The organism is Roseovarius litoreus (genome assembly GCF_900142765.1).
GTDB lineage: Bacteria > Pseudomonadota > Alphaproteobacteria > Rhodobacterales > Rhodobacteraceae > Roseovarius > Roseovarius litoreus.
On sequence record NZ_FRCB01000013.1, the window covers coordinates 1 to 49,829 of the forward strand.

Annotated in this window: 45 protein-coding genes and 2 tRNA genes; 26 read left to right on the forward strand and 21 right to left on the reverse strand. The window is 60.5% G+C overall.

The window, feature by feature from the left end:
- Window positions 1-587: 587 nt before the first annotated feature.
- Window positions 588-1,274 carry a GntR family transcriptional regulator gene (locus F3H35_RS17550; protein WP_149780842.1) on the reverse strand — a complete coding sequence of 229 codons (687 nt, stop codon included), beginning with the start codon at window positions 1,272-1,274 and terminating at the stop codon, window positions 588-590.
- Window positions 1,275-1,413: 139 nt separating this feature from the next.
- Between F3H35_RS17550 and F3H35_RS17555 the strand changes: the two genes are divergently transcribed.
- Both F3H35_RS17555 and F3H35_RS17560 read left to right on the forward strand, forming a co-directional pair.
- A complete protein-coding gene (locus F3H35_RS17555; protein ID WP_149780843.1) occupies window positions 1,414-2,571 on the forward strand; it encodes a M24 family metallopeptidase in 1,158 nt (385 codons plus the stop codon).
- Window positions 2,572-2,573: 2 nt separating this feature from the next.
- On the forward strand, window positions 2,574-3,368 hold the full coding sequence (locus tag F3H35_RS17560) for a carbon-nitrogen hydrolase family protein (protein ID WP_149780844.1): 795 nt from the start codon (window positions 2,574-2,576) through the stop codon (window positions 3,366-3,368).
- A 242-nt stretch (window positions 3,369-3,610) separates the two neighbouring features.
- Here F3H35_RS17560 and F3H35_RS17565 read toward each other — a convergent pair whose 3' ends face one another.
- From F3H35_RS17565 to pdxR, 3 genes are all read right to left on the reverse strand, one after another.
- Window positions 3,611-5,104, reverse strand: coding sequence for an aldehyde dehydrogenase (locus tag F3H35_RS17565; protein WP_149780878.1), 1,494 nt, complete (start codon window positions 5,102-5,104; stop codon window positions 3,611-3,613).
- A gap of 13 nt (window positions 5,105-5,117) precedes the next feature.
- On the reverse strand, window positions 5,118-6,311 hold the full coding sequence (locus F3H35_RS17570; protein ID WP_149780845.1) for an epoxide hydrolase family protein: 1,194 nt from the start codon (window positions 6,309-6,311) through the stop codon (window positions 5,118-5,120).
- 117 nt (window positions 6,312-6,428) lie between these two features.
- The gene (pdxR, locus tag F3H35_RS17575) at window positions 6,429-7,892 is read right to left on the reverse strand and encodes a MocR-like pyridoxine biosynthesis transcription factor PdxR (RefSeq protein ID WP_149780846.1); all 1,464 of its coding nucleotides are present in this window, start codon (window positions 7,890-7,892) and stop codon (window positions 6,429-6,431) included.
- Between the two features lie 144 nt (window positions 7,893-8,036).
- Between pdxR and F3H35_RS17580 the strand changes: the two genes are divergently transcribed.
- Genes F3H35_RS17580 through F3H35_RS17590 form a run of 3 tightly spaced genes read left to right on the forward strand, consistent with a single transcriptional unit; the run spans window position 8,037 to window position 11,075 of the window.
- Complete coding sequence (locus F3H35_RS17580) at window positions 8,037-9,107, forward strand: TRAP transporter substrate-binding protein (protein ID WP_223228467.1); 1,071 nt, start codon at window positions 8,037-8,039, stop codon at window positions 9,105-9,107.
- Window positions 9,108-9,130: 23 nt separating this feature from the next.
- Entirely contained in the window at window positions 9,131-10,501 is a 1,371-nt protein-coding gene (locus F3H35_RS17585; protein WP_223228468.1) for a TRAP transporter large permease, read from the forward strand.
- 4 nt (window positions 10,502-10,505) lie between these two features.
- Window positions 10,506-11,075 (forward strand): TRAP transporter small permease, encoded by a 570-nt coding sequence (locus F3H35_RS17590; protein ID WP_223228469.1) that lies wholly within the window; start codon window positions 10,506-10,508, stop codon window positions 11,073-11,075.
- 294 nt (window positions 11,076-11,369) lie between these two features.
- Here F3H35_RS17590 and F3H35_RS17595 read toward each other — a convergent pair whose 3' ends face one another.
- The 3 genes from F3H35_RS17595 to F3H35_RS17605 all read right to left on the reverse strand — a co-directional run bounded on the left by F3H35_RS17595 (window position 11,370) and on the right by F3H35_RS17605 (window position 13,485).
- On the reverse strand, window positions 11,370-11,675 hold the full coding sequence (locus F3H35_RS17595) for a hypothetical protein (protein WP_149780848.1): 306 nt from the start codon (window positions 11,673-11,675) through the stop codon (window positions 11,370-11,372).
- A gap of 1 nt (window position 11,676) precedes the next feature.
- Complete coding sequence (locus tag F3H35_RS17600) at window positions 11,677-12,726, reverse strand: phage minor head protein (protein ID WP_149780849.1); 1,050 nt, start codon at window positions 12,724-12,726, stop codon at window positions 11,677-11,679.
- A 348-nt stretch (window positions 12,727-13,074) separates the two neighbouring features.
- Entirely contained in the window at window positions 13,075-13,485 is a 411-nt protein-coding gene (locus F3H35_RS17605) for a group III truncated hemoglobin (protein ID WP_149780850.1), read from the reverse strand.
- Between the two features lie 214 nt (window positions 13,486-13,699).
- Here F3H35_RS17605 and ileS point away from each other — a divergent pair, with 214 nt between their 5' ends.
- The 5 genes from ileS to F3H35_RS17630 all read left to right on the forward strand — a co-directional run bounded on the left by ileS (window position 13,700) and on the right by F3H35_RS17630 (window position 20,302).
- Window positions 13,700-16,606: an isoleucine--tRNA ligase gene (ileS, locus tag F3H35_RS17610; protein ID WP_149780851.1), complete on the forward strand. Its 2,907-nt coding sequence runs from the start codon at window positions 13,700-13,702 to the stop codon at window positions 16,604-16,606.
- 389 nt (window positions 16,607-16,995) lie between these two features.
- Entirely contained in the window at window positions 16,996-17,703 is a 708-nt protein-coding gene (locus tag F3H35_RS17615) for an ABC transporter permease (protein WP_007811280.1), read from the forward strand.
- Window positions 17,696-18,472, forward strand: a complete 777-nt coding sequence (locus F3H35_RS17620; RefSeq protein WP_149780881.1) for an ABC transporter ATP-binding protein — start codon at window positions 17,696-17,698, stop codon at window positions 18,470-18,472. The genes F3H35_RS17615 and F3H35_RS17620 overlap by 8 nt, the downstream gene beginning before the upstream one ends.
- 32 nt (window positions 18,473-18,504) lie before the next feature.
- Window positions 18,505-19,326, forward strand: a complete 822-nt coding sequence (locus F3H35_RS17625; protein WP_149780852.1) for a substrate-binding domain-containing protein — start codon at window positions 18,505-18,507, stop codon at window positions 19,324-19,326.
- Between the two features lie 58 nt (window positions 19,327-19,384).
- On the forward strand, window positions 19,385-20,302 hold the full coding sequence (locus F3H35_RS17630) for a helix-turn-helix transcriptional regulator (RefSeq protein ID WP_149780853.1): 918 nt from the start codon (window positions 19,385-19,387) through the stop codon (window positions 20,300-20,302).
- 27 nt (window positions 20,303-20,329) lie between these two features.
- Here the strand turns inward: F3H35_RS17630 and F3H35_RS17635 are convergent, their stop codons facing one another.
- Together F3H35_RS17635 and F3H35_RS17640 are read right to left on the reverse strand one after the other, a co-directional pair.
- The gene (locus F3H35_RS17635) at window positions 20,330-20,989 is read right to left on the reverse strand and encodes a GntR family transcriptional regulator (protein ID WP_149780854.1); all 660 of its coding nucleotides are present in this window, start codon (window positions 20,987-20,989) and stop codon (window positions 20,330-20,332) included.
- Window positions 20,990-21,017: 28 nt separating this feature from the next.
- Window positions 21,018-23,939, reverse strand: a complete 2,922-nt coding sequence (locus F3H35_RS17640; protein WP_149780855.1) for an FAD-binding and (Fe-S)-binding domain-containing protein — start codon at window positions 23,937-23,939, stop codon at window positions 21,018-21,020.
- A 122-nt stretch (window positions 23,940-24,061) separates the two neighbouring features.
- Here F3H35_RS17640 and F3H35_RS17645 point away from each other — a divergent pair, with 122 nt between their 5' ends.
- The 7 genes from F3H35_RS17645 to F3H35_RS17675 all read left to right on the forward strand — a co-directional run bounded on the left by F3H35_RS17645 (window position 24,062) and on the right by F3H35_RS17675 (window position 31,110).
- Window positions 24,062-25,246 (forward strand): pyridoxal-phosphate-dependent aminotransferase family protein, encoded by a 1,185-nt coding sequence (locus F3H35_RS17645; RefSeq protein ID WP_149780856.1) that lies wholly within the window; start codon window positions 24,062-24,064, stop codon window positions 25,244-25,246.
- 163 nt (window positions 25,247-25,409) lie between these two features.
- Complete coding sequence (locus F3H35_RS17650) at window positions 25,410-26,384, forward strand: TRAP transporter substrate-binding protein (RefSeq protein ID WP_149780857.1); 975 nt, start codon at window positions 25,410-25,412, stop codon at window positions 26,382-26,384.
- A 136-nt stretch (window positions 26,385-26,520) separates the two neighbouring features.
- Window positions 26,521-27,072 carry a TRAP transporter small permease gene (locus tag F3H35_RS17655; protein WP_149780858.1) on the forward strand — a complete coding sequence of 184 codons (552 nt, stop codon included), beginning with the start codon at window positions 26,521-26,523 and terminating at the stop codon, window positions 27,070-27,072.
- Window positions 27,072-28,352 (forward strand): TRAP transporter large permease, encoded by a 1,281-nt coding sequence (locus F3H35_RS17660; RefSeq protein ID WP_149780859.1) that lies wholly within the window; start codon window positions 27,072-27,074, stop codon window positions 28,350-28,352. Before F3H35_RS17655 ends, F3H35_RS17660 begins: the two co-directional genes overlap by 1 nt.
- 9 nt (window positions 28,353-28,361) lie before the next feature.
- Window positions 28,362-29,135, forward strand: coding sequence for an enoyl-CoA hydratase (locus tag F3H35_RS17665; protein ID WP_149780860.1), 774 nt, complete (start codon window positions 28,362-28,364; stop codon window positions 29,133-29,135).
- On the forward strand, window positions 29,132-30,343 hold the full coding sequence (locus F3H35_RS17670; RefSeq protein ID WP_149780861.1) for a CaiB/BaiF CoA transferase family protein: 1,212 nt from the start codon (window positions 29,132-29,134) through the stop codon (window positions 30,341-30,343). Before F3H35_RS17665 ends, F3H35_RS17670 begins: the two co-directional genes overlap by 4 nt.
- An 86-nt stretch (window positions 30,344-30,429) precedes the next feature.
- A complete protein-coding gene (locus F3H35_RS17675) occupies window positions 30,430-31,110 on the forward strand; it encodes a 2-keto-4-pentenoate hydratase (protein WP_223228471.1) in 681 nt (226 codons plus the stop codon).
- Between the two features lie 75 nt (window positions 31,111-31,185).
- Here the strand turns inward: F3H35_RS17675 and F3H35_RS17680 are convergent.
- Window positions 31,186-31,261: transfer RNA gene (locus F3H35_RS17680), tRNA-Lys, on the reverse strand.
- Between the two features lie 97 nt (window positions 31,262-31,358).
- Here F3H35_RS17680 and dapF point away from each other — a divergent pair.
- The 3 genes from dapF (at window position 31,359) to F3H35_RS17695 (ending at window position 34,290) form a co-directional block, all read left to right on the forward strand.
- Window positions 31,359-32,201, forward strand: a complete 843-nt coding sequence (gene dapF, locus F3H35_RS17685) for a diaminopimelate epimerase (protein ID WP_149780862.1) — start codon at window positions 31,359-31,361, stop codon at window positions 32,199-32,201.
- On the forward strand, window positions 32,198-33,457 hold the full coding sequence (mtaB, locus tag F3H35_RS17690) for a tRNA (N(6)-L-threonylcarbamoyladenosine(37)-C(2))-methylthiotransferase MtaB (RefSeq protein ID WP_149780863.1): 1,260 nt from the start codon (window positions 32,198-32,200) through the stop codon (window positions 33,455-33,457). Before dapF ends, mtaB begins: the two co-directional genes overlap by 4 nt.
- 221 nt (window positions 33,458-33,678) lie before the next feature.
- Window positions 33,679-34,290 carry a glutathione S-transferase gene (locus F3H35_RS17695; protein WP_149780864.1) on the forward strand — a complete coding sequence of 204 codons (612 nt, stop codon included), beginning with the start codon at window positions 33,679-33,681 and terminating at the stop codon, window positions 34,288-34,290.
- A gap of 87 nt (window positions 34,291-34,377) precedes the next feature.
- Here F3H35_RS17695 and F3H35_RS17700 read toward each other — a convergent pair whose 3' ends face one another.
- Window positions 34,378-35,061 (reverse strand): outer membrane protein, encoded by a 684-nt coding sequence (locus F3H35_RS17700; protein WP_149780865.1) that lies wholly within the window; start codon window positions 35,059-35,061, stop codon window positions 34,378-34,380.
- 226 nt (window positions 35,062-35,287) lie between these two features.
- On the opposite strand from F3H35_RS17700, the gene petA reads away from it, so the two are divergent.
- From petA to F3H35_RS17715, 3 genes are read left to right on the forward strand one after another with little or no spacing between them, the layout of a single operon-like run.
- Window positions 35,288-35,866, forward strand: a complete 579-nt coding sequence (petA, locus tag F3H35_RS17705) for a ubiquinol-cytochrome c reductase iron-sulfur subunit (protein ID WP_149780866.1) — start codon at window positions 35,288-35,290, stop codon at window positions 35,864-35,866.
- A gap of 12 nt (window positions 35,867-35,878) precedes the next feature.
- Window positions 35,879-37,225 carry a cytochrome b gene (gene petB / locus F3H35_RS17710; protein ID WP_149780867.1) on the forward strand — a complete coding sequence of 449 codons (1,347 nt, stop codon included), beginning with the start codon at window positions 35,879-35,881 and terminating at the stop codon, window positions 37,223-37,225.
- Between the two features lie 16 nt (window positions 37,226-37,241).
- A complete protein-coding gene (locus F3H35_RS17715; RefSeq protein WP_149780868.1) occupies window positions 37,242-38,030 on the forward strand; it encodes a cytochrome c1 in 789 nt (262 codons plus the stop codon).
- 215 nt (window positions 38,031-38,245) lie between these two features.
- Here F3H35_RS17715 and F3H35_RS17720 read toward each other — a convergent pair whose 3' ends face one another.
- Window positions 38,246-39,271 (reverse strand): LacI family DNA-binding transcriptional regulator, encoded by a 1,026-nt coding sequence (locus tag F3H35_RS17720; protein WP_149780869.1) that lies wholly within the window; start codon window positions 39,269-39,271, stop codon window positions 38,246-38,248.
- A gap of 123 nt (window positions 39,272-39,394) precedes the next feature.
- Between F3H35_RS17720 and F3H35_RS17725 the strand changes: the two genes are divergently transcribed.
- Both F3H35_RS17725 and F3H35_RS17730 read left to right on the forward strand, forming a co-directional pair.
- Window positions 39,395-39,471 (forward strand) — tRNA-Arg (locus tag F3H35_RS17725).
- Between the two features lie 303 nt (window positions 39,472-39,774).
- Window positions 39,775-40,188: a hypothetical protein gene (locus F3H35_RS17730; protein ID WP_149780870.1), complete on the forward strand. Its 414-nt coding sequence runs from the start codon at window positions 39,775-39,777 to the stop codon at window positions 40,186-40,188.
- Between the two features lie 92 nt (window positions 40,189-40,280).
- Here F3H35_RS17730 and F3H35_RS17735 read toward each other — a convergent pair whose 3' ends face one another.
- From F3H35_RS17735 to F3H35_RS17750, 4 genes are all read right to left on the reverse strand, one after another.
- Window positions 40,281-41,831, reverse strand: coding sequence for a cation:proton antiporter family protein (locus F3H35_RS17735; RefSeq protein WP_149780871.1), 1,551 nt, complete (start codon window positions 41,829-41,831; stop codon window positions 40,281-40,283).
- Between the two features lie 163 nt (window positions 41,832-41,994).
- Complete coding sequence (locus F3H35_RS17740; protein WP_223228472.1) at window positions 41,995-43,344, reverse strand: flavin monoamine oxidase family protein; 1,350 nt, start codon at window positions 43,342-43,344, stop codon at window positions 41,995-41,997.
- Window positions 43,341-43,808, reverse strand: coding sequence for a hypothetical protein (locus F3H35_RS17745; protein WP_149780872.1), 468 nt, complete (start codon window positions 43,806-43,808; stop codon window positions 43,341-43,343). Before F3H35_RS17745 ends, F3H35_RS17740 begins: the two co-directional genes overlap by 4 nt.
- A 143-nt stretch (window positions 43,809-43,951) precedes the next feature.
- Window positions 43,952-46,165, reverse strand: coding sequence for a mechanosensitive ion channel domain-containing protein (locus tag F3H35_RS17750; protein WP_149780873.1), 2,214 nt, complete (start codon window positions 46,163-46,165; stop codon window positions 43,952-43,954).
- A gap of 319 nt (window positions 46,166-46,484) precedes the next feature.
- On the opposite strand from F3H35_RS17750, the gene F3H35_RS18970 reads away from it, so the two are divergent.
- Entirely contained in the window at window positions 46,485-46,649 is a 165-nt protein-coding gene (locus F3H35_RS18970; protein WP_188130029.1) for a hypothetical protein, read from the forward strand.
- Window positions 46,650-46,887: 238 nt separating this feature from the next.
- On the opposite strand, the gene F3H35_RS17755 is transcribed toward F3H35_RS18970, so the two are convergent.
- From F3H35_RS17755 to F3H35_RS17775, 5 genes are all read right to left on the reverse strand, one after another.
- The gene (locus F3H35_RS17755; RefSeq protein WP_149780874.1) at window positions 46,888-47,076 is read right to left on the reverse strand and encodes a PLDc N-terminal domain-containing protein; all 189 of its coding nucleotides are present in this window, start codon (window positions 47,074-47,076) and stop codon (window positions 46,888-46,890) included.
- Between the two features lie 56 nt (window positions 47,077-47,132).
- Entirely contained in the window at window positions 47,133-47,330 is a 198-nt protein-coding gene (locus F3H35_RS17760) for a CsbD family protein (RefSeq protein WP_007811231.1), read from the reverse strand.
- Between the two features lie 51 nt (window positions 47,331-47,381).
- Window positions 47,382-47,846, reverse strand: coding sequence for a hypothetical protein (locus F3H35_RS17765; protein WP_149780875.1), 465 nt, complete (start codon window positions 47,844-47,846; stop codon window positions 47,382-47,384).
- 155 nt (window positions 47,847-48,001) lie between these two features.
- Window positions 48,002-48,487 carry a bacterioferritin gene (locus tag F3H35_RS17770; RefSeq protein WP_149780876.1) on the reverse strand — a complete coding sequence of 162 codons (486 nt, stop codon included), beginning with the start codon at window positions 48,485-48,487 and terminating at the stop codon, window positions 48,002-48,004.
- A gap of 165 nt (window positions 48,488-48,652) precedes the next feature.
- A complete protein-coding gene (locus F3H35_RS17775) occupies window positions 48,653-49,687 on the reverse strand; it encodes a YeiH family protein (RefSeq protein ID WP_149780877.1) in 1,035 nt (344 codons plus the stop codon).
- Window positions 49,688-49,829 lie beyond the last annotated feature (142 nt).

A 49,829-nucleotide genomic window follows, 5' to 3' on the forward strand; every position in this document is an offset into this window, starting at 1 on the left:
CGGCGAAAAATCCCAGACCCAGCAAGAGGCTCGGCACACATACAGGTCCGATGATGCGAAAGAATGCCGCCGGTTTCACAGGCCCTCCCTGACGGGTTCTCTGGTTTGGAAGTGTGGCTTCCACAATTCGCTACGATTTTACAGGCCCCGTCAATCTCTTGCGGCGCCGTCCTGGTGACCCCATGGGTTTCATCCAGCCGCATCGACCCACATTGCGAACAACTTGGGGGAATGGGCTGAAGGGCCCGGAAAACGACAGCGGGAAATGTCAGAGTTCTTGCAACAAGCGGCGGTAACTAAACAATTTTTCTAGATCCAAGTATCTGGCTTCAAATAACTCGTGATGCCACTTTGCTGCCGGCCCCGGCAGCCCAAGAGGAGTGGAGGCGTGCAGCGGGTTTGCGCCGTTCAGCAGGCGGTTGGCGCAGTCGGCTGGAAAACGACGAAATTCCCTGCAACGCCGCAAGGCCGCACCGAGCCCAATGTACCGGATGCGGCACTCCGCGCATGTGGCCGCCTTGCGTTGAAAGCGACTGAGCCATCTTCCGATCGCCGGATCATGACATCAGCCATACGATAAACGCTGGTCATTCCCCTTCCCTCGACAGCAAGTGGGTTTTGATCCGTTGGTAGCCATATCCTATATGGGTTCTCTGGATAAACCCGATGGCCGTGACATCGCCCAGCTCCAACGCGGTGTTTATCTCGCCAAGTTCCGCCACCAGCGCCCGAGCCATTTCCAAGTCCCTTTGGCTGCTCACCAGGTACCAGGTGCTGGCTGCCTGGCAATAGGTCTGCCACCAAAATGACCTCAAAGTCCCATTGCCGATCAGGCTGGTGATCAGCACATGAAGGCGATGATTGATCTCGATGTATTTCCGGGAATCGAATGCGCTGCACAAAACTTTCGCGTCCTGCAGCAATGTCTGTCCGATCTCGCAATCAGTCTCGGTGATGCCGCGGGGGGACATGGTGCCGATCATCGGCGCAAGCTCAAGCCGCATGTCATAGACATGGCGGATTTGCGCGGCTGACAGTGCGACCACGACTGTGCCCACACCATTACGGGTTTCCACCAGGCCGAGATGACTGATGCGGCCGATCGCATCGCGTATCGGAGTTCTGCTGACGCCGAATTCAGCTGCCAGTTCAGCCTCTTTCAATTGAGTGCCTGGAGGGTAATCCAGAAAACAGATCCGCTGCAAAATCTCGGTCTGGATGGTTTCGGCCGTAGTTTTGATGTCTGGTGCGGTGCTTTTCTGCGAGAGGGTCATGCAGGTCTCCTTTGCCAAAGGTGCATACACCAGCGTCAATTTCGTAACAAGAATCGGTATTTTATTGAAATTGACTCCAAACCTGTATGCAGCTTAAGGATTCGACATACCTACCCGGCCCCCAATCCAGGAAACGCACATGCTCGACCAAGCCAAAATCCGCACTTTCGCCCTTCAGGCCCGGATGAAGGACCTCGGCATCCAGCGCGCGGTTTTCACGGATGAAAGCTCCATCGCTTATCTCTCGGGATTTTGGGGGTATTTGGGTATCGAATTTGGCCGCCCAACCATGTTGGTCATACATGCCGATGAGGCGCCCATCGTGATCACGCCTCTGATGGAAAGCGAAATGGTCGCTGCGATGACCTGGGTCGAAGATATACGCACATGGGAAGACATGGGGCAGCGCACCTGGGGACGGGCCCTAGCGGGCGCTTTGGGCGAAAAGCCGGATGAGATCTGGGTAGAGCGCAACAGCATCCCGGCAATTGTGCGCAACTACCTGGACGAAACCTATCCCGGTGTGCCGGTCAAGGATATCTCGCCGGTCCTCGGAGCTATGCGGATGATCAAAACCCCGTTTGAAATTCAGGTGATGAAAGAAGCAGGCCAGGTTGCGGGCGCGATGATGAAGGCCGCGCATCTCAGCCTGCAAGAGGGCGCTCAGGAGTATGAAAGCGCGCTTGCCGTGATCGAGGCTGGGTCGCGCAAGGCCGCGACATTTCTGACGGACAAGGGCTGGGACAGGTTCGTCTCGCCGATGATTCACAACCTGCAAATCCTGCAAAGCGGCAAAGACACATCCATGGTGCACCGCCGTGCCTCGGTCCGGGCGTATCAACGCGCTGATCCGGTATATTTTTGCTTTTGCAACATGGCGCAATTCAAGCAATACAAACTGGGCTTTGACCGGATGTTCCACATCGGCGAAATACGCGACGATGCTGCCCGCGTGCAACAAGCCGCGATTGACGCCCAACAGGCAGCACTCGCCGCCATCCGACCCGGTGTCGAAGCACAGGATGTGGCCGCAGCAGCAAACGAGGTTTACGCCGAACGTGGGTATGAAACCGGCTATCGCACCGGGCGGTCGATTGGTGTGGCCTATCTTGAGGCACCAGAGTTGAAAGCTGGCGACACCACAATCCTGCAGCCCGGAATGACCTTTGCTGTCGATGGCGGCATCTCCGTCGATGGAGTGACCGCCGGGCGTATTGGCGACTCTATTGTGGTGACCGAAAAGGGGTTCGACTACATCACCGAATATCCCCGAACACTCTTGGTTACGGACAGCTGAGGTTGAGCCGCTCGTTTCGACTTGCCGTCGGTCAAGCGCCGGCTGATCTGGACACGGTGCGTTGTCGCCTCGATTGGTTGTCGGGCGTGCTGCCCGAAGTCGCTGCCGAAGAGGCCGACCTTTTGCTCCTGCCCGAGCTTTTTGCCAGCGGCTACAACATCGGTGCGCAAGTCGCCGCGCGCGCGGAACCCGCCGACGGATACATTGCCCAGGCTGTTGCGGCTCTTGCCAAAAGTCACGGTGTCGCAATCCACTATGGGTTCCCCGAACTGGACCGAGGGGTGATCTTCAATGCGGCACAATGCATAGGGCCGGACGGGGCGCGTTTGGGCAGTCACCGCAAACTGGCTATTCCGCCGGGTTTCGAAGGGGATCATTTTTCACCCGGACAAGGGTGCGCGCTTTTTTGGTATCGCGGTGTGCGTATAGCAACACTGATTTGCTATGACGCTGAATTCCCGGAAACCGTGCGGCATGTGGCCTCGATGGGGGCTGAGCTTGTGCTGGTGCCTACTGCCCTTGGCGCTCAGTGGGAATGGGTCGCACAACGCATGATCCCGACGCGCGCTTATGAAAACGGAGTCTTTCTTGCGTATGCGAACAGCGCGGGCAGCGAACATGGCATGACCTTTCTGGGTCAAAGCTTTATCGCAACTCCGGACGGCCATGAACTGGCGCGCGCAAACACGCAAGCTCAGGTAATCTATGGTACGTTGCAGCTGGACAAAGTATCAGCCGCCCAGGCACGGCTGCCCTATCTGACGGATCGCGCAGCTCTGAAAATGGACATCCGTTAGGCCGAACACAAAGCCCGCATCGATTGGATTAACCGATCTCAAGATGTTCCTTTTGCAGCGAAGGCCCGGTCTCAAGGGCTGCATCGCAGCAGGCGTAGCAGATGCTCAAAGTCAGGTCAGGGTGGCTTTCAAGCAGGCCGTTTCCTGTTTCCGGGGTGACTGGTAGTCGATACCTGACGCATATGGGTTTGGCGGCGATGGCACCGCTGTGGCGGTTTCCGGATGCAGGCTTTCGATTTGACTCAGCCGGATGCCGACTGGATCCAGATCGTTTTGGTTTGCAAGTATTGATCTAGGGCCTCGGTGCCGTTGTCGCGGGCCAGGGAGCCGGATTGCTTGTATCCGCCGAAAGGCGTCTTGATGTCGCCTTCGGAAAATCCATTCACGGAAACGGTGCCACAAGGCAAAGAGCGGGCCATGTGCAAGGCGCGGTCGATATCCTGCGTGAACACGGTTGCGTGCAGGCCATAGTCGGTGTCGCTGGCGATTTCCAACGCTTGCTCGGCGCTGTTTATCGGCATGATGCCCAGAACTGGCCCAAAGATTTCCTCGCGGGCGATCTTCATGTCCGGGGTAACATTCCGAAATACGGTTGGCTTGATGAAATAGCCGGGCAGATCGCTGTCTCCGCCCATTGTCATAAGCGCGCCATCGTCTAGACCGCTTTGAATGTAACGCATGACCATGTCCTTGTGGTCCTTGGTGATCATCGAGCCGATATCCGTTGCCGGATCCAGCGGATCGCCCAATTTGAACGCCTTGACCCGGTCAGAGATGCGGGCGGCAAACTCCTCGACCAGCGGCGCGGCGATCAATTGGCGCATATTGGCAGAACAGTTCTGACCGCCGTTCCAGAAGGCTGACATGGCCGCGTGTTCGATCAGATCGTTACCGATCATGGCGTCATCCAAAACGATGAACGGGCTTTTGCCGCCCATCTCGAGGCCAATGCTTTTAAGATTGCTGTCGCCGGAATACCGCATGAACATGCGGCCAACATCCGTTGATCCGGTGAACGATACCGTATCGATGTCATTATGTAGGCCAATCGCCGCCCCCGCCGTTTCGCCAAAACCCGGCACGATGTTGATCACGCCATCCGGGACACCTGCCTCTTGCATCAATTCCGCCAGTCGAATGGCGGACAGAGGCGTCTGCTCGGCCGGCTTGATCACCGCTGAGCAGCCAACCGCGAGAGAGGGCGCGATTTTCCACGCAGCCATAACGAGAGGGAAATTCCAGGGAAGCACGGCACCGGCCACCCCTGCGGGCTCTTTGGTGATGAGCGCCAGTGTCCCCGGTCCTGTAGGAGCGATCTTGCCGAATGTCTTGTCGGCGAGTTCTGCATACCACTGGAAGAATTTCGGCACCTCGGTGCCGATTTCTTCCATGCAGTCCTTTATCGTTTTTCCGGTGTCGAGACTTTCCAGAACGGCCAGTTCATGGACATGGTCGCGCACCAGCCTGGCCACCTTCAAAAGAACCTCCTTGCGCTCTTCCGGCTCGGCCCGTGACCATATGCCGGCGTTGAACACTCGGCGCGCGGCGGCCACGGCACGGTCCACATCGGCGGATTTGCAATGCGCGACGTCACACAGGATCTGCCCGGTCGCGGGGTTGATTGTTTCGAACCTGTCCCCGTCCGCTGAATTACAAAACTTGCCGTCGATAAAGGCCTGGCCATTCGGTTTGACCTTGTCGGCAATGGCCTGAAACTCGGGATAAGAGAGCGTCATGGTTGTCTCCGTGCTATGAACCGCGCAGGGTGCGCGCGAATGTCCGAATGTCGCCCATGAGCATCCCGGGCTCTTCCATCGCGGCGAAATGGCCGCCGCACGGCATCTCGGTCCAATGGGTAATGTTGTAGATGCGCTCGGCATAGGATCTGGGTGGCCACCGCAGCATCTCGGCAGGAAAAACCGCGCAACCCGTCGGCACTTCCACACGCCTGCCTTCGGGCGACAGAATGCGACCACCTTCTTCGCGCCGCCCGTAATAGATCCAGGAGGCTGTGTTGAAGGACCGGGTGAGGATGTAGATCATGATATTGGTCAGCAAGTCGTCCTTGCTATGCGCGCGTTCTATTTCGCCCGGTGGCACATCGGACCAATCATGAAATTTCTCCACCAGCCAAGCGGCGATACCGACAGGGCTGTCCATCATCGCATAGCTCAGTGTTTGTGGCCGTGTGGCCTGTTGGATCCGGTAGCCATTCTGCATGACCTGATCTTCTTCAAACTGCTTCGCCCAGGCGATCTCTTCGAGTGTCTGCGGCCCATCTGGATGGCGCATCGTCAACACGTTGATATGGATGGCTGAACAGGACGGAGCGTGCTCGTATCCCAGCCACGAACAAATCGCGCCGCCCCAGTCTCCGCCCTGCGCGAGATAGCCTTCAAATCCAAGCACATCGGTCATGAGCTTGTTTATGATGCTTGCCATTTTGCGAGGGCCATAGGGGCGCGGCGGCCGCCCGGAGAACGCGAAGCCGGGCAATGACGGCGCGATGACCGTAAAGGCATCTGCGACATCGCCGCCGAAACGCTCGGGATGAGCAAGAGGCTCGATCAGATCAAAAAACTCGGCAACTGATCCGGGCCAACCGTGACTGATCATCAAGGGCATGGGATCAGGCCCACTGCCCGGCTCATGGATGAAATGCATGTCGATTCCATCCACATCCGCCTTGAACTGCGGAAAGGAATTCAACCGGGCTTCCTGTGCGCGCCAGTCGAACTCCTCAACCCAATAGGCGCAAAGCTCTTTCATGTATTCGAGATTGGCACCGTAGCTCCAGCCGCCATCATCCGGCATCTCGTGCCAGGGAAACTCGACAACGCGCGCCCGAATTGCCTCCAAAACCTCGTCGGAAACTTGGCATTCGAACGGGGTGACCGGATTGCCTTGTATCGTTCGATCCTTCACAACTGGCTTTCCCAACATGATTTCTCCCACGCGATGCCGCTTTTCGTTTGCACCGATCAGGCCAGTTAACGGGTTCAGACCGAATTGGACGAGAGACAGGTCAGGAAATTCGAAGGGACAGATGAAGCGGCGGCATCAGAGCAGGGCGCGGACCTCATCCGCTATGATCTCAACCCCGGCTTCCAGTTTTGAAACCGGAACATAGGCGAAACCCAGCCGGAAACTGCGCTTGTCATCGTTCTTGAGGTAATAATCCTGGCCGCGGTCAACGAGAACGCCCTTTTCCCGCAGGCGCCTGGTCAATTCTGATGCGTCGAACCCGTCCGGCCCAGTAAGCCAAAAAGACGTACCACCCTCCGAGTCGGTGCGAAGCAACATGCCCAAGTGCTTGGTTATTGCCCGATTCATCGTGTGCCAGCGCTTGTTGTAACGCCTCTCGATGTTTCGCAAATGTGAATCGTAATGTCCCAGTTGAAAGAACAGGGCGACAATCTCCTGCACGATCGTCGGCGGATGTCGCATCATGACGCCGCGCGCGACCCGGGCTTCGCGGATGATGTCACGATGAGCGACGATGAACCCAAGGCGAATACCGGGAGAAATGGTCTTGGACAGGCTGCCCACATAGATCACGCGGCCCGTCTTATCCATCGAGCGTATGGACGGCGACGATTTGGCGACGTAGTTCATTTCCGCCTCGTAATCGTCTTCAATGATCAAGAAGTCCTTGGCCTCGGCGGTTTGCAGCAGCTCTTCCCGCCTCTGCTGGCTCATGGTGACCATGGTCGGAAACTGGTGACTTGGTGTTGTGAACACAAGTTGACACCCGGCAGGTATCGCACTGGGGATGAGTCCATCGCTGTCGATCGGCACGCCGATCATTTCAATCCCTGCGAGACGAAACGCGTTGCGGGCGCCAAAGAAACCTGGATCTTCCAAGGCGACCGGCTTTGCCGAATGGGCAAAGATCGTACCCAGAATGTACAATGCGTTTTGTGACCCCAGGGTGATCAATATCTCGTCTTCATTCGCATAGATGCCGCGTGTATTGAGCAGTCTTTGGCGCAATTGCTTGATCAGTTGCGGGCTATCGCTTTCGACCGAGTCGCTCGCCCAGACGGTCATTTTTTTGCGGCCCAGAGCCTGCCTGGTGCATTCTCGCCAGCCATCAACCGGAAATAGATCAGGATCAATCTGATTATAGATGAACGGATAAGGATATGCGTTCCAGTCCAGCGGATTGACGATCGGCATAAGGTTCTTGGTTTGAAAAGTGACGGGGCAAGGCACCTCTTGTTGCGGGGTGCTTGCTGTTCGGGAGCTCACTTTTTTCAGGCCCGCCATTTGCGGCGCCACGAAATAGCCTGAGCGATCACGCGACACCAGCAGTTCGAGATCCACCAGCCGGTTATAAGCGGCAAAGACGGTATTGCGCGACACGCCCAACTGCTCTGCCAACTCTCGGCACGACGGCAACGGCCGATCGAGCGCGAGGGCTTCCGATGTAATCGCGGAGCTGACCACCTCGCAAATCTGGTCCCGAAGGCTGAGTTGCGAAGTCTCCGGGAGCTTCAAGAACCTGGGCGAAACCGAAGCCAAGAGATCTCCCCTTCCAAGAAAATGGCAGCATAGGCAAACCATAGCGCCATACGGAACAGACTGTCAGGCTCATTTCGATCTGTCCCCTGTTTTCAAATCATCTGTCACTTTCTTTGCCCCGAGCCGCGGGGAAAGATGTGCGCAATGAACATCCAACGATGGGAGTGGAAAAAGATGAAACTAATGACGATGGGGAAGGCATTCTGCCTTGCAAGTGCACTGGCTTTGTCTGCACAGGCCGCTGCCGCAGAGAAAGTACTGAAACTGGGAACGGTCGGTTTCATCGGGATGCCGATTGGCGATGCGATTGACCAGGCGCTGATCCCGACACTTGAAAGAGAGTCTGGCGGCAAGCTGACGATCGAACCGCACTATCGCAAATCACTTTGCAGCGAACAGACCTGTGGCGAGCAGGCCAACCAGGGCCTTCTGACGCTCTGGACAAGTTCAACCGCAAATTTCGGCAACTTCGGCACCGCACTGGCCATTTTTGACCTGCCGTACATCTTCAAGAGCATCGAGGACGCCGACCGCATTTCGTCCGAGTGGCTGGCCGAAAAGCAATGCCAGATCGCCGCCGAGGAGGCGGGACATGTCTGCTTGACCGTCTATTCAAGCGGAGGTTTTCGGCAGTTGGGCAACGCTCATGGGCCGGTACGTGTTCCGGCTGACATGGAAGGCATCAAGTGGCGCGTGACCAAAAGTCCTATCGAATACACGCTGGTCAAGAACTGGGGCGCCGTCCCGGTACCCTATGACTGGGGACAATTGTATCAGGGGCTGCAAACCGGCGTTGTTTCGGGCCAATACGTCGCCACGCCCTGGCAGTACGTTGCCAAGCTGCATGAAGTTGCGCCCTATTTCACGGAAATCGGCGGGTCGTGGTCGGGCAACCAGCTTTCGATCGATAAGCGACAGTATGATGCACTGAGCGAGGAAGAACGCGAATGGTTGCATGTGGCAGCCAAGGCCTTTGGTGAAAAGGTCCAGGAACTCGATCGGGCCTGGGTCGAGGCAGGCGAAGCGGAGATCAAGAAAACCGCCAAGGATTGGTACGTGCCGACCGAAGAGGAACTTACACTTTGGCGCGCGGGTGCGATCGATGCGTGGCTCAACGCAAAGGGCACCTACGATCCGGAAACCGCCAGGCGGGTTCTGGAGGAGCAGGGCATGGACAGCTTCATCGTCCAGCTGGAAGAAGCCGGCGCACTGTAAAACTGCCCAATCGCGTATGATGCATGGTGGCGTGGACCGATTTCGCGCCACCATTGTCGCGGAAGATGACTACGGTTCCCGTATCACGAATAGGACGGCACTTTATGGAAAGCATCGCGCTACTGACGATCCTGGTCGTGATGATCATGCTGGGCGCTCCGGTTGGCTTCACCATGATCCTGATTCCGGTGGTCTATATCCTGATCACCGATGCGGCCCCGATGATCCTGATCCCAAGCCAGATGTTCCAAGCGATCGACTCGGTCCCGCTTACCGCGATTCCGTTCTTCATGCTGACGGGCGAATTGATGACATCGGCCACCATAACCGACCGTCTGGTGGATCTCAGCCGGCGCATCATCGGGCGGATGCGCGGCAGCATGGCTCAGGCCAATGTGTTGGTCAGCATGTTCTTTGCCGGCATGAACGGATCGGTCGTTGCCGACACCGCTACAGTCGGCTCCCTGTTGGTTCCCGGCATGAAAAAGGCGGGATACCCGCCTGAATTCGCCGCCGCGATCACTGCGGTCAGTTCAACCATCGGAGGGATTATTCCGCCTTCGATCATGATGATCATTCTCGCCAACGCTGCCGGGATCTCGGTAGGGGCACTCTTTGCCGGGGGGATTGTCCCGGGTCTTATGATCGGCGGGCTGCTGATGGTGATCAACTATGTGATCGCAAGGCGAAGAAATTTTGAACGCAGCGAAGAGCCCTTCAGCCTGAAAGGTATCGCCGTCGCCAGTTACCGGTCATCCTTCGCATTGTTGATACCGATCGTGCTGGTCGGCTCGGTCGTCTTTGGCATTGCCGGCGTCGTCGAGGCCGGCGCACTGACCGCGACAATCGCCCTGGTCGTCGGTGTCTTCATTTACCGGACCATTACTTGGACCAATTGCAAGAGCGCCTTGGTCCGTGCCTTCCGTAGCTCGGCCCTCGTCTTTATCATCATCGCGGCGTCTGGCCCTTTCAGTTGGCTTCTGACATCGCTCGGTGCAATCGGACAGCTGGAGGAATGGCTGCTTGGCTATACCTACAATCCTTTCGTATTCGCACTTGTCCTGGTCCTGTTCATATGTCTGCTGGGCATGGTCATGGACTCAGCGGCCAATATTATCGTCGTCGGCCCCGTGCTGGTGGATGTCATGGTCAAGGCCGGCTATCCGGACGTGCAGGCCGCGCTGGTCGTTGTCGTCGGGTTCCTGATCGGATCGGTCACCCCGCCCGTTGGTGTCGCCTTCTTTACAGCAGGCGCCATTGCGGAAGTTCGGCTCGAAAAGGTCGCCATCGCGATGCTGCCCTATCTGGCCGCCCTTTTCGTCCTGTTGTTCGTCCTGATCATCGTGCCGGATTTCACCATGTATTTGCCACGCGTCCTGGGCTTCGGAGGATGACGGCTTGGAGGGGCTCACAATGATTTCGGTCATCCAGTTCATCGACCGGGCTGTCAAAAAGACCCTGACCGCCTTTTGTGCGACGTTACTTGTGATGATGGTGGCATTCACCGTCTATTCGGTCGTGATGCGCTATGTTTTCAAGAATCCGCCGATCTGGGGCGACCTGCTGACCGTGCTCAGCAATATCTGGCTGGTATTCTTTGCCCTGGCCCTGACGGTACGCGACAAGGATCACATCGCACTGGACCTGATTTACAACTGGCTTCCCCGGCAGGTCGCCTTTTGCGTCCAGCAGTTCTGGACTGCCGTAATCTTCTGTCTCGGGCTCGTAATGATCATCTGGGGGCTTGAGGCTGTGGCGACCATGGGCGGCAAATACTGGGAAATGTGGCATTTCACATGGGAGGACGGCGGCATCGTGTTCAAGCCCAATTACATGCCCAAGAAATATGCCATCGCCATCGTTCCGATATCGGGTTTTCTGGTCTGCGTGGCCGCGATTGCCTCGATCATTGAGGACAGCCTGCGGCTCAGGAAAGGAACATACAGACAGTCAAAGGATGTGGATTGAGCCGACGCGCCGTACCGTCCGGAACCGTCCTAATATGCAAACCATGCCCTGCCGGTTCGCCCAACGCACCGGCAGTACGGGTGCCCGTCATTTGAGCGATCGGATCAGTGCAATAACGGGGCGTCGGCAAAACACGCTTTGCGACCTCAGGCGGCAAACGCAGCAGCTGTTACGTTAGGTCGGGGAGCGGTTGATGGCTGCTCCTTGCACGAATGGCCGCTAAGCGGGACGAAGTGTAAATTCGCTGCGTTTGCCCCAATGTCGGCTATGAGAGTTTCTGCATTGAAAAGCGGCCTAAGATAGTGAAGCCGCCCAGCCCAAAAAGTCTCGAAAAAGGAAACGAACGCCTTGATCTTGAATGACCCAATCAGCCTTCGATTCATTGAACCAAAGTGTGCCCAGGTCAATTTTGTCATCGGCTAGGAGTTTCTCGCCGTACTTAGACAGTTCAAGGACTGCTTGATCACCGTATCCCTGCCGAAAATCTTCATAGATCGCATAGCGTGCGCCGGGCTTGTCTGAATCCCACTCCGGATAGATAAGGTCCAGGTCTTGGTGAAGCTGCAGCGTAAAATCATAAAAGGACTGTGGTGGCTTCATATCAGTCCCTCCTTTGATATGAAGTGATAATGATAAAGCCATCGGGCATATCTGGGGCATGCTCGATAACAGTTCCGACACCAAACGTCTGTCGAAGAATTGCGGGGGATGAGCGTCGTTGTGTCACTCGGAACGCCTCCGTTCCTGTCGGCGAAGCGAATTCGCTTTTTAAGAATGCCCTGTTTCTTCTTCCGCTAGCAACGTCTTCGACTAGGGCAGCATTGTTGGCAAGGTTGGAGTTCGTCAACTTAAGCGCGGCCTCAAGCGATGAAAATGACCCATGGCGATAGCGATAAAGGTTAAGAAATGGAGAGCGAACGCGAGGAGTTGTGACAGATCTCAGCAGGAAATCGTCGCTCTTTCCTACGTGTTGAGCAATGGTATGCCCTCCCCGAACTTCATGTTCTAACAAATCCTGTGGAGGAACGCTGACGTCGAAGTCGGCAAGAAATACATTGTCTTGAGGTGCTGGGGCAATCGGTTCCGCATAACACCTACAGTTATGCGCCTCGCCAGGATGCCCGCCCGCCGGGGGATCGTCCCAACGAAACACCTTGTCGTCATATTCTGCATGGCTATCGCGCACCTTGGGATCGTCCTGCGAGCGCCAAACATACCTCTCAATGCCAAGGTCTTCCTGCCGGAGTTGATTGATCAGTCCTGCAAAGGCGCGCAAAAGGCGTTCTTCCATGGCCGTTCGAAGCGGCCTAAGCCGTTGCGGATGATTTTGATACTCGCTGTATATGCTCTCAAGCCGAGCGTCCCATGCGTTGAGCGCTTCCGTCTTTGCATCGGACACATCTCGCAAATCGGATGGCGAAAAAGTTGGCACCGAGTCAGGCGGCGTCAGCGCGTTCAGCAGCATCAGGGTGTTTTCAGCAGTCACCTGATCGAGGCGTTCGCTGAAACCGGCCCGCAAAGCGGAATAGTCTGGGAAAGTGGATTTGAGCGACAATCCCAAGCGGTAGCCAACCAGACGACCATGTCGCTGCGCTATTCTGTACTGGCTGTCGCCACCATGCCGGAGGAAATCGCTGAAACTGTGTTGCATGGAGCCTCCGAGTGCGTGCGAGGCAGGTTCTATTCACAATTGGTAAAGAAAAGATAAGACCACCGTTCGCAACATACTCTACTCGCGTCAGAACCAGACATTTAAACGTTGCGCAGCATCGGCGACTTTGGGCTCGCCGCGGCATCTACAAACTACGGCTTAGGGCCGCTAACCCCATCCAACGGATGCAGGATTTTCCAAAGTCCTGCCCACGCGATGTCGAAATCGCGCCGCCCGGTTGCGGCCGTCTCCCCCAATTCAAAGCGATTTGCGTACGGGATGGACACAAATCCCGGGATCAGACCCGGGTTTCGTCCCAAACGCGCGTAGGTTTCGTACGGATTGTACTCACCTGAGCTTGGGGATCCCACCGGGCAGGGTCTCCCGTTCGACCACGCTCGCGCGCATCGAGCGGCCGATCCGGTGCGCCAGATGCGACCATGCGGCGGCCTTCTCGGGCGGCAATTCGGCCTTCAGGATCGTGTCGAACAGGCCCAGCCAAGTCGAGAACATCCCCGGCTTGACGTTGCCCGCCCGGACATGCACCGCCACCGGATTGCCCGTGTAGCTGCGCTCGTGCAGGATGGAATTTGCCCAGAAATCAACGACTTTCGCCTCATGCGCCGGCCAGTCGTCGACATGCGCGGCGAACACCGGCCCCAGTCCGGGGTGAGTTCGGGCGGCCGCGTAGAACGCTCTCACGACCCGGTCGATCTCGGGCCGCGTGATCTCGAAGCGCGGGGGCAGGGCGGTACTCATGCCCCCTATGTGGCCCGCCTTTGGTCGTCGTGCAAGCACCCACTGGACCAATCCCGCACCCATCCCTATAACCCCCCCCATGATGTGGATACCGGCGATCATCTCCCGAATTACGGGCCCGGCGCTCTGACTGGTCGGAGTTGCCGGGACTTCTGGCGTAAGCCATTGCGCCACCACCGTTTTTTCAGACATCGCTGTGACAGAGGACGCCCCTATGAGCGCCGAAATGCCCGACTACAAAGACACTTTGAACCTGCCGCAGACCGACTTCCCGATGCGCGCGGGTCTGCCCAAACGCGAACCCGAATGGCTGGAGCGTTGGGAAAAGCTTGCCATCTACGACCGCCTCCGCGACCGCGCCGAGGGCCGCGCGCCCTTCACCCTGCATGACGGCCCCCCCTATGCCAACGGCCACCTGCATATCGGCCACGCGCTGAACAAGATCCTCAAGGACATGGTCGTGCGCAGCCAGCAGATGATGGGCCGCGACGCGCGCTACATCCCCGGCTGGGACTGCCACGGTCTGCCGATCGAATGGAAGATCGAGGAACAGTATCGCGCCAAGGGCAAGAACAAGGACGAGGTCGACGTGGTCGATTTCCGTCAGGAATGCCGCAAGTTCGCCGAAGGCTGGATCGGTATCCAGCGCGACGAGTTCAAGCGCCTCGGGATCACGGGAAAGTGGGAAAAACCCTATCTTACCATGGACTTCCGTGCCGAGCGGATCATCGCTGAGGAGTTCCAGAAATTCCTCATGACGGGGACGCTCTACCAGGGGTCCAAGCCGGTGATGTGGTCGCCCGTGGAAAAGACCGCGCTCGCCGAGGCCGAGGTCGAGTATCACGACAAGGAAAGCTTCACCATCTGGGTGAAGTTCAAGGTGCTGACCGAAGGTGATCTGCAAGGTGCCAATGTCGTCATTTGGACGACGACGCCGTGGACGATCCCGTCCAACAAGGCGGTCGTTTACGGCGACAGCTTTGCCTATGGTCTCTACGAGGTCACCGGCACACCGAACGAATGCTGGGCCAATGTCGGAGACCGTTTCCTTCTGGCCGACAAGCTGGCCGCCGACGTAATGGCCCGCGCCCGGCTCGAGGATGGTATGTGGACCCGTGTCCGTGACGTCACCGCCGATGAGCTGTCGACCCTGTCGCTCGCTCATCCCCTCGCGGGTGCCGATGGCGCGAAGGGCGAATGGGACGATCCGCGCGATTTCCGCGCCGCCGATTTTGTGACAGACGAGGAAGGCACCGGCTTTGTCCATTGCGCCCCGTCCCACGGGATGGAGGAGTTCGAGCTTTATCGCGATCTGGGAATGCTGGAACAGGTCATCACCTATAACGTGATGGATGACGGCGGCTTCCGGGCTGACTTGCCGTTTTTCGGCGGCAAGTTCATCCTTGACCGCAAGGGCAAGGAAGGAAACGCCAACAAGGCCATCATCGACAAGCTGATCGAAGTGGGCGGCCTTCTGGCGCGCGGCAAGATCAAGCATTCCTACCCGCATTCATGGCGCTCCAAGGCGCCGGTGATCTATCGCAACACACCGCAATGGTTCGCCGCCATCGACCGCCCTGTGGGCGATGGCCAGGATACCTATGGCAAGACGATCCGCGAACGCGCGCTGACCTCGATCGACCAGCTTGTGACATGGACGCCGCGGACCGGGCGCAACCGGCTCTATTCGATGATCGAGGCGCGCCCTGACTGGGTTCTCAGCCGCCAGCGTGCCTGGGGTGTGCCGCTCACCTGCTTCACCAAAGCCGGCGCCATGCCCAATGACCCCGATTATCTGCTGCGTGACGAAAAGGTGAATGCCCGCATCCTCGAGGCGTTTGAGGCCGAAGGTGCGGACGCATGGTACAAGCCCGGCGCCAAGGAGCGGTTCCTGGGCAATGATTACGACCCTGCCGAATGGACCAAGGTGGATGACATTCTGGATGTCTGGTTCGACAGCGGATCGACCCACGCCTTTGTTCTGCGCGACCGCGAGGACGGGTCCGAGGATGGTCTGGCCGATCTTTATCTTGAAGGCACCGACCAGCATCGCGGTTGGTTCCATTCCTCGATGCTGCAGGCCTGCGGCACCATTGGCCGCGCGCCCTATCGCGGTGTGCTGACCCACGGTTTCACGCTGGACGAGAAGGGCAACAAGATGTCCAAATCGCTCGGCAATACCGTCGCGCCTGAAGAGGTGGTCAAGCAATATGGCGCCGATATCCTGCGGCTTTGGGTGGCGCAGTCGGACTATACTGCAGATCTGCGCATCGGCCCCGAGATCCTCAAGGGGGTGGCCGACGGGTATCGCCGCCTGCGTAATACGATGCGGTTCATGCTGGGCGCCCTGGCGCATTTCGACGAGGCGGACCGCACGGATCTTCAGGACATGCCCGAGCTGGAACGGTGGGTGCTGCACCGCCTGGCCGAATTGGATGAGGTGGTGCGCAAGGGCTATGACGCCTACGATTTCCAGGGCGTGTTCCAGCAGCTTTTCAACTTCGCGACGGTCGAGTTGAGCGCCTTCTATTTCGATATCCGCAAGGACGCGCTCTATTGCGATGGCGACACCGCGCGCCGCCGCGCCGCACGCACCGTGCTGGATATCCTGTTCCACCGGCTGACCACCTGGCTTGCGCCCGTGCTGGTCTTCACAATGGAAGAGGTCTGGCTGGAACGCTATCCGGGCGACGAGTCCTCGGTGCATTTGACCGATATTCCCGAAACCCCTTCCGAGTGGCGCGATGACGCGCTGGCTGCGAAATGGACCCGTGTCCGTCAGGCCCGCCGCGTGGTGACAGCCGCGCTGGAAATCCAGCGGACCGACAAGGTGATCGGTGCCAGCCTGGAAGCGGCACCGGTGGTGCATGTGGACGACCCTGACATGCTCGCCGCGCTGAAGGCGGTCAACTTCGAGGATGTCTGCATCACCTCGGATATCGTGCTGACCGGTGATCCCGCACCCAACGAGGCGTTCCGCATGCCCGAAGTGGCAGGGCTTGGCGTGGTCTTCGAGCGGGCAATGGGCGAAAAATGCCAGCGCTGCTGGAAAATACTGCCAGATGTGGGCACACACGCCCATCCCGGCACCTGCAAGCGCTGCAACGAGGCCTTGGGCTGAGACAAACCGCGCTGCGGGTGTCAGTCAAGACGCCCGCGGCGTGCCTGAGCCGCGAAACGCAGCTTCGTGCCGAGCGTTTTGGCGATGCTTTCGCGGTTTGAGCAGGGTCGACATCGCGCTGCTGTTTGCATCGGCCATTCCGTCGACATCGCGCTGCAGTCGCGCCACTACCCCACAATAAACAGGATTCAACGTATCCAGGCGCTGTCCGGTGTCAGCCGCCATGTGGCGACTTCTGATCAATCGCTGGAATAAAGCGCACTGTCGATGCGATGGCTCTGTCCCCCTCCAAGCGACGGATCACGTTGGATGTTTCCGTGCTTGCGGATGGTCGCAATTTTACGTTAAACTTTGCATAATTTCCGGAAAGATCGGATCGGGGGGTAAATTTGCAGGATTTCAGCGAAGCGTTTCGACTGGCTTTGTCGCTTGTTTTCTCAGGCGATTCTGACCTTGTCGAGATCGTTGCGCTTTCCTTGCAGGTGAGCCTGACCGCCACGGCGCTTGCCTGCATCATCGGCCTGCCCCTTGGAGCGCTTGTCGCGATCACCCGGTTTCCGGGGCGCAATGCCGTATTGATCCTGTTCAATGCGCTGATGGGGCTGCCGCCTGTTGTCGTCGGCCTCTTCGTCTATCTGCACCTGTCGCGCGCCGGGCCTCTGGGCTTTCTTGGGCTGCTCTACACGCCGACGGCCATGATCATCGCGCAGACGATCCTGATCACGCCGATTGTCATGGCGCTGTCGCGGCAGGTGCTCGAAGATCTCAATGCAGAATATTCCGAGCAGTTCCGCTCGCTGGTGCTGTCGCGCTGGCAGCAGGTCAGGGCGCTGATCTGGGATGCGAGGTTTTCGCTCATGACCGTGGGGCTTGCAGGCTTTGGCCGCGCCGTGGCCGAAGTCGGCGCGGTCATGATCGTCGGAGGCAATATCGATCATCTGACCCGGGTCATGACCACGGCGATCGCGCTGGAGACGTCCAAAGGCGATCTGGCCTTGGCACTGGCGCTTGGTCTGGTGCTGATGGTGATCGCCCTTGGCGTGAATGCAATGGTCCAATCCCTGCGCATGACGGCTGTGCGCCATGCCTATGCGTGATGTTGCTTTGCATACCGAGATGAGCCGCGGCGCGCCCGATGCCGCTGCTTCGCAGATGGTGCCGGATAGCCGGGCCTTGACCACGAGCGATCTGAGTTTGACGATCGACCAGAAGCCTTTGATCCGTGACGTGACCCTGTCCTTGTCACCGGACGGGATCACCATGGTCATGGGGCCGAACGGGGCGGGGAAATCCCTGTTGCTCAGGCTGATCCACGGATTGATCCCGCCAAGTTCGGGGCATGTTCACTGGGGCGGGCGGACACTTTCGGATGATCTGAGGCGCGATCAGTCGATGGTGTTCCAGAAACCCGTTGTGCTGCGCAGATCCGTGGCGGCCAACGTGGATTTTGCACTGAAGGCACGTGGTGTCCGGGATCCGGCGCGCCGTGATGCGCTTTTGGATCATGTCGGTCTTCTGGATCATGCGCGTCAGCCCGCGCGCCTGTTGTCGGGGGGCGAACAGCAAAGGCTTGCGCTGGCGCGGGCCCTGGCGACCGAGCCTAAGGTCATGCTGATGGATGAGCCCACGGCAAGCCTTGATCCTGCATCCGTTCTGAAGATCGAACAGATCGTTCAGGAGGCACGCGCCAAAGGTACAAAGATCATCTTCGTGACCCATGACCTTGGTCAGGCCGGGCGTCTGGCTGACGATGTGATCTTCATGAACCGTGGCCGGCTGCACGAATATGGCCCCGCGGACCTGTTTCTGTCCCGACCCGAGACGCAGGAGGCGCGTGACTTCCTGCAGGGCCGGATTGTCGTCTGATCACCACTCAATACCAAAGGGAGACTTATCTCATGACGTTCAAGACACGTATCCTCGCAACCACGGCACTCGTGGCCGGTATCGCCGCTTCAGGCGTGGCGGCGCAGGAGCAGTCGATCATCGTGCAATCCACGACCTCGACGGCAAATTCCGGCCTTTATGATCACTTGCTTCCGGTCTTCACACAAGAGACGGGCATTGCGGTCAATGTGGTTGCTGTCGGCACGGGACAAGCGATCAAGAACGCAGCAAATTGCGACGGGGATGTCTTGCTGGTCCACGCCAAGTCCGCCGAGGAGAAATTCGTCTCTGACGGTTTCGGGGTGGAACGCTTCGACCTGATGTACAACGATTTCGTCATTGTCGGCCCCGATGAGGATCCGGCCGGTGTGGGCGGGATGCAGGATGTTCAGGCAAGTCTCGAGAAGATCGCGTCGAGCGGTGCGGTCTTTGCCTCGCGCGGCGACGATTCAGGTACACACAAGAAGGAAATGAGCCTCTGGGCCTCTACAGGTATCGATCCGACATCGGGATCGGGTGCCTGGTATCGGGAGACCGGATCGGGCATGGGGGCCACGCTCAATGTGGCTGTGGGCATGGATGCCTATGCGATGACGGATCGCGCCACCTGGATCAGTTTCGAGAACAAGTCCGACTTCGAGATCCAGGTCGAAGGCGATGAGGATCTCTTCAATCAATACGGTGTGATCCTGGTCAATCCAGCGAAATGCGAGAACGTGAATGCCGAGGCTGGTCAGGCCTTTGTCGACTGGGTGATCTCGGATGCGGGTCAGGCCGCAATCGCGTCGTATCAATTGAATGGTCAGCAGCTCTTTTTCCCCAACGCGGATTAACCGCGAAGACTGACCATTTGGGCCGCGCCGGCACTTGTCGGCGCGGCCATCCTGAGGGATGATCGCACCGGAGATGCCGATGAACGATCACCCCGAGCTGACACAACATGAATTTCTGACCGTGCGCGAACTCGCCGAGTTGCTGCGCATCAAGGAGCGCAAGGTCTATGATCTTGCGGCATCGGGCGATGTGCCGGTGTCGCGTGCGACGGGCAAGCTGCTGTTTCCCCGCCGAGAGATCGAAGCATGGATCGCAAATGCCAGCAGCGGCGGCGCGACCAGGGGCTCCGGACCCAGGCCGGCGATCTGTCTTGGCAGTCACGACCCGCTGCTGGAATGGGCGATCCGACAATCGCGCTGCGGGCTGGCGTCTTTCTTCGAAGGAAGTATGGACGGGCTGAACCGGTTCTGTGCCGGCGAGGGTGTGATGGCAGGGCTTCATCTTCATGACGAAGCTAGCGGCGAGTGGAACCTGCCACATGTCGCCAAACGCTGTTCTGGCGAGAACGCGGTGCTGGTGTCATGGGCGAGACGATCCAGAGGGCTGGTGCTTCGCCCCGAGCTTGATAGGGACGTGACGGGGCTGCCCGATCTGGCGGGACGTATTTTCATCCCGCGTCAGAAAGATACCGGCACGCAAAGGCTGTTCGAGGCACTTGCGGCAGACGCGGGATTGTCCTTGCAGGATTTGCGCGTCACCGACACGGCGCCAAGTGAAACCGATTCCGTGATCGCCGTGGCCGAAGGGCTTGCAGACGCGACCTTCGGGCTCGAGGCGCTGGCGCGGCAGTACAACCTGCCGTTCGTTCCGGTGATCGAGGAACGCTTTGATCTGCTGGTGGACCGTCGCTCGTGGTTTGAGCCGCAAATGCAACGGCTTCTTGCATTCTGCCGCAGTGACAGCTTCCAGTCCCACGCTGGTCATATGGCGGGATACCGGCTTGAGGATTTGGGTGCGGTGCTCTGGAACGCCTGATCGGTGTGCGCGCACCTGACTGCCGGATCAGCTTTTCACGCGGATCGATGTCAATTTCTGCAGAAGATGATCCCGCATCAACCGGCTGGTGGTCTCGGCGTCGCGCGCGGCGAGGGCCTTTGCGATGGCTTCATGCTCTTCGACCGCGGCGCGCCAGCGCTGTGGGGTGAGGTTCGCCTGATACCGCGCCCGTTGAACCCGGTGGGCCAGAAGCTCGTGTGACTTGACCAGAGTGTCATTGCCTGAAGCGGCAAGAATTTCCTGATGTATGGCCTGATTGATCCGGAAATATCTGGGCCGGTCGGTTTGAGCATAGGATTGGCGCAACTCTTCCGTCATCGCGGTGATCTGCGCCAGTTCGGCATCGCTGGCCACCTGTGCGGTCAGTTCTCCGGCCAAACCCTCAAGTGCCGCGAGAACATGGAAGACTTCGGCAATCTCGGCCTCGCTTTGACGGGTGATGACCGCTCCGCGATGCGGGATCAATTCCAGCAAGCCTTCTGCGGCCAACACCTTGAGCGCCTCGCGCAGTGGCGTACGAGAGACGCCGAACTGCGTGGTGAGAGCCTTTTCGTTGATCTTTTCGCCCGGCTGCATGACCCCTTCGAGGATCATCTGCCGCAGCCTGTTGGTGATTTCAACGGCCAGCGCGGTGCGCCCGATCGGATCTGGTTTCAACTGGCTCATTTCGGGCTCTTGCTGGTTGCTACTCACCTCATCCCCCATCTTTTAACGCATTTTGCGACGCCCTGTCGAAAACTTCCGCGATATGCAGGGGATGACGTCCCGTGCCATCGCAAATCTGGTGACGACACGAGGTGCCATTGGCCACGATCAGGTCATCCGCCGCAGCCTCGCGCACGGCGGGCAGCAATGACAGCTCTCCCATCCGGATCGACACGTCATAGGTGTCCGCACCATAGCCAAAGGCACCGGCCATGCCGCAGCAGCTGCTTTCGATCGTCTGCGAGTCGAGACCGGGAACCAGCGCAAGGGCCGCATCCATGTCCGACATCACGCCTGCAGCCTTCTGGTGGCAGTGGCCATGCACGCGTGCCGATATGCCGGGGGATGCCATCGGCAGATCGAAGCGGCCAGCCTTGGCCTCGCGGGCTATGAATTCCTCGAACAGAAGGGCGTTTTCGGACAGAGCCTTGGCCTCGTCACCCGGCAACAGGGTCAGGAACTCGTCGCGCAGGGTTAGTAGGCAGGACGGCTCCAGCCCGACGATAGGCACACCTGCGCGCACATGCGGCATCAGCGCTTGAAGTGTCCTGCGCGCTTCGGCGCGGGCCTTGTCGATCATGCCAGCGGCAAGATAGGTCCGCCCGCAACACAAGGGACGGCCCGGCGCATCGGCGGCGATCACGTCGTATCCCGCGCGTGTCAGGACATTCAGGGCAGCGCGGGGAATTCCCGGCTCCATCCAGCGATTGAAGGTGTCCGTGAACAGAAGAACCTTCCCCTTGGACGCTTGGCCGGTCGTTTTTCCGATCTCGGCGTCGCGAAAGAAATCGCCGCGAAATTCCGGCAGGCTCCGCTGGCGGGCCAACCCGAAAAGCTTCTCCCCAAGGGCCGCCAATGCAGGCACTTTATTGCGCAGGCGGATGAATCCCCGCAGCGCCACGGCCAACCGCGCATATCGCGGCATCTCGGCGATCAGGCGCTCGCGGCGGCCATAGCCCAGTTTCTGCCCGCGCTGATACAGAACCTCGGTTTTCATCTTGGCCATGTCGACCCCGGTCGGGCATTCGCGTTTGCACGCCTTGCAGCCGACACAAAGCTTCATCGTCTCAGCCATCTCGTCCGAGAAGAGCGCGTCCTTGCCAAGCCGTCCAGACAGCGCCAGCCGCAGGGTATTGGCACGGCCACGTGTCACGTCGCGTTCATCGCGGGTCACCCTGTAGCTGGGGCACATCGCGCCACCCTTGAGCTTGCGGCAGGCGCCATTGTTGTTGCACATCTCGACGGCGCCCTGAAATCCGCCGCCCTTCCCGGGCCATGCCGACCAGTCATGCCCGGTCTTGACGTCGTCAAAGCTGTAATCGGGCGGGTACCGCATCAGGCTGCGATCATCCATCTTGGGCGCATGCACGATCTTGCCGGGGTTCAGGCGGCTTTCCGGATCGAAGGCGGCCTTGACCTCTTCGAAGGCTGCAAGGATGCGCGGTCCGAACATCTTGCCGTGAAACTCCGAGCGCACGATCCCGTCGCCATGTTCCCCCGAATGCGAGCCCTTGTAGGCGCTGACCATGTCGAATGCGGCTTCGGCAATCTCGCGCATGGCGCGAACGTCCTTTTCCAGCTTGAGGTTCAGCACGGGCCGCACATGCAGACAGCCTTCCGAGGCATGTGCATACCATGTGCCCTCGGTGCCGTGACTATGGAATACCTCGGTCAGCCGGTCGGTGTAATCTGCCAGATGCTCTAGCGGGACGGCGCAATCCTCGACGAAGGAGACGGGTTTGCCCTCGTCCTTCATCGACATCATGATGTTGAGCCCCGCCTTGCGCAATTCGCCGATATCAGCAGCAAGGTTCATGTCCCAGACCTCGACCACGCCACCTTCGCGCTCTGCGCCCTTGCCGAAGCCGAATCCGAGATCCGACATGGTATCCTGCAATCGGCGCATGTTTTCTTCGTTCTCGGCCTGGCTGTCGGCGAATTCGACGAACAGCATCGCGGCGGGCGCGCCGCGAACGAACTCTTCCAGCGTCTTTGCGTAGATCGGGATCGACCGTGCCAGGCCGATCATCGTACTGTCCACAAGTTCGACCGAGGTGGGCGCAAGCCCGACCAGAGGCTTTGCGGCCTCCATCGCGGCGCGGAACGTCGGGAAGTGGCATACGCCGAGAACGCGTGTCTTGGAGGGCAGCGGCGAGAGTTTGATCTCGATTGCGGTGGACAGGGCAAGCGTCCCTTCCGACCCGATCAGCAGATGCGCAAGGTTGATCGGCCGTTCGCCGGGCACCAGTGCGTCGATGTTGTAGCCACCGACTCGGCGCTGCACCTTCGGGAAGCGTTCGGCGATTTCAAGCGCTTCCCTTGCGCCCAAATCCAGCATTTGCCGTAGCAGGGTTTCGGGAACGCGGTTGCCGCTTCCGGGGCCGAAATCGAACGCTGTTCCATCTGCCAGAAGCCCTTCGATCCGGTCGACATTGTCCCGCGTCGTGCCATAGCGAAGCGAACGTGAGCCGCAGGAGTTGTTCCCGACCATGCCGCCGATCGTCGCGCGCGACGCGGTCGAGACATCCACCGGAAACCAGAGTCCGTGGGGTTTGAGCTGTCGGTTGAGGTCATCCAGAACGATCCCCGGCTCCACAACGGCGCGCCGTCCCTCGATATCGAGTTCGAGTATGCGGTTGAGGTGTTTCGAACAGTCGACAACCAGCCCGGCGTTGACCGTCTGTCCGCATTGCGACGTGCCGCCGCCGCGCATGGTGATGGGAATCCCCGCGTCGCGTGCCGCATCAAGTGCTGCGGCCACATCATCCGCAGATTTGGGAATCACCACGCCGGCCGGCATGATCTGGTAGATGGACGCGTCCGTGGCATAGCGCCCACGGGAAAAGGAATCGGTCAAAACCTCGCCCCGAACCTCACGCGCCAAATGAGCCAAGGTCTTTTCTTTCAACATTCCATCCATTCCCGCAAAAATATTTCGTGACGTCTTGACATAATATTGAATTCATAATTCACTTCAACACAATTCACGAGCCTGCAATGTCGGGCTCTGACGTTATTCGGGAGAACGACCACATGACTGCCGGCCGCCATTTTCTTCAAATCCCTGGCCCATCCAATGTCCCTGATCGCATTCTGCGCGCCATGGATTATCCGACCATGGATCACCGTGGTCCTGCCTTTGCAGATGTGGGCCGCAAGGCCCTTGAAGGTATGAAGTCGATCTTCAAGACCGAGTCGCGCGTCGTCATTTACCCGTCCTCCGGAACCGGCGCTTGGGAAGCCGCCTTGGTGAACACGCTGTCGCCAGGCGATACCGTGCTGATGTACGAGACCGGCCATTTCGCGACCCTGTGGAAGAAGCTGGCGGAGAAGCTGGGTCTCAACCCGGTGTTCATCGAAGGCGACTGGCGCGGGGGCGCCGATGCCGACGCGATCGAAGCCCGCCTGAAGGACGACAAGACCCATGAGATCAAGGCAGTCTGTGTCGTGCACAACGAAACCTCGACCGGTGCCGTGACGCCGGTTGCAAAGGTGCGCAAGGCAATCGACTCCGCAGGACATCCCGCGCTGTTGATGGCCGACACGATTTCGTCGCTGGCATCGGTTGATTTCCGTCATGACGAATGGGGCGTGGACGTGACGGTGTCGGGCTCGCAAAAGGGCCTGATGTTGCCACCCGGCCTGTCTTTCAACGCCATCAGCGAGAAGGCTCTGAAGGTGGCGGAAACAGCCGGTCTCAAGCATTCCTATTGGAGCTGGGATGAAATGGCCGGTCCGAACGAGACGGGCTACTTCCCTTATACCCCGGCGACCAATCTGCTCTATGGCCTGAATGAAGCCATCGACATGCTGCACGAAGAGGGGCTGGACAACGTCTTTGCCCGCCACAAGCGCCATGCCGAAGCGACACGCGCCGCTGTCGAAGCATGGGGCCTCGAGGTGCTGTGCAAGGTGCCCGAGCATCGCTCGCCGGTTCTGACAGCCGTGATGATGCCCGAAGGTCATTCCGCTGATCGGTTCCGTTCGGTGACCTTGCAGAATTATGACATGTCGCTCGGCAATGGCCTGTCCAAGGTGGCTGACCGGGTGTTTCGTATCGGTCATCTGGGTGATTTCAACGACCTGATGCTGTGCGGCACCCTTTCGGGTGTGGAAATGGGCCTGCGTGATGCCGGTGTCCCGCACAGGGCAGGGGGCGTTCAGGCGGCGCTTGATGTGCTTGGGCGTAAATTTGGCGCCGAACGCGCCGCGGCGTGATATAGACTGACGATCATTGCGGGCGGAGGGAGGGCCGCCCGCGATAACCCCTCGAAACGTCAAGGGGATGAGCACGAAAGTGAACCGCGCAAACCGGGCGACGAAACGGCCCTCGGGCATCGCACCGGTCGCTGCGCAAAATCGAAACCTATGGGAGGATCACATGAAAAAAACATTGCTTGCAACGGCACTTGCTTCGCTGATGGCCGTACCGGCTGCGGCGGCGGACCTGACATTGAAGTTCGGCCATGTCGGCGCACCCGGCTCTTTGTTCGAAGCCACGGTGAACCATTACGCAGCCTGTGTCGGCGATAAATCCGGCGGCTCCGTAGAGGTACAGACCTTCGGGTCGTCCCAGCTGGGCAAGGACAAGGAACTGCTTCAGAAGCTGAAGCTGGGTCAGGTCGATTTCGCGCTGCCGTCCTCGATCATGTCGTCGGTCAGCGACGTCTTCGGCATCTTTGAAATGCCCTATATCATCAAGGACCGCGATCACATGCGCCGTGTCCAGGACGCCATGATGGACAAACTGCAGGGCGAGGCTCAGGCAAACGGCTACTACATCGTCGGCCTGGCGGAAAATGGCTTCCGCCACATCACCAACAATGTGCGCCCGATCAATGTTCCGGCCGACCTCGAGGGGATCAAGCTGCGCACACCGAATGGCGCCTGGCGTGTGAAGATGTTCCAGCAGTATGGTGCAAACCCGACCCCGATGGCCTTCTCGGACGTGTTCACGGCGCTGCAGACGGGTGTGATCGACGGTCAGGAAAACCCCTATGCACAGATCGCTTCGGCCAAGTTCCAGGAAGTGCAGAAATACCTGTCGATCACCGGTCACGTCTATACGCCGGCCTATATCCTGGCGTCCGACAAGACATTCTCGGGCTATTCGGATGAGGTGAAGCAGGTCCTGACGGATTGCGCGGCTGAGACCCAGACCTTCACCTATGAGAAGGCCGCTGCGCTTGAGACCGAACTTCTTCAGGTCATCAAGGATGCGGGCGTCGAGGTGAACGAAGCCGACAAGAATGCCTTCATCGAAGCTTCCCAGCCCATCTACGAGGGCTTCGCAGCAGAAGTCGAAGGCGCTCAGGAAATGATCGACCAGGTTCTTGCCCTCGGTCAGTCAAGCTGATCCCTGAATAGATCACCGGCGGCCTGAAAAGGCCGCCGGTATGGCCCTTACTCTCTCTCTGCCATTGTCCGACACGCATCTGCCCCTCACCGGGTGGGCTAGTCGAGGTCGGGACTTATGCGAAAAGAAAGCAAACATGACAGGTCTGAATCGCATCCACCAGTTTCTCAGCAGGATCCTGGAGGGCGTGACCATACTTCTGATGGTCATGCTTACAGTCATGGTCATCGTCGCGGTGATCGCACGCCTGATGGGGCAAAGCTTTTCTTGGTATGACGAAGTTGCAGCGATCATGCTGGCATGGATCACCTATTACGGCTCGGCCCTTGCGGCATTGCATCGCCGCCATATCGGATTCGACTCGGTTTTGCTGGCTTTGCCGCCGCAGTATCGCATGGGCGCGGTTCTGCTGGGCGAGTTGCTGGTCCTGACATTCTTCGTCCTGATGGCGCGGGCCGGGTTCCAGGTCCTCGAGGTTCTGGCCGGAGACAGGCTTGTGTCACTGACTTGGGTGCCCATCCAGTTCACCCAATCGGTCATCCCGATCGGGGCGATCCTGTTCATCATCTGTCAGATCGTCAGCCTGCCCGATTACTGGATGAAGACCAAACGCGGTATCTCGCTTGAACATGCAGAGATCGAGGAAGAGGTCGAAACCGAACTTCAAAAGAACAAGGATCGCGCCTGATGCTTATGCTTGCCATTTTCCTGGCCCTTGTGGCGATGATCTGCATCAACGTGCCGATCGCCGTGGCACTGGCGCTTGCCGGTGTCCTTGGGTTGCTGGTGTCCGAAGGGCCTTCGAGCCTCGTGACCATCGCTCTCGACATGTATGACGGATCGACCAAGTTCTCGCTGATCGCGATCCCGATGTTCGTGCTGGCCGGTGCCATCATGAACGCGGGCGGTATCACCGACCGTCTCATCAACTTCGTCTCAGCGCTGATCGGGTTCATCCGTGGCGGTCTGGCGATGGTCAATATCGGTGTGTCGCTGTTCTTTGCCGAAATCTCCGGCTCTGCTGTGGCCGACGTTGCCGCGATGGGCTCGATCCTGATCCCGCAGATGAAAAAGCGCGGCTATTCCAAGGAATTGTCGGCTGCGGTCACATCGTCATCGGCATCGCTTGCGATCATCATTCCACCATCCATCCCGATGATCCTCTATGCGGCCTCGGCAAACACCTCGGTCGAGCAGCTGTTCGTGGCGGGCATTGTGCCGGGGCTTCTCGGTGCGGGTGGTCTGATGCTCGTGGCCTATATCTTCGCGCGCCGCTACAACCTGCCCACCGAAGATGCGTTCAACATTCCCCGCCTTCGGGAAACCTTTGTCGATGCGCTGCCGGCCTTCACGCTGCCGGTCATCATCCTCGGTGGTATCTTCGGCGGTTTCGTGACTGCCACGGAAGCGGCGGGTCTTGCCGTTCTCGGAGCGATCGTCGTGTCGGGATGGTATAACCAGATCGATCTCAAGCACCTGCGCCGCGCCATGTTGGATGGTGGCATTCAAACTGCCGTCGTGATGCTTCTGGTGGCGGCGTCGGTTCTGATGGGTGGGTTCCTGACTCGGGCCCAGATTCCTCAGCAGCTTGCCGAAGGCATTCTGGCCATCACCTCCGAGCAGTGGATGATTCTGCTGATCCTGAACTTCTTCTTCCTGATCATCGGGTTCTTCCTGCATTCCGCGGCGGCCATCATCCTGGTGGTTCCCATCGTCATTCCGCTGATTACCGCGGCCGGTATCGACCCCGTGCATTTCGGTCTGGTGGTGACCCTGAACCTGGCGATCGGACAGCAGACACCGCCCGTGGCATCGGTGCTGATCACTGCCTGTGCAGTGGCACGCGCCAACATCTGGGAGGTGTCCAAGGTCAACATCTGGTTCATTCTGGTTCTGCTGGCTGTCCTCATGCTGTGCACCTATGTGCCGTCGGTTCCTCTGTTCCTTGTCGAATATTTCTACAGATAAGGGATTGGCATGACCGAACTGACTCACGAGATCCGCGGGCATACCCTGTGGATCTCATTCAACCGACCCCAGGCGCGCAACGCCCTGACCTTCGAGATGTATGAGGGGCTTGCCGAGCTGTGCCGGACTGTTCCGACAGATGGCAGCTTGCGGGCAGTGGTGCTGTCGGGCGCGGGTGGCAAGGCATTTGCCGCCGGCACCGACATGACCCAGTTCCGCGCCTTCGACAAGGCACAGGATGCGCTGGATTACGAGGCGCGGATCGATGCGGTGCTGGATGCCGTGGAGCGCTGCCCTTTGCCCACGGTCGCTGCCATCAACGGGGCCTGCACAGGTGGCGGAGCGGCCATCGCCGCGGCCTGCGACCTGCGCATCGCGGCTTCGAACCTCAAGTTCGGATTCCCGATCGCACGCACGCTTGGCAATTGCCTCGCTGCGGCGAACCTGGCGCGGCTCTCGTCGCTGATGGGGGTGGGCCGCGTCCGCGAAATGATCTTCACGGCCCGGTTGATCGAGGCCGAGGAAGCCCATGCCTGTGGCCTGATCTCGGAGATCCTGCCCGATGAGGCCGCCTTGATGGACCGCGCCGCCGCCTTGGCAAACCATCTTGCCGGCATGGCACCCCTGACCCTGCGCGCCACCAAGGAGGCGATGCGCCGTACGCAGGCCGCCGCCCGCGCCGAGGATGCCGACCTGATTGAACTATGCTACATGAGTAACGATTTCCGGCACGGGCTTGAGGCCTTTCTTGCCAAGCAGAAACCGGAATGGACAGGGACATGACCAAAGGATCCGAAAACGGCCCTCTGGCTGGAATGAAAGTCGTCGAACTGGCTCATATCATGGCCGGCCCCGTTTGCGGGCTGATGCTTGCCGATATGGGGGCCGATGTCATCAAGGTGGAAAAACCGGATGGCGATGACAGCCGCAGATTTGTGCCGCCCGCGATCAACGGTGAATCCGCCGCCTACATGATGATGAACCGCAACAAGCGCGGCATCGCTCTGAACCTCAAAGAGCCCGATGCGGTCACGGCGCTGCGGCGTCTGCTGGAAGAAGCCGATGTGGTGATCGAAAATTACCGCATGGGCACCATGGAACGTCTGGGCCTGGGATATGAAGAGCTGCGCGCCCTCAATCCACGTTTGATCTACTGTGAAATCTCGGGTTTTGGCCGCACCGGTCCTTATGCGCAACGCGGGGGCTTTGATCTGATCGCCCAGGGCATGTCAGGGCTGATGTCGATCACCGGTGAAGGGCCGGGCCGCCCGCCTGTCAAGCCCGGTGCCCCGATTTCCGACATCACCGCCGGTATCATCGCCGCCATGGGCGTCTCGGCGGCCTACGCCCGAATGCTGCAGACCGGCCAGGGGCAAAAGGTCGATACGTCGCTGTTCGAGGCGGCGATCACCCAGACCTATTGGCAGTCCGCCATCGCCTTTGCCACAGGGGTAGCGCCCGGTCCGCTTGGGTCCGCCCATCCCCTCAACGCGCCTTACCAATCCTTCCGCACGGCGGATGGCTGGATCAACGTGGGCGCTGCCAATCAACGCAACTGGCTGCGCTTTCTCGAGGTGATCGGTGCGCCGGAATTGGGGGAAGATCCCAGATTCGCCAACAATCACGACCGTATGCAGCACCTTGCCGAGCTTGAGAGCATCCTGAATGAAAAGTTGGCCACCCAGACGACAGCCACCTGGCTTGACCGGATGGAGAAGGCAGGGCTGCCTGCTGGTCCAGTGCTCGACATTCTGGAAATGCAGGCCGATCCGCAGGCCTTGGCGCGCGACATGATCGTCGAGCTGGATCATCCGAGCGCGGGTCCGGTGAAAACACTCGGACATCCGGTGAAATTCAGCGAGACACCAGCCTCGATCCGCGGCGCCGCACCTGTTCTGGGTCAGCACAGCCGCGAGGTTTTGTCCGAAGCCGGCTATGACGGCGAGACCATCGATGCGATGATCTCAGCCGGCGCCGTGATCGCGCCCTGAGTACCGTGACCAGCCTTGAGCCCTCGAATGTAGTGCAGCTGGCCGAATTGCTGGCCATGGCACGGCGTGGTGGCCCCAAGGTCCCCTTGGCGGCGGGCAAGGGCCTTACGCGCGAGCAGGCCTTTGCCGTCCAGTCGCGTCTGATCGCCGAGTTTGGGCCAGTGGGTGGGTTCAAAGTGGCCTGCCCGCCGGATGCCCCGATCGTGATTGCCCCGATTTTCGCAAAGGATATCGCGCAAAGCCCGGCCCGGTTTGCGGTCCCGCCCGGTGAAAGCGTGGGCATCGAGCTGGAATATGCCTATCGTCTGACGTCACCACTGCCGGCCGCGACAGCGCCGGATTTCAAGGACCATCTGCGGTCATCGGTCGAATTGCTTCCCGTGATCGAGCTTGTTCAATCCCGGCTGGAAGACCCTGCAAGTGCGGATCCGATCTTGAAAATGGCGGATAATCAACTCAACGGCGCGCTTGTTCTTGGGACGCCTTTTGCAGCGGGGGCACCGTTCGACACATCCCGCGCCAGCGGCCATTTGAAAGCCGGGGACGAGGTGCTGTTGGATGGCGTCGCGAAAGTCCCCGGCGGAGATGCGTTTGAGACGCTTTACAAACTTGCCATTGCCATAGGGGAGCATTGTGGCGGCTTGCAGGTTGGACAGGTGGTTATCACTGGCTCGCTTAACGGCTTGCCGTGGGTCCTGCCCGAAAAGCAGGTCCATGGTCACATTGACGGACTTGGTGACGTCAGCCTGCTGTTGACAGCGGAATAACGTCCCTGACCAGACAAACAGCCCTGCCAACGCCCGATCATCGCGGAGAACCACATGACGTATTTTTTGTTATAGTGGTGAGCCGTGCAGGATTCGAACCTGCGACCCACTGATTAAAAGTCAGTTGCTCTACCAACTGAGCTAACGGCCCACTAGGCGGCCTATCTAGAAAGAGCAGAGCAGGGGGTCAACCCCGAAATTGCGCGATTTGGATGCGGGTGCTGGATTCGTTCCGGCGCCGGGTTTATATGCCACGCATGAGCATGCAAAAAGACACCGGTTTGCCTTTCATGAAGATGCACGGGCTTGGCAACGATTTTGTCGTGCTGGATGCGCGTGCGCGCTCGCTCGAGGTCACGCCTGCCCTCGCGATTGCCCTTGCAGACAGGCATAAAGGCGTCGGGTTCGACCAGCTTGCCGTCATAAGCCTTGGCCAGCGAGACGCGCATCTTACATTTTATAATGCAGATGGGTCGACCTCGGCTGCTTGCGGGAATGCGACGCGCTGCATCGCGCGTTTTCTGATGGACGAATCAGGGCAAGGCGAACTCTGCCTGACCACCGATCGCGGCGATCTGTATGCGCTGGATCGGGGAGAGGGTATGACTGCGGTCAATATGGGCCAGCCGCAGTTGGACTGGCAGGATATTCCCCTTGCCGAAGCCATGGATACTGTCGAACTTCCGATCGAAGGAGGGCCATCGGCTACGGGGATGGGCAACCCGCATTGCACGTTCTTTGTCGAGGATGCCGAGGCGATTCCCCTTGAGCAGTTTGGCCCGCGATATGAGCATCATCCGCTTTATCCTGAACGCACGAATGTGCAGGTCGTGAGCGTGATTGGCCCCGATCATTTGCGGATGCGCGTGTGGGAGCGGGGGGTTGGGCATACGCTCGCGTCGGGGTCGTCATCATGTGCGGCGGCGGTCGCGGCGGCCCGCAGGGGGCTCACAAGCCGCAAGGTGCGGATCGATCTGGACGGTGGAACACTACATATAGACTGGCGCGAGGATGGAGTCTGGATGACGGGGCCGACGGCGCATGTGTTCGACGGGGTTCTGACGCAAGAGTTTCTGGAGGGGCTGGGATGACCGGCGCACCCAAATTCACCACGCTCGGGTGCCGCCTGAATGCCTATGAAACCGAGGCGATGAAGGAGCTGAGCCAGCAGGCGGGGCTGGAAAATGCAGTGATCATAAATACTTGCGCGGTCACGGCCGAGGCTGTGCGCAAGGCCCGGCAAGAGATCCGAAGGCTGCGGCGGGAAAACCCGACCGCCCGGCTGATCGTCACCGGATGCGCGGCACAGACCGAGCCCGAAACCTTCACCGCCATGCCCGAAGTGGACGCCGTCATCGGCAATACCGAGAAGATGCAGCCCGCCACATGGGCCGGGCTTGCCGCAGATTTCATAGGAGAAACAGAGGCTTGCCAGGTCGACGACATCATGTCCGTAACCGAAACGGCCGGCCATCTGATCGACGGGTTCGGGACGCGGAGCCGGGCTTATGTGCAGGTGCAGAACGGGTGCGATCATCGGTGCACGTTTTGCATCATTCCGTTCGGGCGCGGAAATTCGCGGTCGGTGCCGGCGGGGGTTGTGGTGGATCAGATCAAGCGATTGGTCGACCGGGGCTTTAACGAAGTGGTGCTCACGGGCGTCGATCTGACCAGCTGGGGGGCCGATCTGCCCGCCGAACCGAGGCTTGGAGATCTGGTCATGCGCATCCTGAAACTGGTGCCCGATCTTCCGCGCCTGCGGATTTCCTCTATTGATTCCATAGAGGTAGATGACAACCTGATGCAGGCGATCGCCACCGAGAAACGCCTCATGCCGCATCTGCATCTGAGCTTGCAGCATGGGGACGACCTGATTCTCAAAAGAATGAAGAGACGGCACCTCAGGGATGATGCGATCCGGTTCGTGGAGGAGGCGCGGGGGCTGCGGGCGGAGATGACATTCGGGGCGGATATCATCGCGGGCTTTCCGACCGAGACCGAGGCGGCTTTTGTCAACTCATTGAAATTAGTGGAAGAATGTGACCTGACATGGCTGCATGTCTTTCCCTACAGCCCAAGGCCGGGCACGCCGGCTGCACGGATGCCGCAAGTGAACGGGCGCGACATCAAGGAGCGCGCGGCGCGGCTGAGGGCGGCGGGCGAGCGGCAGGTGACACGACATCTGGCAGAGCAGCAGGGGCGCACCCACCACATATTGATGGAAAGCGCGCGCATGGGCCGGACGGAACAGTTCACCGAAGTGACCTTCGACGCCGATCAGAGCGAGGGACATATCGTGACCGCCACCATCGCGGGCACCCGCGGCCATCAGCTTGTCGCCGCCTGAAGATCGTACGATCCGTACGAAACCTACGCGCGTTTGGGACCAAACGATGAAGCAATCCCCGGATTTGTGTCCATCCCGTACACAACGGCCTCAAAACCCGCGCTCCGGCGCCCTGAAGGGCAGCCCGAAACAGGGCGCATCGAGAGGGCTGGCAAAGGCGGCGGAGCGCCCCTAAGGTCGATCATCGGATCGTGCGATCATCCGACCCTCAGGAGGCTCCAATGAAACTCATGTCGTCCCCGACCTCGCCTTTCGTACGCAAGGTGCATGTGCTGCTGCATGAAACCGGCCAGTACGAAGCGATCGACATCTACGCCAAACCGACCAGCCCCTTCGACACCGCCCCCGAAGTGGCGACAGCCAACCCATTGGGAAAGATCCCGGCGCTGATCCGCGAGGACGGGCCGACGCTTTATGACAGTCGGGTGATCTGCCGGTTTCTGGACGATCACGCCAAGGCGGGGCTTTATCCCGACGGGCGCATCTGGGAGACGCTGACGCTGGAGGCGACGGCGGACGGGATCATGGAGGCAGCGGTCCTGATGCTCTACGAGCACAAGCTGCGCCCGGCGGAAGCGGTGCTGGACAGCTGGGTGGATGCGCAATGGTCCAAGATCGAGCGCGCGGTCTCGGCGCTGAATGCGCGCTGGATGAGCCATCTGCGCGGGCCGCTAGACATGGGCCAGATCGCGGTCGGCTGTGCCTTGGGATATCTGGATTTCCGCCATGACGCGCGCGGCTGGCGCAAGGGAAATGACGCGCTGGACGATTGGTACGCGGTCTTTTCGCAGCGCGAGAGCATGAAGCTCACGGCGCCGGCGGATGCGGTCTAACCCCACTTGCACCGGCCTGCCGGGCGGACCGGTCTTGGAAAAGACCGGTCCGGACTGTGAGAAGCTGGCCAGTCAGACTCTGGCCAGTCAGAAATTGTAGCTGATACCGAAATTCACCGCATGGGTGACAAGCTCGACACTGGCCTTGCCGGCGAGCTGTCCGGGGGCCGGGTCGATGGTGATGTCGTTGTCGGACCATGTGACCTGGTATTCGCTGAACAGCGCCCAATTTTCGTTGAGCTCGTATTTCAGACCCGCCAGGCCGCGCAGCGCGAGGCCGGTGGTTTCGTAGCCGAAGGTGCGCACCGGCGAGCCGATGACCTGCGCGTCCACATGAGGGATCGCCACACCGACCCCGCCGCCCACGTAAGGCGTGAAGCGCGGGGTCTTGGCGAAGGCGCCGGGCCAGCGCTTCATCACGTTGGCGGTGATGATGTTGTGACCGTCGGACAATTCGAACCGGCTGAGCCCCAGGGCGGCAAGATCGCCGGAGGAGGCATAGGCCTTGGCATGGGTGCCTTCGAGGCCGAAGCCGATATTGTTGTCCATCCACCAGATGGCGCGGCCGCCGTAGTAGAAGGGGTTTTCCAGAGGCTTGCCGGCCCAGTCGACAGACCGGCTGATCGGGGCGCCACCGGGCAGGGTGCCGCTGAGGGTGCTGTTGTCGACGCTTTGGATGCCCACATAGAGGCTGAGTTCCATTTCGGCGGCAGCGGGCGTGGCCAGAGCCGCTACGGCCACCAAGCCCAATGAGGCGAGACTGTTTTTCATGCTGAAGTCTTTCAAATCCGCAATATCTGCGACAAGGTCCTAAACCTTTAATGACAAGGTCTCAAGCGCGACACTTCCGCGCCCCGTTCAAATCGGCGGCATTGCGCACTGGACGACCCCTGCACACCCGGCTAAATAGCGTTCCAAACATGCCCCGGGACTCCGGCCGTGGATTCCGTGGATCGGGTCGGGGCACGTCATCGGCTTTGAAAATGGAGTAGACCCTGTGTCCCACGTAGAAGACCACGAAGGCACCCGCAGAGACTTCCTCTACTACGCTACCGCAGGCGCGGGGGCAGTGACCGCCGGGGCCGCGATCTGGCCCCTGGTCGACCAGATGAATCCCTCGGCGGATGTGCAGGCCCTGAGCTCGATCCGGGTGGATATCTCGGGCGTTGCGGAAGGATCGCAGATCACCGTCAAATGGCTCGGCAAACCGGTGTTCATCCGCCGCCGCACCCCTGCGGAAATCGAGGATGCACGCTCGGTCGATGTTGCCGATCTTCCCGATGGGATCGCACGCAACAACAACCTGAGCGGAGACGTTCCGGCGACAGATGAAAACCGCGCGATGGACGAAGCGGGCGAGTGGCTGGTGCAGATGGGTGTCTGCACGCATCTTGGCTGCGTGCCGATGGGCAATGCCGGCGACTACGCTGTCGAGGGTGGCATCGGTGGCTGGTTCTGCCCCTGCCATGGCTCGCATTACGATACCTCGGGCCGTATTCGCAAAGGCCCCGCGCCGGAAAACCTTCCGGTGCCCGTCGCAGAATTCGTCGACGAGTCGACGATCAAACTGGGATAAGGAAACGCGCTCATGTCCGGAATTCCGCACGATCATTACGAACCGCAATCAAATGGTGCCAAGTGGCTGCATCGGCGTCTGCCGATCGTCGGCCTCATGTATGACACCCTGATGCTGCCGACCCCCAAGAACCTCAACTGGATGTGGATCTGGGGTATCGTCCTGACCTTCTGTCTCGTGCTGCAGATCGTGACCGGCATCGTGCTGGTGATGCATTACACGCCGCATGTCGACATGGCCTTCGCGTCGGTCGAACATATCATGCGCAACGTGAATGGCGGCCATATGATCCGCTATCTGCATATGAATGGCGCATCGCTGTTCTTCTTCGCGGTCTATCTGCATATCTTCCGCGGCCTCTATTACGGCTCGTACAAGGCGCCGCGCGAGGTGACGTGGATCATCGGCATGCTGATCTACCTGCTGATGATGGGCACGGCGTTCATGGGCTACGTTCTGCCCTGGGGTCAGATGTCGTTCTGGGGCGCCACGGTGATTACCGGCCTCTTCGGCGCGATTCCCTTCATCGGTGAGCCGATCCAGACCTGGCTTCTGGGCGGACCGGCGGTGGACAACGCGACGCTGACGCGCTTCTTCTCGCTGCATTACCTGCTGCCCTTCGTGATCGCGGCGCTGGTCGCGGTGCATATCTGGGCCTTCCACACCACGGGCAACAACAACCCGACCGGTGTAGAGGTGCGTCGCGGATCGAAGGCCGAGGCCGAGAAGGACACGGTGCCGTTCTGGCCCTATTTCGTGATCAAGGACCTGTTCGCGCTGGCCCTGATCATGGTGATCTTCTTTGCCGTCGTCGGCTTCATGCCCAACTATCTCGGCCACCCCGACAACTATGTCGAGGCGAACCCGCTGGTCACCCCGTCGCATATCGTGCCCGAATGGTACTTCCTGCCGTTCTACGCGATCCTGCGCGCCTTCGACGACACGGTGTGGATCGTGCAGCTGGCGGGCTTCCTGACCGGTGGCATCATCGACGCGAAGTTCTTCGGTGTTCTGGCGATGTTCGGCGCGATCGTGGTGATGGCGCTGGCGCCGTGGCTCGATACGTCGAGCGTGCGGTCGGGCCGGTATCGTCCGATGTTCAAGTGGTGGTTCGCGCTGCTGGTCGTCGACTTCATGGTGCTGATGTGGGTCGGTGCGATGCCTGCCGAAGGTATCTATCCGGTGATCGCGCTGATCGGCTCGGCCTATTGGTTCGCCTACTTCCTGATCATCCTGCCGCTTCTGGGCGTGATCGAGAAGCCGCTGGCGCAGCCTGACACGATCGAGGCCGATTTCGACGCCCATTACCCCAAGAAAGCGGGCGATGCGGGCCAAGCTGCCGCTGCGCCGGCTGAATAAGAAAGGATACGGGATCATGTTCAAGAAACTCGCGATTTCCGCAGTTGCCGCCCTGACCCTTTCCGCCGGGGGCGCGATGGCTGCCGGCGCTGCGGGCCATGTCGAGGATGTGGACTTTTCGTTCGAAGGACCGTTCGGCACGTTCGATCAGAACCAGCTGCAGCGTGGACTGAAAGTCTATACCCAGGTCTGCGCGGCCTGCCACGGCATGCAGTACGTGCCGTTCCGCACGCTGTCGGATGAGGGTGGACCGCAACTTCCTGCGGACCAGATGCGCGCCTATGCCGCGCAGTACGAGGTGTATGATGCGGAGATCGACGATTTCCGCGCCGCGCTCCCGACGGATCACTTCCCGATGTCGGCACTGGAAAATGCGCCTGACCTCAGCATGATGGCGAAGGCGCGCGCCGGTTTCCACGGGCCGTACGGCACCGGGATGGCGCAGCTGTTCAAAGGTATGGGCGGCCCGGAATACATCTATTCGCTGCTGACCGGCTATACCGGCGAGACCAAGGAAGAGGCGGGAACGACGCTCTATGAGAACAAGGCGTTCCCCGGTGGCTGGATTGCCATGGCGCCGCCGCTTTACGGTGAGGATGTCGAGTTCGACGACGGGCATATCAACACCATCGAAAGCCAGTCCGAGGATGTGTCGGCCTTCCTGATGTGGGCCGCGGAGCCGAAGATGATGGCGCGCAAGCAGGCGGGCCTGACCGGTGTGATCTTCCTGACGGTGCTGACGGTGTTGCTGTACCTGACGAACAAGCGCATCTGGGCGCCGATCAAGCGCAAGGACGTTGCCTGATCCGGGCAATGCGACAGAGTGACATGACGAAAAACCCCGTCCATTGGACGGGGTTTTTTGCTGCGCGGCGCATGGGAACTGACGGTGGCGCGAGAGCTCGAAAGGCCGTTCGAACGGTCTTGGGCACGCAATTTCGAAATTGCGTGCGGCACCCCTTGTGGCCGGGTGCCTGCGCCAAGGCGTTTCGAAACGCCTTGCGCTGACGGCCCGGTTGGTCAGTCGCGGCGCAGGGTGTCGCCTTCGGTGATCGTGGGTTCCAGCGCGATGCGCACCGGCGCGCTGTTGGTCGGGTCATCGACCCGGGCCGCGATGATCTGGGCGGCGCGGCGGCCGATTTCCTGACGGCAGGCATCCATCGTCGCCAGCTCGCGCGGCAATCCCTTGAGCAGGTTAAGCCCGTTGAACCCGGCCAGCCCGATCTGACCCGGGATATCGACGCCCTGTCCGATCAGGTGCATCAGCCCGCCCGCGCCGATCATGTCGTTCGAGTAATAGATGAAATCCAGATCGGGTGTCCGCGTCAGCAGCGCCTCGGTCAATTCGCGGCCCTTCACGAGCGCCGAGCCGCCGGAATAGAATTCCTGATCGGCCATCTCGATCCCGGCCTTGGCCAGAGCCTCGGTGAAGCCCTCGAAGCGTTTGCGGGCGCGATGATCGAGCGGCATCTTGGTGCCGACGAAGCCGATCCGCTTGTATCCGGCGCGGATGATTTCCTGCGCCATCTGCTGACCGGCGCGGCGATGCGAAATGCCGACCACCGAATCCACCGGCGTGCCGTCGACATCCATGATCTCGACCACCGGAATCCCCGAGGCGCGCAACATGGCGCGGCTTGCGTCGGAATGTTCCAGCCCGGCGATGATGATGCCCGAAGGCCGCCAGGACAGCATCTCGTAGAGGACTTTCTCTTCTTTCTCGGGAAGATAATCGGTCAGGCCCACGACGGGCTGCAGATCGGTTTCCTCGAGCACCTGGCTGATGCCGGTCATGACTTCGGGAAACACCATGTTGGACATCGACGGGATGATGACCGCCACGAGGTTGACCCGCTGGCTGGCCAATGCGCCCGCGATCTTGTTGGGCACATACCCAAGCCGCTTGGCCGCTTCGAGCACACGTTGGCGGGTGGCATCGGACACGTCGCCGCGATTGCGCAACACGCGGCTCACGGTCATTTCCGACACGCCGGATGCTTCGGATACATCACGCAAGGTCAGGGGGCGATGATCGGGCTTGGTCACGTGTCTTTTCCTGAGGGTCTTTTGTCTAGTGTTACCGCGAACACAGAGACGGGATCAAGCGCGACGCGCAGGCGCAATCTGACGATGACAAAGCTGCACAGGCGCGTTAAACGAGGCCCCGACGGCCCCGTGGCTCAACTGGATAGAGCAGCCCCCTCCTAAGGGGCAGGTTGCAGGTTCGAATCCTGCCGGGGTCACCAGAGCCAAATCACCCTATCCAAAAGCATCGCGGCGGCGGGCGCGCTTAGATGGCGCGGGCGCCAGATTTATACCAGGTGATAAAAGACAAGGTGGTTTGATCAAAAAAGCTTGCATTCGAAAGGCATTCAAATAGGCCCGCGAAGCCGCCCGTATCAGTGACATGTTTGAAGAGGATCGATCAGAGCCGCCTGAGGGGACATTACATGGCGCGACTGTTTCATGACCTGATTTGGGTCTTTCGTTGCGACCTGCAGTCAAGCGCAAATGATTTGCGTCTGACGCTGCTTCCAGCCTTGGTCGCCATGCTTGTTCTGGTCCTGGGCGGGGGCGCTTTGCTTCTGGCGTTCGAAAATGAATTCGTTCGAGGATACGCGTTTGTTCACGGACAGGATGACGACGAGGCCCGGGCAACCATCGAATTGAGATATTACAGGGCGTTGGTGGGCTTGGGCGCTCTTGCGGTCTGCCTTGTCGTGAACAGGTATTATTTCTCGGTTCTCAGCCTGTTGGCCTTGCTCGTGACGATCAGTGTGATGTCGGACTATTCTTCTTCCATTCAGGTTCAGTACAGCGAAAGCCGCTTTGAAGAATATCTCCAGCGATACGGTGTCGAGGTTTGGGCCGTATCGGTGGTGATGCGACTGTCGTTTCTGGGGCTGTTGCTGTGGGCGGCCAAAGATGTGCGGGCCTATCACCTGTCCCGCCCCCGCTGGTGACTGCCGGCCCCCCGCAGTCGTGAGGCGGATGGCCGGTCAAGGTCACCGGGGCCGGGGTGATCGGGGCGGGCATGTCGCAGGATGCGGCTGCGTCATCCCTTGCTGGCCATCGCTTCGGCGGTTTGTTCGGCCAGGTTGATCCCGGCCTGGTTCATCGTGAGATAGGTGTAATCGGCCCCGGCTGCGCGGATCCGCTCCTGATGGGCCTCGTGCAGGGCATGTGCCACGATCGGGCCGGTGAAGCCGCGTTGGCGCAGTGATCGGGCGGCGATCAGTTTCGCCTCGAGATCGTCCATGGCAAGGATCGCGGCCTTGATCTGACCCAGAGAGCAGCTGCGCCAGAAATTGCTGTCTTCGGCATCGGCGAACATCACGTTGCGCCCGGCGTCGCGATGGGCCTGCGCCTTGTAGGTGTCGGCATCCAGCCCGAGCGGCTTGAAACCCTGTTCCGTCATCTCACGGTAGGCGGCGCTGCCGGTGCGGCCCATTCCGAAGATCAGAACATCCGCGTCGCCCATGTTCTTGGGCTGCTCGTCGGGGTGGATGGTGTCCCGCTCATAGCGGCGCAGCTGGGTTTCGTAGCGTTCATAGAGCGGATGGGCATAGCGGTTGAGGGGGGCCGAGATCACGAAGGAGATCGACACGGCGATGGCCAGGGGCACGAGGTATTCGGGCAGCACGCCGGCCGCGACGATCAGGCCGAATTCGGAATAGGCGGTGAGGCTGAGGGCGCTGAGAAAGGCGCTGCGGGCCCGCAGCTTGAAGGCCACCAGCAGGGCGAAGAACAGCGCGCCCTTGAGCGCCAGCGCGATGCCGGCGGCAATGGCGAACACCATCGCGCCCCAGTCGGGCAGGCCGGTCAGGCCGATCTGCAGGAAGAAGCCGACGAGAAAGATCTCCTTGAGCGACCAGAGCGAGGCGCCCAGTTCCTTGGCGCGGGGATGGGTGGACAAGAGCACGCCCATCACCAGAGCGCCGATTTCCGACGAGAGGCCCATCGCCTGAAAGCCCATGCCGCCGATCACCAGCGATAGCAGCATCCCCATCAGCACCAGCAATTCGTCATGCCCGGCGATGTCCAGAAGCCGGTGCAACACGGGGCGCAACAGCGGCAGGCCGAACAGCATGAGCGCCCAGATATTGGGGGTCTGCCCGGACCAGATCGCCAGCACCGCAAGCGCGATGATGTCCTGAACGATCAGGATGCCGATGGCCGTCCGGCCATGAAACGCGCCCAGTTCCCGCTTGGTTTCAAGGAGTTTCGCAGCCAGCACGGTGGAGGAAAACGACAGGGCGATGGCCATGAGAAGGGCTGTGTTCCAGTCCAGCCCCATGAGAAATTTCAGCCCCGGCATGAACAGCAGGACAGACAGGGCGAAATGGACCAGCGCGCCGCCCACGACCTGTGGCTGGGCGATCTGGCCGATCTTGAGCTTCAGGCCGACGGTGAAGAGCAGCATCAGCACGCCGAGATGGGCGACATGCTCGAGCGTCTTGCCGGTATAGGTCGGCACGCCCAGAAGCGGCGAGCACAGGTTGATGGCGAAACCTGCCGCCAGAAACCCGACAAGCGGCGGCAAGCCGATCTGGCGCACGGCGAGACCGAAAACGAATGCAAAACTGATGGTAATGACTTCGAACATGACGCAGACACCCTTTGGGCCGATATGGCCGTGATCTTACCCATTTTGCCTATCGCCCGTCACTGGTTTTGGGACAGATCTGCCTGCATGTTCAACGGAGATATGCCGGAAATTCTTAGGTGTGCAGAATCGGAGAGAGGAGCGGGGCAAGTGCGGGCCGGGGTCAGGGCCGGGACAGAAGGCTGCGGGCGGTGGTCTGACCGGAGAGGATCGCGCCATGGGCCGTGCCGAAATAGGTTTCCGAGCACGCCTCGCCCGCGAACCAGAGCTGCCCGTCCCAATCGGCGCCGGCAAGGGCACGGCGGGTCGCAGGGCCGGTGCCCACGGCATTGAAGCTGTAGCTGCCGAGCGCATGGCGATCCTGACCCCAGCGGGTGATCTGCGCGGCTTGAGGTGCGGGAAAGCGGCTGCCGAACATTGCGCGCAGCGCCTCGTGTGCGGCGGCGATGGTGTCACGGTCGCTCAGGCGTTCCACCGTTTGGGCGGGGTCGGCTGCGTTGAAGCCCAGAAGAACGGGCGCACGAAGCGCACGCGCCAGAGAGACCCATTCGCCCCAATGGCCCGCGCGCGGACCAAGCCAGCCGATCCAGTCCACATCCTCGGGCCAGTGGATGCGGTCGAAACGCAACCAGCATTTGTTCAAAAGCCCCATGCGCAGGGCGTCGATCGCTTTTTGCCGGCTGGAGGCGAGAGGGGTTGCAAAGCGCAGGCGGCCCGATTGCAGCACGCCGAGCGGCAGGGTGCAGATCACATGATCGGCGGTGATCCTGCTGCCGTCGGACAGCTCTATTGCGCCGGGCGCCATGCGGGTCACCTCGGTGGAGAGGCGGATATCGAGGCCCCGCGCCAGATGGGCGGTGATCTGGTCGAACCCGTCGGGAAAGAGCATGTCCGCGCCGCCGAATTCCTCGGCCTCCTGACCATACCAGGCCGAAAGCTGCTGCGCGGGGCTGCCGTATTCCTGTTCCAGCGTGCTGTTGACCAGATAGGTGACCAGCCGCCGCAGGCTGGCATCGGCGCGCTGCCAGTCGGGGGAGGCTTCGAGCGCCTGAGCCACCGAGAGATCGCGCGGCTGATTTTCGGCGGCGGCGAGGGCGCGGCGCAGAAGGGTTTCGGCGGGCCGCAGATCGGGGTCGATGGGCGCGCCATCGGGGCCGAGCAGGAGGCTGGCGTCGTAACTGGTGGCGACAAGGCGCGCGCCCGCGTCACGGGCCAGTTGGGTCAGGGGGTTGCCGCGTTGGCCGTGAATCCAGCTGGCGCCCAGATCCATCGGAAGATCGGGCCAGAGGCGGGAGGTATGGATGCGCCCGCCGATGCGGGAGCGGGCTTCGAGCAGCGTCACGGACTGGCCTGCGTCGTGGAGGGCGCGGGCTGCCGACAGCCCTGACAGGCCCGCGCCGATCACGAGAATGCGGCGCGCGGTTTGTGAGAGGGCCTGCCTGCCTGTCAGGCCGGAGAGTGCCGTGGCGCCCAAGCCTGCAATCATCTGGCGTCTGTTGGGTGCTTGGGTCATGGCTGGGCGCGCGGGCATGTCATGGAGCTGTCGCAGGCAAGGGTCAGCCCTTGGACCAGCGAGGCCACGGCTGGGGTCATCGCCTCGAGGTCGGCGGGGGCGAATGTGCACAGGTAGCGGGTGTGCAGGCGCAGGCGCGCGGTGATGTCGGTCTCCCAATCCGAGGGATTCAGCTCCATCACCTGTTCGGCGGTATAGAGCAGGTAATCCACATAGTTTTCATAGGCCGCGCGTTTGGCGGGATCGGTCAGGGTGCAGACATCTTGCGCCGCAAGCTCGGGCCGCTGGATCGAGATATTGAGAAACTCGCGGTAAATCTCGCGCGCGGCCTGTTCGCGGCTGGTGCGGTCATTGGCAGCGATCTGCCAGGGTACGAAGATGGCTGCCGCCAGTGCCGCTGCCGACATCACCAAAGCCCCTGCAGCCTGGATCGCCTGAGCGTGTCGTTCCAGCCAGCCCACCATGCCAAGTCCCGCTTACAAAACCATCACCACGGTTAGAGAAACCGAAACCGGGACAAATGCAATCGGGATCGTGAGCCATGCTGAGGCAGGCACGCAACGGGCCGGGGGGCGGCCCCGGCCCAATGCCGTTTGCCCCGTGGGTCTCAGGCGTCCTTGAGGGTCTCGACCGTGAGGTTCTGGGTCTTGCCGTCCTTGGTTTCGGCAAAGAGGATCGTCTGATGCGGGAATGGGATCTCGATGTTGCGGGCGTCGAACACCTGCTTGAGCACGCCGTTATAGGCGCGGCCGATGCCCCATTGCCGACCCGGTACGCATTTGATCCGGGCGCGCAGCATCACCGCGCTGTCGCCGAAGCTGTTGACGCCGAACCACTCGATATCATCAAGGATGCCGCTGGCCTGTTCGGGATCGGCGCGCAATTCGTCGAAGGCGTCGAGCATGGCCTGTTTCACCTCGTCGACATTCTCGCGGTAGGCCACGCCCATGTCGCAGACGAAATAGCCGTAATCCTTGACGTAGTTCGACACCATGTCGACCGAGGAAAACGGGATGATGTGATAGACGCCCTGCACATCACGCAGGCTGACCGAGCGGATGGTGAGCCGTTCCACCGTGCCGGTGGTGCCGCCGACGGTGACCACATCGCCCACGTTCATCGCGTTCTCGAACTGAATGAAGATGCCGGTGATGATGTCCTGCACCATCTTCTGGGCGCCGAAACCGATGGCGAGGCCCAGAACCCCGGCAGAGGCCAGCAAGGGGGCGATGTCGAGCCCGATCTCGGCCAGGACGAACATCAGGGTGATGATCACGAGCGCGATGGTCGCGGCATTGCGCAAAAGCGTGAGCAAGGTGCGTTCGCGCGAGGTGGGCACCGAGCCGAATTCGGGATTGAGCCGGTAATCCACCCAGGAGGTCAGCGCCAGCCAAAGGCCGAACGACACGAGCAGCACCAGCGAGACCGACAGGACCATGCCCGTCAGGCGCAGGCCCAGTTGGCTGACCATCCAGGCGCGCAGGTCTATGAGGCCGATGGCGTTGAGCGCCATCAGCACCACGATCGCGAAGATCAGCGCGCGAAGGACGAACAGCGCCTTGGGCAAGAAGGTGTTGAGCCGGGTTTGCAGCAGCGGCACACGGCCCGAAAGACCGGGCGGCAGCATCACCCCACGCACCATCAGGCGGCTGAGAAAGCCCGAGGCGACAAAGCCCAGAAGCCCGACCAGCAGAACCTGACCGGAGGCGAGGAAGGTCTGGAACATGGCGTTTCCGGGCCGGATGAGGACGATCACGAACATCGCCAGCAAATAGGCCAGAGCGGGCCAGTGCCAGTGCTGTGCAAGATAGACCAGAGCGCCGCGCCGCGCCTGACGGGGCGTCTCGGCGGTGCTGGTGGCGGGGGTTTGGTCGGCATCCAGCATCCAGTTGGTCACGGCGCGGCGGTTGCGCAGCACGAGCCAGATCGCAAAGGCCAGCACGACAAAGGCGATGAGCGCCGACACGGCGCGACCGGCCGCATAGGAGACATTGCTGTTGATGATCGGAACCACCAGAAGCTGCCCATAGCCCACGACGCCGACAATCAGGTTGATGCGCGATGACAGGTAAGAGGCGGCCCGGTCCCCGATGGGCAAGGCGCGAAGCGAGGGGGCAGAGGGCGAGAGCACCAGACGCACCGCGACCTTGGCCATTTCGACCAGCAGGAAGGCGTTGAGATAGAGGGTCTGGCGGATGCCGATCTGACCGAAATCGCCCAAGGCGAGGATCGCCAGAACATAGCCCGCCGCCCATGCGAGGATCACGATCAGAGCGTCGATCCCGGCAGAGGCGCCGAAGAGCGTGATCGTGCGGGCGATCCCGCCATCACGCGCCGAGGCACTCATGCGGGCGTAGAGCGATTTGCCGAACCAGCGAAGCAGCAGGAACACGAAGACGGTGCCGGCGATGACCACCGCCAGATCCTTGAGCGCGTCCAGCAGGACACCGGCCTCGCCGCCGCTCAGCCCGTCGAACACTTGCGGCGAACGGGAGAGTTGCGCCCAGAAGCCCGTGGCCCAATCGGCGATGTTCTCTGCGGCTTCCTGCGTGACAAGCGCGATGCGGCGCCCAAAGGACTGATCCGGCGAGGGGCCGCTTGTGGCGGGTGCGGCCTGCTCTGTCAGTGTCGCGGGATCGACGGCGCCGGAGGCGCGCAGTCGGTCGATCAGCTCGGTACGGGCGGCGTCATCCTCGATCACATCGATCAGCAGATCCACGCTGGAGCGCGCATCGCCCGCATTGGACGGCTCTGCCTGTGCCATGGCGAGCGTCGATGTCATCAAGAGCGAAACAAGGAAAGCCGATAGCAGCCGCAGCATACCCCGAAACCTCCGTATTTGATTTTCAATCCGGGTGCAGCGGTGCACCGATCACAGGCCTGCAAGGCCGAACGGGCGAAGGTAGCTCTGGCCCGTTCATTCGGGCCTTACGTATCTGGTTCACGACTGAGGTCAAGCAAGTGGCCCTTTGCTTGGGGGCAGGCAGGGCGCGCTGGGCCGCGTGTCGGGCGGTGGCATCAGGGCAGGGAAAGGCCATGCAGCCAAGGGGGCAGGGCCGGGAACCGGCAAATTTTGCCCTATGGAGGCCAGAAAGTGTTCAGGGCTGTTGACGGGTCACAAATTCGTCAGGACTATCGTGATGTTGAAACTTGAAAGGAACTGTTCAATGAAAAGCAAATTTGTATTGGCTGCCGCCCTTGCTGCAATCGCCGGTCTGTCGGCCTGCGCGCAGCAGGAAGAACCCGCGGAACCGGTTGTGATTGCCGAACCCGTATATGACAAATACGGCAACGTGGTCGAATAAGGGACCGCGCTGCAGCGGCGGGGGCATGACGGCTTGACAGCGCCTTGTCGAGCGCAGGCCCGCCCGCCAGACAGGCGACGGCCGCCGGTGCATGGACATGCCCGGAGGCCGTTTCATGCCTGACAGGTGCAAGAGGCGCGCGGCGCCGCACCAGACCATTCCGCCTGTAACTCGAGGCATCAGCCAAAGGCGGACCGCGTGCAACGATTGAACCGTGCACCGCATTTCGCGAAACGCTTCAGGGCGAACGCGCCGCGCGGGGACCGGCGAGCAGCCACATGATGAAGCCCAGCAAGGGCAGCAGCAGGACCAGAACGACCCAGATCACCTTGCGCCCGGTGGTGGCACGCGAGCCGATGATCGACACGATCGCCCAGATATCCAGAATGAGCAGGATAAGGCCGCCCAGCCCTGAAATCTCCATCATGGGACATCTCCTTTCGCATGGCCGTTGGGCCGTGTGACCGGTGCCGTGGCGATGGATCAGACGCGACAGCGCCAGTCCTCGACCTCGGTTTCGGCGTCTTTCTTGGGCATGTTATAGGTACGCTCTACCAAGGCCACCAGCTTTTCGCGTTGGCCTTGGGTGGCAAGGGCGTCCTCTTCCGAGATATCAGGCCATCGGATTCGGGCGCTGCCCTTGATCTGGTCCCATTTCGCGGCGATCTGATCCCATTGCATCGTGGTTGTCCTTGGGTTTGCGTGGGTCCGGGATGTGCGCTGCAGGCGGGGTCAATTGGCCGAGTTGCTGCCCTCGTCATCTGTCCAGACCCCTGCAAAGGCATCCCATGCCCCGGCGAATCCGGCCTTGAGTTCGTCCCATGCGCTGCCGGTTCCGGCCTTGAGCGCGCCATAGCGTTCGCTGAGGGTGTTGCGGGCTTCGCGCAGGTCGGCCATGCGGTCGCTGGCCTCTTCGCGGGCGGCCTCGGTCATGTCGGCCCAATCGTTGCGCAGCGCCTGTTCGCGGCGTTCGATCTCGGCGTCGAGGCGGGTCATCGCCTCGCGGGCGGTGGTGAGCGCCTGATCGCGTTCCTGTTCGGAATATTCGGCGACGGCATCCATCGCTTCGGAAATTTCGGCCTTGAGTTCCTTGGTGGTCATCAGGCCATCATCGCTTTGCGCAAGGGCCGGGGTGGTGCTGGCCAGTGCGATTGCGGCGGCGGAAAGAATGCTGCGATATCCGGTGATCTGTGTCATCGTATCCTCCTTTTTCTGCGGCGCCGTGACAGGGGCTATGGGCCTTTGGCACCTGAAACAAGCGCCAAGGTCAGCGTGCCATGTCACGGCACCGCTTGCGTTGATGGGTGTCAGTCGGGGGGATCGCGGCGGGCTGTGCCGCGCCGCGATGTGCCTCAGGCGTCGGCGCTGTCGCCGCTCATGTAGATCGACATGAAGGCAGGCTCGCCCATGCGGTCCAGCGTTCCAAGCTGCCGGTCCAGCCAGTCCCAATGGCCCTCTTCATCCAGAACGATGGTTTCGAACAGGGTGCGGGTGCCGATATCGTTGCTGTCCGAGGCGTCACGCGCCGCCTTGCTGTAGAAGTCGATCGCGCCCTTCTCTTCGGACTTGTCGGCCTCGAACAGATCCTTGAGGTTGGTGGCCATCTTCGGGGTCTTGGTGGCGGTCAGTTCGGGTGTGCCTCCAAGGAACATGATGCGTTCGATGAATTGCCCGGCATGGCCCAGCTCTTCCTGCATTTCGTCGCGCATCCGGTGGGCCAGCTTGTCCAGCCCCCAGTCTTCCAGCGTGTGCGCGTGCAGAAGATACTGGTTCACCGCTGTCAGCTCCATCGCGAGGGCGGTTTGCAGGTTCTCGATGCTTGTGCTGCGATCGGTCATCTTTTTCGCTCCTTTTTCATCGTCGCGCGTTGACAGGGATGTATGCAGTCAGATGCCGAACGCACCCGCACCCCCCGTGTGACACTCTGTCCCACGGGGGGTGCATGATGCGCTGATAGGTTGGAATTGTTGTTTTGTGTCAGGTGGTTGTAGGAGTTTCCGGGGTCAGGGAGACAGGTCCAGAAAGCTGATCCCGGCCAGCACGAGCCCTGCCAGAAACAAGGTTTCGGCCACGATCAGTGCGATGGCCCCACCGCCCACCTTGATGATGTTGCGCAGGTCGGTCTTCATGCCGACCGCCGCGATGGCAGCAAGCAGCGCCCACGAGGACAGCTGGGCCAGAAGCGCGCCGATGGGCGCGGGAATGAGGCCGAGGGAATTGAGCGTGGCGAGGCACAAAAAGCCCAGCACGAAGGCCGGAACGATGGGCGGGCGCTTGCCTTCGGTCTGCGGTTCGGCGCGCTGCCACCAGATCGTGATGATGATCACGACAGGCGCCAGAAAGGACACGCGGATCAGCTTGACCAGGGTGGAGGTTTCGCCTGCGGTGTCGGAGATCGAAAAGCCCGCGCCGACCACTTGTGCGACGTCATGCACGGTCGCGCCGATGAAGGCGCCTGCGGTCACGTCATCGAAGCCAAGCGCATCGGTCAGGATCGGATAGAGGATCATCGCCACGGTCGACAGAACGGTGACGCCCAGAACGGTGAACAGAAGATTGCGTTCCGAGCGGTCGTCCTTGGGCAGCACGGCGGCGATGGCCATGGCGGCCGAGGCGCCGCAGATCGCCACCGATCCGGCGGTCAGGATGGCAAAGCGCGGCCCCTGTCCGATCAGCCGCGCAAGGCCCACGCCGAAAAGGATGGTGGCGACGACCCCGGCGATCAGCAGGCCGATCATGCCCCAGCCGAGCGAGGTCAGCATCTCGACGCTGATCCGCGCGCCAAGGATCGCCACGCCGAAGCGCAGCACGCTGCGGGCGGTGAAGCCGATGCCGGCGGCGGTCGGTCCCGGCTCGCCCAGGAAGTTCAGCGCGATGCCGAAGAGAAGCGCCATGAGCATGGCGGGCGCGCCGTGATGCTCGGCCACGAATTGCGCGGCAAGCGCCACCAGCACGGCGACCATGACGCCGGGGAAATAGGATTTCGCGCGCCCGGCCATGTTCTGGCCGGACGCGAGGACGCGGGGAGGAAGGCTCATGTCCCGGTCAGACCGTCTGCGGGATCAGGTCATCGCGGCTGATTCCTGCGACGGCGACGGGTTTTTTCATGGCGTCGCGGCGGAAGGGTTCGCCGAGTTCCTGGTTGATCATGGCTTCGATGAGGGTTGTGACACCGTTCTC

What these genes read in the sequence shown, in the direction of transcription:
- F3H35_RS17775 (WP_149780877.1), bottom strand. Translation starts at nt 49,687, where the DNA reads ATGAGCCTTCCTCCCCGCGTCCTCGCGTCCGGCCAGAACATGGCCGGG.
- F3H35_RS17630 (WP_149780853.1), top strand. Translation starts at nt 19,385, where the DNA reads ATGATCGCACCGGAGATGCCGATGAACGATCACCCCGAGCTGACACAA.
- F3H35_RS18970 (WP_188130029.1), top strand. Translation starts at nt 46,485, where the DNA reads ATGTTGAAACTTGAAAGGAACTGTTCAATGAAAAGCAAATTTGTATTG.
- F3H35_RS17740 (WP_223228472.1), bottom strand. Translation starts at nt 43,344, where the DNA reads ATGACCCAAGCACCCAACAGACGCCAGATGATTGCAGGCTTGGGCGCC.
- F3H35_RS17760 (WP_007811231.1), bottom strand. Translation starts at nt 47,330, where the DNA reads ATGCAATGGGATCAGATCGCCGCGAAATGGGACCAGATCAAGGGCAGC.
- F3H35_RS17605 (WP_149780850.1), bottom strand. Translation starts at nt 13,485, where the DNA reads ATGAGTACCGCCCTGCCCCCGCGCTTCGAGATCACGCGGCCCGAGATC.
- F3H35_RS17765 (WP_149780875.1), bottom strand. Translation starts at nt 47,846, where the DNA reads ATGACACAGATCACCGGATATCGCAGCATTCTTTCCGCCGCCGCAATC.
- F3H35_RS17670 (WP_149780861.1), top strand. Translation starts at nt 29,132, where the DNA reads ATGACCAAAGGATCCGAAAACGGCCCTCTGGCTGGAATGAAAGTCGTC.
- F3H35_RS17600 (WP_149780849.1), bottom strand. Translation starts at nt 12,726, where the DNA reads ATGCAACACAGTTTCAGCGATTTCCTCCGGCATGGTGGCGACAGCCAG.
- F3H35_RS17555 (WP_149780843.1), top strand. Translation starts at nt 1,414, where the DNA reads ATGCTCGACCAAGCCAAAATCCGCACTTTCGCCCTTCAGGCCCGGATG.
- F3H35_RS17620 (WP_149780881.1), top strand. Translation starts at nt 17,696, where the DNA reads ATGCGTGATGTTGCTTTGCATACCGAGATGAGCCGCGGCGCGCCCGAT.
- F3H35_RS17735 (WP_149780871.1), bottom strand. Translation starts at nt 41,831, where the DNA reads ATGTTCGAAGTCATTACCATCAGTTTTGCATTCGTTTTCGGTCTCGCC.
- F3H35_RS17700 (WP_149780865.1), bottom strand. Translation starts at nt 35,061, where the DNA reads ATGAAAAACAGTCTCGCCTCATTGGGCTTGGTGGCCGTAGCGGCTCTG.
- petB (WP_149780867.1), top strand. Translation starts at nt 35,879, where the DNA reads ATGTCCGGAATTCCGCACGATCATTACGAACCGCAATCAAATGGTGCC.
- F3H35_RS17595 (WP_149780848.1), bottom strand. Translation starts at nt 11,675, where the DNA reads ATGAAGCCACCACAGTCCTTTTATGATTTTACGCTGCAGCTTCACCAA.
- F3H35_RS17695 (WP_149780864.1), top strand. Translation starts at nt 33,679, where the DNA reads ATGAAACTCATGTCGTCCCCGACCTCGCCTTTCGTACGCAAGGTGCAT.
- F3H35_RS17585 (WP_223228468.1), top strand. Translation starts at nt 9,131, where the DNA reads ATGGTGGCGTGGACCGATTTCGCGCCACCATTGTCGCGGAAGATGACT.
- F3H35_RS17645 (WP_149780856.1), top strand. Translation starts at nt 24,062, where the DNA reads ATGACTGCCGGCCGCCATTTTCTTCAAATCCCTGGCCCATCCAATGTC.
- F3H35_RS17730 (WP_149780870.1), top strand. Translation starts at nt 39,775, where the DNA reads ATGCTTGTTCTGGTCCTGGGCGGGGGCGCTTTGCTTCTGGCGTTCGAA.
- F3H35_RS17565 (WP_149780878.1), bottom strand. Translation starts at nt 5,104, where the DNA reads ATGACGCTCTCTTATCCCGAGTTTCAGGCCATTGCCGACAAGGTCAAA.
- F3H35_RS17635 (WP_149780854.1), bottom strand. Translation starts at nt 20,989, where the DNA reads ATGAGCCAGTTGAAACCAGATCCGATCGGGCGCACCGCGCTGGCCGTT.
- F3H35_RS17750 (WP_149780873.1), bottom strand. Translation starts at nt 46,165, where the DNA reads ATGCTGCGGCTGCTATCGGCTTTCCTTGTTTCGCTCTTGATGACATCG.
- F3H35_RS17650 (WP_149780857.1), top strand. Translation starts at nt 25,410, where the DNA reads ATGAAAAAAACATTGCTTGCAACGGCACTTGCTTCGCTGATGGCCGTA.
- F3H35_RS17570 (WP_149780845.1), bottom strand. Translation starts at nt 6,311, where the DNA reads ATGTTGGGAAAGCCAGTTGTGAAGGATCGAACGATACAAGGCAATCCG.
- F3H35_RS17770 (WP_149780876.1), bottom strand. Translation starts at nt 48,487, where the DNA reads ATGACCGATCGCAGCACAAGCATCGAGAACCTGCAAACCGCCCTCGCG.
- F3H35_RS17715 (WP_149780868.1), top strand. Translation starts at nt 37,242, where the DNA reads ATGTTCAAGAAACTCGCGATTTCCGCAGTTGCCGCCCTGACCCTTTCC.
- F3H35_RS17665 (WP_149780860.1), top strand. Translation starts at nt 28,362, where the DNA reads ATGACCGAACTGACTCACGAGATCCGCGGGCATACCCTGTGGATCTCA.
- F3H35_RS17640 (WP_149780855.1), bottom strand. Translation starts at nt 23,939, where the DNA reads ATGTTGAAAGAAAAGACCTTGGCTCATTTGGCGCGTGAGGTTCGGGGC.
- F3H35_RS17660 (WP_149780859.1), top strand. Translation starts at nt 27,072, where the DNA reads ATGCTTATGCTTGCCATTTTCCTGGCCCTTGTGGCGATGATCTGCATC.
- F3H35_RS17550 (WP_149780842.1), bottom strand. Translation starts at nt 1,274, where the DNA reads ATGACCCTCTCGCAGAAAAGCACCGCACCAGACATCAAAACTACGGCC.
- mtaB (WP_149780863.1), top strand. Translation starts at nt 32,198, where the DNA reads ATGACCGGCGCACCCAAATTCACCACGCTCGGGTGCCGCCTGAATGCC.
- dapF (WP_149780862.1), top strand. Translation starts at nt 31,359, where the DNA reads ATGCCACGCATGAGCATGCAAAAAGACACCGGTTTGCCTTTCATGAAG.
- F3H35_RS17625 (WP_149780852.1), top strand. Translation starts at nt 18,505, where the DNA reads ATGACGTTCAAGACACGTATCCTCGCAACCACGGCACTCGTGGCCGGT.
- F3H35_RS17755 (WP_149780874.1), bottom strand. Translation starts at nt 47,076, where the DNA reads ATGATGGAGATTTCAGGGCTGGGCGGCCTTATCCTGCTCATTCTGGAT.
- F3H35_RS17580 (WP_223228467.1), top strand. Translation starts at nt 8,037, where the DNA reads ATGAACATCCAACGATGGGAGTGGAAAAAGATGAAACTAATGACGATG.
- F3H35_RS17655 (WP_149780858.1), top strand. Translation starts at nt 26,521, where the DNA reads ATGACAGGTCTGAATCGCATCCACCAGTTTCTCAGCAGGATCCTGGAG.
- ileS (WP_149780851.1), top strand. Translation starts at nt 13,700, where the DNA reads ATGAGCGCCGAAATGCCCGACTACAAAGACACTTTGAACCTGCCGCAG.
- F3H35_RS17745 (WP_149780872.1), bottom strand. Translation starts at nt 43,808, where the DNA reads ATGGTGGGCTGGCTGGAACGACACGCTCAGGCGATCCAGGCTGCAGGG.